This is a genomic window from Arthrobacter sp. 24S4-2 (assembly GCF_005280255.1).
Classification (GTDB): domain Bacteria; phylum Actinomycetota; class Actinomycetes; order Actinomycetales; family Micrococcaceae; genus Arthrobacter.
The window spans coordinates 3,604,279-3,660,182 of the sequence record NZ_CP040018.1; the positions used below are offsets into that span (position 1 = coordinate 3,604,279).

Sequence of the window (55,904 nt, forward strand, 5' to 3'; positions counted from 1 at the left end):
GGAATCCGAACATGTCTAACGCCATCCTTGAAAGCGAGGCCGCCATGGCCGATGGAACTCCGCGCCACGGGGTTGAACAGCTTTCCATGCAGCAGGCACTGAACCGCGCCCTCGACGAGCTGCTGGCCGGGAATCCGAAAACGCTGATCTTCGGCGAGGACTGCGGGCGGCTGGGCGGCGTGTTCCGCATTACGGACGGTCTCCAGGCGAAGTACGGAACCGGCCGGGTGTTTGACACCCCGCTCGCCGAGTCGGGCATCCTCGGCATGTCCGTGGGCCTGGCGATGGCCGGCTTCCACCCGATTCCCGAGGTCCAGTTCGACGGCTTCGCCTATCCGGCGATCAACCAGATCGTCTGCCAGATCGCCCGGATGAACTACCGCAGCCGGGGCACACTGCCGATGCCGATCACCCTGCGTGTGCCCAGCTTCGGCGGCATCCGCGCCCCCGAACACCACGGCGAAAGCCTCGAGGCACTCTTTGCCCACGTTCCCGGGCTCAAGGTGGTTTCGCCGTCGAACCCGCACGAGGCCTACCACCTGCTCAAGTACGCCGCCACCCGGCCGGACCCGGTGATTTTCATGGAGCCCAAGTCCCGTTACTGGCAGAAGGGCGAGGTCAACTTCGACTCCGCAGACCCCGCAGGATCCCCCGACGGTGGCGCCCCCACCGGCGCCAAGATCATGCGCGAGGGGCGGCACCTGACTCTCGTTGCGTGGGGCGCCATGGTAGCGCGCTGCCTGCAGGTGGCCGAGCTCGCCGCCGAGGACGGGATCGACGTCGAGGTCCTTGACCTGCGCTGGCTCAAGCCGATTGACGCGGCCGCACTGGCGGCGTCCGTGACGAAGACGCGCCGCGCCGTCGTCGTCCATGAGGCGCCGCTGACCTCGGGGCTGGGCGCCGAAGTTGCCCAGCTGATCACGCAGAGCTGCTTCGACACGCTCAAGGCTCCCGTGGAGCGAATCACCGGCTTCGACGTCCCGTATCCCTCCGGTGACCTCGAAGACGAATACATCCCGAACATTGACCGGATCCTCTTTGGCATCCAGCGAGTATTGGAGTACCGCCGTGGCTGAACTTTCCTTCCCGCTTCCCGACCTCGGCGAGGGCCTGATCGAGGCGACCGTGCTGGCATGGCTGGTTTCGCCCGGTGACCACGTGGAGCGGAACCAGCCCCTCGTCGAGGTGGAAACCACCAAATCGGCTGTTGAACTGCCCAGTCCGCAGGCAGGTAAAGTGGTGCGTATCCACGGCGGGCCCGGTGACAAGATCAATGTCGGCGAGCCCCTGATTGTGTTTGAGGTGCCGGACAACACCGCCGGCATCGTGGGCACGGTCCCGAAGGAAGAGGCACCGAAGCGCCGGGTCCGCCTGAGCGCCGTACTTGATGAGGACTGACACCATGAGCGGCAGGCACACCGGCGAGCAGCACCACCACACCGTTGAGGGCACCGACCCCCAGCTCTACGTGGAGGTGCATGAACCGGAGACCGACCCGGGACTGAGGCCCGTCCTGCTGCTCCACGGATTTTCCTCTTCGACCAAGTTGAACTGGCAGGACACCGGTTGGCTGGCCGCCCTGCTCGAGGCAGGCCGGCGGGTCATCGCCGTGGATCTTCCCGGCCACGGCCGCAGCGGAGCCCCGGAGGACATGGACTCCTATACACCGAGCAGGATCCGCGCGGACCTGCTGCAGGTGGCGTTCGACGCCGGCGTCCGTCCTTTGCGGGACGGCGATCCTGCCAGCGGGCTCGACGTAATCGGTTATTCCCTGGGATCCCGGCTCGCCTGGGAATTCGGCGCCACCCAGCCTGAGCTGGTTCACCGGCTGGTGCTCGGAGGCCCCAACATTGCGGACCCGCTGGCGGCCTTTGATCTGGTGGCTGCCCAGCGCTACCTTGCCGACGGCACGCCCATCGCGGACGAGTCCACGGCCGGACTGCTGAAGATGGCCCAGGGGCTGCCCAGCAACAACATCTTCGCGCTGCTCTCACTCGTCGAAGCCATCAAGGGCGAGCCCTTCGATCCGGCCGAAGCCATCCCGCACATGCCCATGCTGCTGGTGGCCGGCGAGAAGGACGACCGCGCGGCCACCATGCCCAAGCTGGCAGAGCTGGGCGCTAAATCCGGTGCCCTCGTGGAGCAGCTGCTGATTCCGGGCCGCAACCACAGCAATGTGATCACCAGCCGCACCTTCAAGCAGGCAGCCACGGACTTCCTGGGCGTCTAGCTACTGGCCGTTCCGGGTTCGGTTCAGGGAAGCCTAGTAGTCGACGCCCGGCTCGGGAGTTCCAGCCATCTGGAAGCACGCGGACGAGGATAGGACGTTGAGCGCGTTCCGCTCCGGGTTGAATTCGATCGAGTGCAGATAGCCTTCCCCGCTGACGATCACCAGCTCCGGGTCGCCGTTGACGCTCGTCTTGTCCTTGACGGACCAGCCGCTCTTGGCGGACCAGTCAGTCTTGATCTGCTTCAGCAGCGCCGCGCCGTCGGCGTCTCCGCTGAGGACAACGTCCATGGTGCCCGGCCAGTAGTACCCGCCGGTCTCGCACTCGAAGAGGGCGCGGGAGCTTTCGGTCTGCTTCGTCGTCGACACATCGGACGGCGGGACGACGGACATGAGTTCGTGCTGCTGGCTGCGCGTTGCGTCCGCTGCGGTGAAAATTCCGGCCACCGCGTCCCCCAATGTCTTCGTCCAAATTATCCGCGGGCCGCACCGGGCGTTCCTCCAAGCAGAGACCCTACCCCAATTTATCCATACGATGGATGGATGGTGGTGCCCATCGCCCCTTGCTCCAATGTTTCCGGCGGCCGCCGCCACCGCAAGAGGACGACGGCGGCGTGGAGCTACAGCGTCCGGCACAACCAGCGGCGGGCACGGACCGCTCTGGTCCGTGCCCGCCGTCGCGGATTTCAGCCTGCCGCTAGTGGTGGCTGCTGACGCCCAGCGGGCGGCCCTTGGTCTCCTTGGCCAGGATGACGCCGACAGCCGAGATTACGCACAGGATCATGATGTAGATGCCGATGGAGCCGGTCCATTTGGTGCTCTGCATCAGGGCTTCGGCAATGGTGGCCGCGAAGGCGCCGCCCAGGATGGCACCGAAGGCGTAGCCGATGGAGATGCCGGAGTAGCGGACGCTGGCCGGGAACATCTCGGCATACATGGCGGACATCGGGCCGTACGAAAGACCGAGGCCGATGGTCAGCACGAAGAGGGCCAGGCCGTAAAGCATGATGTTCCTGGTGTCGATCAGGGCGAACATCGGGATCATCCAGGCGAACACGATGCCGTAGCCGATGAGGAATGTCTTGACCCGGCCGATTTTGTCGGAGAGCCAGCCTCCCACGAGCGTGAAGATCAGCCAGCCGAAGGACGCGAGCGTGGTGGCCAGAAGGATCTCCGCGACCGGCATCTTCAGCGACTTGGTGGCATAGGAGATGAAGAACGCGATCAGCAGGTAGCCGGCTGCATTGTTGCCGATGAAGATCATGGTGGAGTAGAGCACAGACTTCTTGTGGTGCTTGATCAGCTGGCCGAGCGGGGCCTTGGCCTTCTCCTTGCGCTCGATCATTTCCTTGAAGACGGGGCTCTCGGCGACTGCGCGGCGGATCAGGTAGCCCACCACGATCAGCACGATTGAGAGCAGGAACGGCACGCGCCAGCCCCACGAGGCGAAGTCTTCCTTCGACATGCCGGTGTTGAGGAAGAACAGCAGGCCCGTGGCGAGGATCATGCCGACCGGAACCCCGATCTGCGGGTAGGCACCGAACAGGCCTCGCTTGCTCATGGGTGCGTGCTCGACTGCCATCAGGGCAGCACCGCCCCATTCACCGCCGGCGGAGAAGCCTTGGATGATGCGGAGGGTGATCAGCATGATGGGAGCCCAGACGCCGATCTGGGCGTAGGTCGGCAGCACGCCGATCAGCGCCGTCGCAGCACCCATCATTATGAGCGTGAACACCAGCATCGCCTTTCGTCCCAGGCGGTCCCCGAGGTGACCGGCAATGATCGCGCCGAGCGGGCGGAACAGGAAGCTGATGCCGATCAATGCGAAGGACAGGATCTGCGCAAGACCCGGGTTGGAATCGTTCAGCGGGGCAAGGAACAGCGGGGACAACAGCGTTGCTGTCAGCTGGGCGAAGATGAAGAAGTCGTACCACTCGATGGTGGTGCCGACCAGCGTGCCCGCGAGGACTTTGCGTTCCTCATGCTTGCTGCTGGGGCCCGCCTCTGAATCGACGTGTGAAGTTGCGGTCATTGGAACTCCATGGCTGGGGGCAGTGCAACTGCCGGAGATGAGGTGTGGCCGTGCGATTTACTGATCGAACGGTCAGTTGGTATGAGGATACTCGAATGTGTGACAAAACGCACTTAAATCTTTGCGGGATCTCAGTCCTGCCGGTTGAGGAATTCCCGGACCCTTGCCCGTACCGGCTCGCGGTCATAGGTGTTGACGAGGGCCCCGGCCATGCGGACGGGATCCCCGAAGAAGAAGTACTCGTAGAGCGACTGCCGGCCCGAGAACCCTGAGATTGAGGCGTCAAAGGCCAGCTTGAACAGACGGACACGCTCGGGGCCGGTGAGGGTTTTGCCCTGCAGGTACTTGTCGATATCCGCCCTGGCCTCGCTGTTGACGTCAGCTTCTCCGGGCAGCGCCATCAGCCCCGACGCCGAGAACTTCCGGATGATTTGCGGGAAACGCTGGGCGACCTTGGGGTACCAGTTCCTGGCAGCGTTCAGCGTGGACCACTTGGGCAGCATCAAGCCGGCGTCATTGAGCTGGGCATCCGCCTCGGACGCGCGGACCAGCGCCTTGCCGATTTCGACGTCGATGATCAGCTCTGCAATGTCCTCCTGGATATGCTGGAAACCGTCGATCCCGATCGAATCGGCAAGCTCGGACGCCAGGCCCAGGAAGAACTCGCTCTTGGCGATGGTCCGGGTGACAACCTGGTGCGTCATCAGGGCACCAGCGCCGGTTTCCGTGTAGAAGGCATTGCACAGCTGCGGGTTCCCGAGCATGAAGATCCGCTCCCTCGGCACGAACACGTTGTCAAAGACCGCGACGGCGTCCATCTCCTCATAACGCGAGGCCAGAGGCTCGTCATGGGTGCTGCCTCCGTTGTACAGCGAGGTGCGGCACAGGTAGCGAAGGCCCGGCGCATCATTGGGGATGGCAAATGCGAAGGAGTACGGGGCATCCTCGGGAGTGCCGCGCAGCACGGTTGACGGGAAAACCAGCAGTTCATCGGCAATCGGGGCGATGGTGGCCAGCATCCGGGCGCCGCTGATCACGATGCCGTCCTCACGCTCCTCGACGATGTGCGCCGTCAGCTGCCCGCCCATCTGCTCGGCGCCGGAGACGGAGCGGTTGACCTGCGGCGGGATCAGCGTATGCGTGGCCAGGACATCATTCTCACGAGCCCACTCGTAGTAGTTGAGGATGTTTTCACCGAACTTGGGGTCGGCCTGGGCGAACCATTTCTGCGCGGTGCTGAGGGCCGTCAACGAGGAGTTCATGTAGTCGCCGGAGCGTCCCAGGAATCCGTTGGAGGATTCGGCCCAGGTGGATATTGCCCTTCGCCGGCGCTCCAGGTCCTCGATGGTCTTCGGAACCAGGAAGGAGGCATTCACCAGGTCACCGGTGGACGGCGAGGCATACGTCAGCGCCTCCTGGTATGCGGGGTCATGCTGCATGTCGAAAAGCTTCGCGTAGGAGCGGGCCACGTTTCGGAACGCGGGATGTTCGGCGATCTTTTCGCTGACAAGCTCCCCGTCGATCACCACATGCGGCGTCATCGCGTTGAGCTTGTCCAGGTACTGCTGTCCGGTACGGATACCCATTGTTTTCTCCAGTCGTCGTTGAGCTGCAGGGAGCTTGGCAGTGATTTTGTGGTTGCTAGAGGAGGTCCTCCATTCCCAACTGGCTCTCCGGGATGGTGGTGAAGGTGCTGTTGGCGAAAGCCAGGGCGTCCCCGTTGCGGTAGTTGAAATCCACCACCTCGCCGAGATACAGGGTGTGGTCGCCGCCGTCGTACTCCGCCCATGGCTTGCACTCGAAATAGGCGAGGACACTGGACAGACGCGGTGCAGTTCCGCCTTCCACCCACCGGGGCTCGGGACCAGGACGGCCGGCGAAGTGCAAGGCCAGATGCCGCTGTTCGGCGCCAAGGATGTTCACCGTGAACGGCCGCCCGGACAACTCATCATGGGCTTTGGCGGTGCGGGCAATGCTGACAAGCACCAGCGGCGGCTCCATGGACACGGACGTGAACGAATTGACGGTGATCCCGTGGCGCCTGGTGGCGCCGTCGAACGTCACGATCGCCACCCCGGTGGCAAACCTTCCGAGGCTGCCACGGAAATGGTGGGCCGGCGGGGTGAACATCCTGCCGGCGGCTTCGGGGGCCCCTCCCGACCGGGGCGTGGCAATCATCATTGATCCCTTGGATTGTCTGTCCTATATTAGAGGTGTTCGATAGTTGAACATCTAGTTCCCATATGGAACGCTAGCCCAAAGTGAGCCGCAACACAAGACCCCGGGGCCGGACCTCTCCGGAACCCGGCCTAGGATGGACAGCATGACTCAAACCGCAGGCGCCGGAGCACAGGCTGCGCCGGCCCAGGCCTCGCCGTCCCAGACGCTCTCGCGCGGCATCCGCGCGCTGGAAATCCTGGCCGAGGCCGAGCGGCCACTGACCATCGCGGAACTTGCGGACGCCATGGGGGTCCACCGCTCCGTGGCGTACCGGATCCTTCGCACGCTGGAGGATCATTCACTGCTGGTCCGGGACGACGCCGGCAGGGTCCAGCCCGGCCCGGGCCTGGCCGTCCTGGCGAGGGGCGTGGCCCGCAACCTGCAGTCCGCGGCCCTGCCGGAGCTCACCCAGCTTGCCAATACACTGAACATGACGGCCTTCATTGCAGTCTGGGACCACCAGGACTGCATCACGCTGGTGACTGTGGAACCGAGGCACTCGGCCGCCACAGTGGTCCAGCACCCCGGCTCACGGCACCCGATAAGCGCCGGCGCCCCCGGCATTGCCATCCAGTCGGCGCTTACGGAACAGGACTGGACCGCCCTGGCGCCGGGAATTCCCTACCGGGCCGAGTCAGCCGAGGCCAGGAAAAGGGGCTACGCGGCGAGCCACGATGAAGTCATCGCCGGGGTGTCATCCCTTGCTGTCCCCATCAACGTGCCCGGCGGGCGGCCAGCGTCGGTCGCCGTCGTCTATATCCGTTCAACGCAGGATCCGGCCGAAGTGGCGGCCGCCCTCACGGTGAGCGCTGCGCGGATAGAAAAGCAACTGCTCTAGGGCGCTGACGCGGCGGCGCTAGTTGCCGGCTGCCGCCGTTGACTTGCGGTTGCGGACCACGACGGCGGCAGCGGCTCCCAGCAGGAACAGACCCGCCGCGGCGCAGACGGGCACCATAAAAGCAGCTGTATAGCCCTGGTGTTGTGCAAGCTGCCCCGCGATGGACGAACCCAGGGCCGTGCCCGCGACAATGCCGCTGGCCAGGGCGGTCATGACCGTTCCCAGCCGCCCGGCCGGGGCGACGACTCCGCCGATGGCGAAGACCGTGACCATCAGCGGACCCACGGGCAGTCCAAGGACAAGCAGCACCAGCACCATCGGAAGTGTCGAGCCCGGGAGCAGCAGGAGGACTGCGAGCCCGGCCATCGAGGCGGCAGAAACCATCCACCGCGCCGACAGGCTGAAGCCCTGCGGCCAGTAGGCAACGCTGAGTGCGGCCGCGGCAGAGCTCAGCCCCATGACGGCATAAAGCAGGCCCGCGATTTCGGCTGCGGCGAAGCTCGCCGAGAAGGAACTCAGCCCCGTCTGGGTGGAGCCGAAGAAAGTTCCCATGCAGACCATCGCCAGGAACGGCAGGGCCACGGCTGCCATCCCGGTGGCACTGCGGCCCGGAACTGCAGGGTCCGCGGCCGTTCCCGCGTCCCGGCTGCTCCGGCTGCTCCGGGGGCGGCTGGTCCGGGGACGCCGGACGCTCAGCGGCACGGCGAGGTGCGTGCGGTGCACCGCGAACGCGGGAACCAGGGTGGCAGTCAGGGCCGCAGCGAGGGCCAGTGGAATCCACGGGGCAATCAGGCTGGCCAGGATACCGACCAAGGCGGGCCCCAGCACGAACGTCAGCTCATCCGCCGTGCTTTCGTACGAGAGTGCCGCATCCAGGTCCCGGGCCCTGCTGTCCCTGCCGCCACGGGCGGTCAGGGCCATCCAGCGCACGCGGGCCAGCGGGCCCACCTGGGGACAACTGGCCCCCGCCACAAATGCAGCGGCGAGGACAGGAAGCGCCGCCGCCAGGTCCTGGCCGGCCGGAACGAAGTACGCCGTGAGGATGAGCGCGGCGACAGCCACGGTGTTGAATGTTGCCGCGAAGATGAGCACGGGGCGCTGGCCGAGCCGGTCAGCCAGGGCACCCAGGACAGGGGCTCCCAGCGCGGAGCCGATGCCCACCGCGCCTGCCGCCGCTCCCCCGACGGCGTAGGAGCCTGTCACGGACGTGACGAGGGTCAGTGCGCCCACTGTCAGCATGGCCAGCGGAAGGCGGGCGAACAGTCCCAGCGGGATGAACCCCTTGCCGGCCAGCAGCGGAAGGCGGGAATAACGGCCGCCCGGGCGGGAATCCCGCGGGGATTCCTGCGGGGAAACCGGTCTGGCAGCTGGTGCGGTGTGCGGGGTGTCCGCGGCCGATGATGGCGCGGCGGAAGCTTGTGCGGCGATGGATGGTGCCGCGGATGAAGGGGCGGATGCCTGTGAAGACGTTGAGGTGATCATGATTCCGGGTTCTCTAAGTAGTGCGCATCGTCCCTCCTCCCGATGCGCGTGACCCGGTAACCCGTTAATTGTAGCCGAGGCCCCGGAATCAGCCGAGGGCGTCGTCAGAAATGTGGAGGAGGGAACCGTTCCGTCCCTTGACCACCTGGAGCTGGGTGCTGATGCGCTGCTTCATCTCCGGCACGTGGCTCACCAGCCCCACCACGCGGCCGCCGTCCCGGAGCCCTTCCAAGGCGTCCATGACCTGTTCCAGGGCCTGCTCGTCGAGGCTCCCAAAGCCCTCGTCCACGAAGAGCGTTTCGATATCCACCCCGCCGGACTCCTGCTGCACGACGTCCGCGAGGCCGAGGGCAAGGGCCAGAGAGGCCATGAACGATTCACCTCCGGACAGCGTGGCGGTGTCCCTTCGGTGGCCTGTCCACTGGTCCACGACTTCCAGGCCGAGGCCGGACTTGGCTCCGCGGGCGGCCCTGGCATCAGTGTGCTGCAGGGTGTAGCGGCCATCACTCATGCCGACCAGGCGCTCCGAGGCTGCGATGGCCACCTGTTCGAGCCTCGCCGCAAGCACGTAGCTGTTGAGGCTCATCCGGTAGTTGTTGTCGCCGGCGCCGCGGGCGGCCTCGGCCACGGCAGTCAGCAGCGCTGCACGCTCACGGGGGCCTTTGCCGCTCGCGGCCAGCCGGGCGTAGTCCGCAGCGATCCGGCGCCCGGCGCGCACGGACTGGTCAGCGAGGCCCAGGACGAGGTCGGCTTCCTTGGCCTGCCGTTCGGCGTCCGCGGCCTCCCGGCCCAACTGCTCGAGCACCGGGACGGCGTCGAACGGACCGTGCAGCTCCAGCTCGTGCGCGGCCAGCGTGAGTTCCTCGCCGGCGAACAGTTCCTGGACCCGGGCTGCTTCATCATGCCCGGCACGGATGGCTGCTTCAAGCCTCGCGGGCTCGGCTGCAGGGAGCAGGAACGACCGCGCCGCTGCTGCCGTTTCGAAGCCGGATTCCGGTAACGCCTGTTCCAGTTGCTGGCGCGCATCGGCAGTCCGTTGAACTGCCTGCTCCAACCGGGTCCGTGCAGCGTCCGCCCGTTCAAGAAGGGCGGTGCTCCCCTTCACGGCGACGATGCGGTGGCCGAGCGTCGGGTGGTCCGCGCGAAGGTGGCGCAGGGCATCTTCCAGCGCCTCAGACTGTTCACGGACCTCGGCGAGGGTGGTCTCTGTCTGCGCGATTCCGGACGCCGTTTCGACCTGGGCTGTTTCCGCGGCCGCGATCTGTTCTTCCAGTTCCGCATGCCGTTCCCGGCTGGCCGCCAGGTCCTCGGCAGCGCGGTTGGCATCTTCCGCCCGTTGCCTCGCCAGGGCGGCGTCCCGGCGGGCTTCTTCCGGCGGGGTATCCCCGCCTTGGGCCGCCAAAACGGCGACTGTCTGATGGGCCTCCGCCAGTTCGCGCCCCAGCACGCTCAAGGCAACCTCGGCTGCCTCGCTGGCCTGCTGAGCCGCATGCTCCGCTTCGGCGATTACCAGCGCGGCGGAAGCCGCCGGTGCAGGTGACGGATGTTCGGGGCTGCCGCATACCGGGCAGGGCTCAGCGGGCTGCAGCCGTGCAGCGAGTTCCGCCGCGGCGTTGGCGAGCCGTTCCTCCCGGAGATCCAGCCAGCGCTGGCGGTGGTCCTGATAGTCATCGCGGGCAAGCCGGTGCTGTTCGGCAATGCCGGAACATACCCCCGCCGCCGCTGCGTACCGCCCCACCACCGAAACGAGTTCTTCGGCTGAGGCAGCTTCCTTGGTCCGCAGCTGGGCAACGGCTGCGAGCCCTTCAAGAGGCCGGAGTCCCGCAAGGAGCGACGTGGCTTCGCCGCGCAACGCATCCAGCGCGGCAGCACCGGACCGGCTCCTGTCTCTGAACTGTTCCAGCGTCTTGTGCAGTTCGCTGCTGCGGGCGGCCATTCCGGCAAACCTGGCCTCATCAGGCAGCCGTTCCTCCAGCACCGCACGCAGGGACAGCAGACGGCTGAGCTCCTGGCGCACGGCGGCGACGTCGGAGGAGGGACCGTCGTCACCACTGCGGCTGCCACTGCCGGGGAAGGCAGCCAGTTCCGGGTCACGGACAGCAACGCCCTGCAGCTCGTCCGCTACTGCCGCCATGGCCCGTTCAGCCAGCTGTTCGGCCTCTTCGGCCTTTTCCACACTCTGAAGGTGCCCACTGAGCACCTCGGCGCTGCGGTGCGCACGCAGCTGTGACGCCATTCTGTCGAGTTCCGGCTGGCCGGCGTCGGCCGCTGATCGCCGCCGTTCCGCTGCGGCGAGTTTCTCCTGTCGCGCGGCACGCGCGTTTGCGGCCTCGAGGACACGTGCCGTCCCGGCCCGCCGCAGCGCAGTCTGGTCCGCTTCGGACCTCAAACGGCTGGCCCGTGCCGCGGCGGTTTCCCCGAGCCATTCAAGAAGTTCTTCCGCTCCTTCCGGTGCCGCGCCGGACTGATCCGCTTCCGCGGCAGCTGCCTCGGAGCGCGCCTGTGCCAGGAGCAACTCCAGCTGGCCATTCAGGGTGGCCACCTCCGCGCGGGCATCCGCGGCCCTGCGGGCGAGTTCCTGTTCCACGGCTTCGAAGCGCTGGGTGCCGAAGAGGCTCTGCAGCAACTCGAGCCTGTCCGTGGGCTTGGAGCGTAGGAAGGCGGCAAAGTCACCCTGCGGGAGCATGACCACACGGGTGAACTGGTCACGGTCCATGCCCAGGACGGCGGTGATTTCCGCCCCGGCTTCGTCGTTCCGGCCGGATTTCTCGACCCATTGGCCGTCAACGCGTTCCCGGAGCAGGGTGTTGGCTTTCTGCTCGGTGAAACCGTTCCTGCCCCTGGCGCTGGGCTTGTTCCAGGCCGGACTCCGCGAGACCTCAAAATGCCGGCCCTTGGCAGAAAACTCGCAGGTGACGCGGGGTTCGGCGGCAACGTCGGCGTGGTCGCTGCGGAGGCGCTTGCTGTCCTGGCGGGCTCCGGGGACCGAACCGTAGAGGGCAAAACAGATGGCATCCAGCACGCTGGTCTTGCCGGCGCCGGTGGCGCCGTTCAGCAGGAAGAGTCCGTGTGCGCTGAGGCGGTCGAAGTCGATGGTTTCGGTGCCGGCGAAGGGGCCGAACGCGGAAATCTCGAGGCGGTGGATCCTCATAATGAAGCCTCTTCCAGGCGCACCGCTTCGAGGGCCTCCCGGAGCACAGCCGATTCGGCCCCGTCGGCGCTTCGGCCGCGGACGTGCTCCAGGAAGCCGCAGCAGATTGAGAGGTCGTCCTCAGACTCGGCGAGCCTGCTGCTGTAGCTGGTCGTGGTGGCTGCGGTGGCACCTTCGGGATCGAACCCCAGCACCAGCGTGTCCGGGAAGCGGGTGCGCAGTTTTTCCATGGCCTGGGCGGGCCGCTGGGCATCCGTGACGGTGATCTGGCAATACGCGGTCTCGGCCCAGGCGTATTCCTCGGCTGAAAGGAGGTGGTCCAGCTTGCCCCGCAGGACGGCGAGGGCACGCGGGGCGTCCCACACAACTTCATTGACTTCGGTGATGCCGGTGGCGTCCACGTCGATCAGCCAGCCTCCTTTGCGGTGCTTCGCTTCCGAAAAGGAGTAGGCCAAAGGCGATCCGGAATAGCGGACTTCCGGCGACAGCGTCTGCCTTCCATGCAGGTGGCCCATTGCGGTGTAGCCGAAGCCGTCGAACAGGTCCAGTGGCACGGCGCCGACTCCCCCGATGCTCAGGTCGCGTTCACTGTCCGAGCTGATGCCGCCGCTGGCGAAAGTGTGGGCCAGCACCACGGAATGAACCTGGCGGGTCTTTGCACGGGCATGCACATCCGCCCGGATCCGTTCCGTGGCGGCACGGGTCACCTCGAAGTGGCTGGCGGGTTCGACGCCGAGTTGTTCGGCCACCAGGCGTGGTTCCAGCCACGGAATGCCGTAGATGGCGAGCACAGGGCCGTCTTCTGCACTGTCCAACGGAAATTCCACGGGCACGTCCAGCTCCGCCAGCCGCGTCCGCAGGTGCACTCCCCCGCGCTCCAGCAGCCTTGAGGCAAACCCGAGGCGGATCGCGGAATCGTGGTTGCCGCTGGTCAGGACCACCTGCGCCCCGGCGTCGGTCAGCCGCACCAGGGCATCGTCAAGCAGGCGGACCACGTCCACGCCGGGCAGGGCGCGGTCGTAGACGTCGCCGGCAATCAGGACGACGTCCACTCCCTGCGCGCGGACGTAGCCGACCAGCTGGTCAATGAAGCCCTGCTGGGCCCCGAGCATGCCTACGCCGTGGAATGACCGGCCCAGATGCCAGTCGGAGGTGTGCAATATCCGCATATTTCTAAGCTATCCGCCGGCACCGACATTTTTGCGGCACAAACACGGTCCGGGCAGGCACTCTGTTAACCGCGTTTGCCGTCAAAGAAGTCGCGCGCGTCATCCTTGCCGTTGTGGCCGCCGGGAGCTTCGCTGCCGGCGGCCCGCTTGGGGGCGTCTCCGCGTCCGGCCGCAGCCGGCACTGCCTTTTCCAGGTCCCCGTCCGGGCCCTCATCCAAGTCCTCGTCATCAAAATCGTCGTCGTCCTCGGAGTCCAGCTCGGAGCCCTGGACGGCGTTATCAGTGCGGGCCGGTGCTGCTGCCGGCAGGTCGGCGAACCCGCGGAAGACGAGGCCGGCGATGGCGGCACCCACCAGCGGGGCTACCCAGAAGAGCCACAGCTGCTCCAGGGACCAGGTGCTGCTGAAGATGGCGGACGCGGTGGCGCGGGCCGGGTTGAAGGGCGTGTTGCCCACGGCCTGGCCAAGCTGCAGCAGGACGGCGAGGGTGAGGCCAACGGCGAATGGTGCGGCCGCCTTGTTGGTGTTGCGTGCCGAGGTGGTGCCCAGGAAGACGGCCACCAGCAGGGCCGCACCCAGGACCTCGACGAGCAGCACACCGGCCATGGGGGCCTGGATGATGGAATGCTCGCCAAATCCGGCAGTCACGGTGTCGAAGGCGGCGCGGGTGTCCTCGATCTTGGGTACGGTGCGCAGGATCCCGAACAGGGCAAGTGTCCCGGCAACAGCTCCGACGAGCTGGGCACCGAGGTACGCAGCGGCCTCCGGCAGCCTGATCCGGCCGGCGATGGCGCTGCCCAGGGTCACGGCCGGGTTGAAGTGTCCGCCGGAAATGTAGGCGAAAGCGAGCATCGCGGCGGTGACCGCAAGCCCGGCGGCAAGCGAAGCGGACAACGGGTTGGACTGAGGGATGGTAAACAGCGGGACGCCCAGCCCCGCGATGACCAGGAACAGGGTTCCGAATGCCTCAGCCGACAATCGTGCCACCAGCCCGGGTTTGAACGCGGCCCCCGGGGCGCCGTGCAAATCGGGACTTTCGGTCGGGCGTGCAGGCACAGGGGAAGTCATGTTCTGGGAATCCTTTGTTTCGGTGCACAGCCGGTGACCCCGGTGTGCGGTGCGGGCAACGGTGCGCCCGGCAATGTACTGTCCAACGTATTCTGCCAACTGAGTCTGGACACTTGCTGGATCCGAGCTTAGCGGCCGGACCCGGCGGCTGCGAGCGGGACAATCCTCCCGCCGCGAGGTACAGTCCTCCGCCCGGGGTAAATTTACAGTCATGAGTTCTGAAGAGTTCCGCCCGCCTGCGCCGACCCCCGAGTCCCGGATTCATGGCTGCCTTCTGGGAGGGGCCCTCGGCGATTCCCTCGGCTACGCCGTGGAGTTCGATGACATTGCTGGCATCAGGAGCCGGTTTGGCCCCGAGGGGCTCCAGGATTTCTCAGCGCTCGACGGCGGCAGCCACTTCTCGGACGACACCCAGATGACGCTGTACACGGTGGACGGCCTTGTAGAGGCGCTGGAGTGGGCCAATGACGGGACGGCCGCCGACGCCAACGCGTGTGTATGGCTCGCCTACCTGCGCTGGCTGGCGACACAGGGCGTTCCGGTTCCGCCGTCCGCTCCTGCACCGCAACCGCGCTGGATTGACGGGCAGGAAGCCCTGAAGCACCGGCGCGCACCGGGCAACGCCTGCCTCAGCGGACTGGCCACCGGTGAAATGGGCACCGTGTACCGCCCGGTTAATCCTGATTCCAAGGGATGCGGCACAGTGATGCGCTCGGCGCCGTTCGGCCTCATTCCGCATGTTCCTGCCGAGGCGGTTTACAAGCTGAGCTCAGACGCGGCGTCACTGACCCATGGACACCGGTCGGCACGGCAGAGCGCGGGGGCCTTCAGCCTCCTCATCCATGCCCTCGCGGGCGGCCAGGGTCTCCGGGAGGCTGCCGAATACGCCCTCAACCGCGGACGTGAACAGTCCGACCCGGAGCCGGCGCTCATCAGCCGGCTGGAACGTGCCCTCCAGCTCGCGGAATCTTCGGGGCAGGCGGCGGGCAAAACGGCCCTGCTGAGCCCGGAAGACCTGGTGCGCGAACTGGGCGAGGGCTGGGTGGCCGAGGAAGCCCTCGCCGTCGCGCTTTACGCGGTACTGGCCACGGTGCCGGCCGGCGCCGACCCGGAAACTGCCGCGGTCAGCCCGCAGCGACACTTCCGCGACGCCATTGTCCTGGCGGTGAACCACAGCGGCGACAGCGACTCCACGGGTTCCATCGCCGGGAACATCCTGGGTGCCTTCTACGGGGAGGACTGCCTGCCGGCAGCGTGGCTGGAGTCCTTGGAAGCCCCGGAAGTCATCCGGGGCATGGCACGCCAGCTCGTCTCGGTTACAGGTTCCTGAGGGAAATGTCGTTGCAGGCTTCGCAGACGTCCTCCGGGATGAGTCCGCGGCGCTGCAGAAAGCCGAAAATCACGCAGCCCAGGCAGAACCCTGCGAATGCTTCCAGCGAAGCGGCAAGAATCAGCACTGCCAGCAGGGCCCAGGCGCCGGGCGCCAGGCCTGCAGCGAGCAGCACCGCTGCGGCGGTGGAGACAGCGGCGCCGATGCCTTGGGCGAAGCGCTTCGGCGGCCCGGGAACCAGCTTGGCCCGGCCCAGTCGCGGCGCCAGGAGTTTGACGGAGAGCAGCGCGAGCGGCGAAATCCTGGGCCCGAACAGAACACGGAGCCAGAAACCGGCTGCAATCACGGCCAGGCCCCATCCCCAGCCGGTCAACAGCGTCACGCCCGCCAGCACCACCACCAGCCCGGCCGTGATCCGGGCGGCGTACTCGTTGACCGGGTTCGGGAACGCAAACACCGCCCGCCAATAGGCGCCCGGCCGGCGGCCAGCCACGCTTGGGGCGCTGCCGGCCGCTGAGGAAGTAGTGGTGTAGCCAGAGGACCCGGCTGTGTCGTCGACCTGGAGTTTGCCCATGGTGCAAGGCTAGGAGTGCCGTTGCCGGACCGGAAGGATTGTTGCGCCGTGTGACCGTGGGCCCTGGGCCCGGCAGGTCGCCGGGAACGGGAGCGGGAACAGGGTCAGGAGTTTAGAGCAGTGCTGCAGCGGCAGGCACCTGGCCGCCCACCATCTGCAGGAACTCGCCTTCTGACAGGACTTCGATGCGCTGGCCCCGTTCGTGTAGTTCCAGCACGCGCCGCGCCTTGCCCGTCAGGCGGCCGGAGCGGAGGTCCGAAGCGACAAAGCCATCACCGACCACCAGCACCGTGGTCCGGCCGGTCACCCGGCTTTCAGGCTGCGCACCGAATTCCGCGGACAGCACCTTGGCCTCGGGCCGGGGCATTGCGAGCTCCCCCGTGAAGACTACGGTTTGGCCGAACAGCGGATGAGCCGGTTCGGCGTCGTTATTCGGTGCAGGGTTGGCCCCTTCCTCGGGCCATCCGGACTTGAACGGCCGGGCGGCCGGAGCAGCCCCGTTGCCTCCGGCCGCGCCCAGCGCGGTCAGCGTCGCCTTGGAAAGTCCGTCACGGTTGGGGTCGAACGCCGGCTGGTGCGGAAGTGCCAGGCCGAGCGACAGGTAGAGTTCGGCGATGCTGCCGGCGCTGTTCCGCCGCGCAATGTCGATCAGGATGCCGGCGCACGCCCTGGCGTCCTCGGCGGCGTCGTGATGGTTGACCAGCGGCACGCCGGCTTCCTCGGCCGCGTAGGGCAGCGAGTTGGAGACGAGTGAGTAGCACCGGCGGGACAGCATTACCGTGCAGGCGTAGTCGTAGGCCGGTCCGGCCAGTCCGGACACTTCCAGCCCGGACCTGATCACGCCAAGATCGAAGGCCGCGTTGTGCGCGGCCAGGACATCTCCTCCGATGAAGGCGCCGATCTCCGGGAAGAGCTCACCGAAACGCGGCAGGCCTGCCACATCTTCGGGCCTGATGCCGTGGATCCGCACGTTGTGGTAGTCGAAGCGGTCATGCTTTTCGGGCGGCCGCATCAGCCACGAGGCTTCCTCCACCACCACGCCGCCGCGGACCTTGCTCAGGCCCACAGCGCACGGCGAACCGCGGAAGCCATTGGCTGTCTCGAAGTCGATCGCCGTAAAGTCCAAACCCACGGCTCGACTTTACCGCCGGCCGCGCGGAACCCCGGCACCGCGACCCGCCTGTCGCGGGTGTCGGTGATCACTCCGCCTCCCGGCAGGGAAAGCCCGACGCCGGCGGTCCAGTAACCTTGAAGGGTGAACCTACATGCGATGAGTGACTTTGCCGTGTCCGCCCTCGGGGGTGCGGGACCGGTGCAGCCGCACCTGGCCTCGTTCCTCCCCGACTGGCTCAACCCCCAGATTTTCCTCGCCGACCCTGCACTTGCCCCTTGGGTGGTGCTGCTGGTTTGCGGCATTATCTTCGCGGAGACAGGGCTGCTGATCGGGTTCTTCCTCCCCGGCGATTCCATGCTGTTCACGGCCGGGCTGCTCGTAGCCACGGACACGATCAAATTCAACATCTGGCTGTTTGCCGCCCTGATCATCGTGGCGGCCATCATCGGCAACCAGACCGGCTACCTCATCGGCTCCAAGGCCGGGCCCGCCCTCTTCAATAAGCCGGACTCCAAGCTGTTCAAGCGCGAGAACGTGGAAAGCGCCCACGCGTTCTTCGAGAAGCACGGCGGCAAGGCGCTGATCCTCGCCCGATTCGTTCCCATCATCCGCACCTTCGTTCCGGTCATCGTGGGCGTGGCGCAGATGAGCAAGCGGAAGTTCTTCCTGTTCAACGTCATCGGTGCCGTGCTGTGGGGCGGCGGCGTCACGCTCCTTGGCTACCTGCTGGGCGACCGGGTGCCGTGGGTCCGCGACAATCTGGACATTATCTTTATCGTCATCGTGCTGCTGTCCGTGATCCCCGTCGGCATTGAAGTCCTCCGCAGCCTGTCCGCCAAACGCCAGGCCGCACACTTCGGCACGGACGCCGTGGACGAGTTCATCGAGGAGCACGAACCGGAGGAAGAGCGCAAGACCAACCTGTAGCACCGGCTACGGCAAGCAACGCAACACGGATAAGACTGAAGGCGCCCCACATTGTGGGGCGCCTTCAGTCTTATTCGTGCAGCTGGCTTCGAGCTAGGCCAGGTGCCGCGGGTGGTTCTCCGCGAGCGCCTCGACGATTGCCGGCAACAGCGCCCTGAAGGCCTGGCCCCGGTGGCTGATGGCGTTTTTCTCCTCGGAGGTCAGCTCGGCGCAGCTGCGGTCAAGGCCGCTCGGCTGAAGGACCGGGTCGTAGCCAAAGCCGCCGACACCGCGCGGTTCACGCAGCAGCGTGCCTTCCAGCTGGCCGTATTCCACTACTTCGCGGCTCCCGCCATCCGCTGCCGCGCCCGGTACGGCGAGCGCCGCTGCGCAGACGAAGGCGGCCCCTCGATATCCATCCGGAATATCGGACAGCTGGTCCAGGAGGAGCTGCAGGTTGGCAGCGTCATCACCGTGCCGGCCGCTCCACCGGGCCGAGAAAATTCCCGGGGCGCCGCCCAGCACATCGACGGACAGTCCGGAATCATCGGCAATGGCCACCAGCCCGGTGGCTTCGGCCACCGCGCGGGCCTTCAGCAGGGAATTCTCGGCAAACGTCACGCCTGTCTCGGCGACGTCCGGCGCGCCAACGGCGCCGGCGTCCACCACCTGGCTGTCGACGTCGAGCCCGGGCACCTGTCCGCGCAGCAGCTCCCGCAGCTCCCTGAGCTTTCCCTGGTTGTGCGTGGCCAGGACCAGCATGGGGGCCGGTGCGGGGACGCTCTCCGTCACGGGGCCTCCGCCAGGGTCTCCCGCTGGATGGCCGCGAGCTGCTCGGTGCCCAGGAGGGCGAGGTCCAGCAGCTGGTTGAGCTCGTCGCGGTCGAAGGGGGCGCCTTCGGCCGTGCCCTGCACCTCGACGAACTTGCCGGACCCTGTGACCACGACGTTCATGTCGGTCTCGGCCCGGACGTCCTCGACATACGGCAGGTCCAGCATGGGGATGCCGTCGATGATGCCAACGGACACAGCAGCGATCGTGTCGATCAGGGGCTGCGCGTTCCTGGCAATGATCTTGTTTTCGCGGGCGAAGCGGATGGCTTCCGCGAGCGCCACGTAGGCGCCGGTGATGGCGGCGGTGCGGGTGCCGCCGTCGGCCTGCAGGACATCACAGTCCAGCACGATGGTGTTCTCGCCCAGGGCCTTGGTGTCGATGATGGAACGGAGCGAGCGGCCAATCAGCCGGGAGATCTCGTGGGTGCGGCCGCCGATCTTGCCCTTGACGGACTCGCGGTCCGAGCGGGTGTTGGTGGCGCGGGGCAGCATGGCGTATTCGGCGGTGACCCAGCCGCGGCCCTCCCCTTGAGCCAGCGCGGCACGCCTTCGGTCAGGGAAGCCGTGCACAGCACCCGGGTGTTGCCGAACTCGATCAGGGCCGAGCCTTCGGCCTGCTTGGACCAGCCGCGGGTGATGCTGATCGGGCGGAGCTGATCAGGGGTACGGCCGTCGGCACGAATGACGGGGGTGGCAATTGCTTCAGAAGTCATGCCTTTAGCTTATCGACCCGCGCGGGCCGGCCGGACACCGGCAGGATGCACAGCCGGCACGATGGACGGCACCGGCGGAAGCTTCAGACCGTGTAGTGGACGCCGGCCACGGCAACGGCGACGTCGCCGTTGAACACCGGCTTGGCCTCGGCCATGACTTTGGTCTGCGACGTCCACACCGGGATGTGGGTGAGAAGCAGCCGGCGGGCCCCGGCCGCCGCGGCCGCTTCCCCGGCGCGTTTGCCGGTCAGGTGCACGTCCTTGATGTCGTCGTCGCGGCCTTCCTCGAAGGCCGCCTCGCACAGGAACAGGTCGGCATCCTTCGCGGCCTCTTCCAGCCCGGCGCAGGAGTCCGTGTCCCCCGAATAGGTGAGCACCCGGGTGACCGGAACGCCGTCGGCCGATGGTTCGGTGACCTCGACGCGCAGGGCGTAGGCCTCCTCCACCGGGTGGTTCACTGCGAACGGCGTCACGGTGTAGGGACCCACGGTGACGGACTGCCGTTCAGTCCAGTTGGTGAAGTCGAATTCCTCGTGCATGCCGGGGTCAAGCTCCAGCCCGTATGCCGTGGCCATCCGGTCCGCCGTGGCGGCGGGACCCCAGACCGGAATCCGGTCACGCCCCCAGCCGCCCGGCTTCCACCGCACCGCCACATGGAGTCCGCAGAGGTCCATGCAGTGGTCCGGGTGCAGGTGCGTGAGGAAGATCGCGTCGATGTCCTCCAGGTCCGTGTAACGCTGGATTGCACCGAGCGCCCCGCTGCCGAGGTCCATTACGATCTTCCAGGTCCGCTCGCCGTCGTGGGCGGTCAGCAGGTAGCACGACGCCGGGGAGCCGGGTCCCGGAAAGGACCCGGTGCAGCCAACAATGGTCAGCTTCACAGGCGGGAACCTCCGGCTGCGGATCCGCTGACGAAGTTGGAAAGCCGTGGCCGGACGGCGCCGGCCTGGGCGGCCGCGATCATTTCCGGCGTTATCTTTGCCAGGCTGCCCGTGGGGTACTGTGCGGCCACATGGTCCACGTGCCGTACGCTGAGCACCTCCGGCCCGAGGAAGCGCCTTGCCAGGATTTCAAACTGTCCCGCTTCGCCGGTGGCGATGAAGTGGTGCTGCGGTGGCGCCTCGAGTGTCCGCTGCAAATCGTGCGAGACCAGCGCCCGGTAGACGTCCTTGGCGGTTTCCTCGGCGCTCGAGACCAGCGTGACGTCCTCGCCCATGACGTAGGAAATGACGCCGGTGAGCAGCGGGTAGTGGGTGCACCCGAGCACCACCGTGTCCACGCCGGCGGCCCGCAGCGGCTCCAAATACTCCCGCGCAACGGCCAGCAGTTCGGGCCCGGTGGTGATCCCGGCCTCCACATAGCTGACGAATGCCGGGCAGGCCACGGACGTGATGTGCAGGTCAGGGGCGGCCGCGAACGTGTCCTCGTAGGCGCGGGAGCCCACTGTGGCGGAAGTCCCGATGACTCCGACCCGGCCGCTCCGGGTGGCGGCCACGGCCCGGCGCACGGCCGGCTGGATCACTTCGATGACGGGAATCCCGTAGCGCGCCGTGTACCGTTCACGGGCGTCCCGCAATACGGCGGCGGAAGCGGAGTTGCACGCGATGGTCAGCAGCTTGACGCCGGAATCGACCAGCTCATCCATCACACCCAGGGCGTTGGCCCGGACCTCCGCGATGGGCAGCGGTCCGTACGGGCCGTTGGCGGTATCGCCCACGTAGAGGATCGACTCGTTGGGCAGCTGGTCGATGATGGACCGCGCCACGGTCAGCCCTCCGACTCCGGAGTCGAAGATGCCGATAGGCCGCGAGCCCATGGGGCTGTTGTCCGTGCTGATCGCTGGGGAATCCGCCGCAGCTCCCGCTGCCGGATCCATGCTCGAGGCTGTTGTCATGATTATTCGAGGATAGGGCTTCCCTGTAGGTGCGGCCATCACATTGTGTCGTCCGACTCATGTTGGATGGGTCACACTTGCGTGCCGTCCAGTCTGCACGGCCCACCGCTCGGGTCAGGCGCGCGATTCCATGGACTGGAGCATGGCCTGCACCAGTGACTCCTGCAGCCACGTGGTGAAGTTGTACACCAGCGCGAGGTAGCTTTCCACGTCCTCGGCCTGGGACCAGTCCTGCATGGTGTGGACGTGTTCGGCGTCGGCGTCGTCCCTGATGTCCAGCCGTTCGGCGAGGACAAGCCGGACGTCGTTGAGCGCCTGGGACCAGTGCCGCGCTTCGGCCGGCGAGAGCACCAGTTCGTTCGTGTCAAGCCCCAGCGCCGCCGCGCGCAAGGCGCCGATCTTGTTCTCCCGGAGCGAGCGCTCAGTGAGCTGGCGGAATTCCAGTGCCGCGGCGTCGTCGCCCTTCGTGACGTTGGGCAGCAGCCGGAGCAGCGCCCGGTCCGACGGTTCCCGGACATTCATGTCCAGCCCGATCAGCGCCGTCAGCGGGTCCTCGCTGGCGGTTTCGTCCGGCTGGAGCATCGAGATGACGTCGTCAATCAGGCTGCGCAGCAGCTCCCGTTCCGCCGGTTCAAGGTAGCCGGTGATGCCTTTGAGTCCGTATTTGAATGCCTTAGCCACGTTTGCCCTTGCCCTTGCCGGATCCGCCGTCTTTTCCGCCCCCGGTGGCCTTCTCCACCGTCGCCCACAGGCCGAAGCCGTGCATGGCAACGGCGTGCTGCTCCACCTGCTCCTTGCTGCCGTGCGCCACGATGGAGCGTCCCTTCTTGTGGACCTCCATCATGAGCTTGTTGGCTTTGGGCTCGGAGTAGCCGAAGTAGCTCTGGAAGACGTAACTCACATAGCTCATCAGGTTGACGGGATCGTTCCAGATCACCAGGTTCCAGGGGATGTCAGGGGCGGTCAGGACGTCGGTGGACGTCACTGTTCCGGTCTGGGTGCCCTCCTGGGTGTCAGGGCCGAGCGCAACGCTTAGGGTCATCTGTCCATTCTAGGGCGATGCGCACTAGAGTGAATTCGTGAGTACCTCTGCTGGCTGGGACCATCCCGGCACGTCCTTGTACACCGATCACTACGAACTGACCATGCTCCAGGCGGCGCTGCACTCCGGCGCGGCGCACCGGAAGTCGGTGTTCGAAGCGTTCGCCCGCCGGCTCCCGGACGGCCGGCGCTACGGGATCGTGGCCGGTACGGGCAGGCTCCTCGAGGGGATTGCCGATTTCCGGTTCGGGGGCCCCGAACTGGATTTCCTCCGCAAAACGGGAGTGGTCAACGCCGAAACCCTGGACTACCTGGCCGGATTCCGGTTCACCGGCGACATCTGGGGCTACGCCGAGGGCGAAGCGTATTTCCCCAACTCCCCTATCCTGATCGTGGAATCCACGTTCGCCGAGGCCTGCATCCTGGAGACGTACGTCCTCTCGGTGCTTAACCACGACAGCGCCATTGCCTCGGCGGCTTCCCGGATGATCACCGCCGCCGGCAACCGGCCCTGCATCGAGATGGGCTCGCGGCGGACCCAGGAGGAATCCGCTGCCGCGGCCGCGCGTGCCGCCGTCATCGCCGGCTTCGCCAGCACCTCCAACCTCGAAGCGGGCCGCCGCTACGGCATCAAGACGGTGGGCACCGCCGCCCATTCCTTCACATTGCTCCACGACACCGAGCGGGAAGCCTTTGAGGCGCAGATCGCCTCGCTGGGCACCGGAACCTCTCTGCTGGTGGACACGTACGACGTCGAAGCGGCCGTCCGCACGGCCGTGGACCTTGCGGGCCCCTCACTTGGGGCGGTCCGGCTGGACTCGGGCGACCTCGTGGCCCAGGCGCAGTGGGTTAGGCAGCTGCTGGACGAGCTCGGCAACGAGAACACGAAGATTGTGGTCACGTCCGACCTCGACGAATTCGCCATTGCGGCCCTCCAGTCTGCCCCGGTCGATTCCTACGGTGTGGGCACCTCGCTGGTGACCGGTTCCGGCGCCCCGACGGCGAGCATGGTGTACAAACTCGTCAGCCGGACGGACGATTCCGGGGAGTTCGTGTCGGTGGCAAAGGTCGCAAAAAACAAAACGAGCAAGGGCGGCCGGAAATACGCCCTTCGCAGGCTCAACGAACGTGGTGTCGCCACCCAGGAGCTCGTGGGTGTGGGGCACCGGCCCGAAGATGACGGCAACGACCGCCAGCTGCTGCAGCAGTTCATCAAGAACGGCGAGCTGCTTCCGGGATGGACAGGAACGGAAGGCGTGTTCCGTGCCCGGCAGCGGCACATTGATTCCATGGCGGAACTGCCTGCAGTGGTCAACCGCCTGCAACGCGGCGAACCGGCTATCCCTACTCTCTACGAAGAAAACTGAGGAGAACTGATGTCCCGCGCCCTGATCATTGTTGATGTCCAGAACGATTTCTGCGAGGGCGGCTCCCTGGCTGTCAAGGGCGGGGCTGAAGTCGCCGGCGCCATTAGCGAATACGTGGACGCGCACCACAGCCAGTTCGACTACATTGTGGCCACCCAGGACTGGCATATCGAACCCGGAGGACACTTCGCGGACAACCCGGACTTCATTGACACCTGGCCGCCGCATTGCGTCGCAGGCACCCGCGGTGCCGAGCTGCACCCGGACCTCGACACCGAATACATCCAGGCCTATTTCCAGAAGGGCCAGTTCACAGCCGCGTATTCCGGGTTTGAGGGTATCCTGGCCCCGGAGGACGCCGTGCCGACGGGCGACCGCAAGCCCGGCGCCATGCCGCTGCCCGATGACGCGGCGGCGTTCACCGCCAGTACATTCGCCGATGAGGACGCCATCGGCCTGGACGACTGGCTCCAGAGCCACGACGTCGAAGATGTGGTGATCGTGGGAATCGCCACCGATTACTGCGTGATGGCAACATCCCTGGATGCGGTGCAGGCCGGCTACTCCGTGACGGTGGTCCGCGGCCTCACGGCCGGGATCGCGGCCGACCTTGACGACGCCTACGCCGAAATGGAACTCGGCGGCGTGGACCTCGCCTGAGCGGCGTTGCTTTGACGGGCAGGCCCTACTTGCGTCCGATGAACCAGTCCTGAAGTTTCCGCAGTCGCGCCTGCAGCTGCTCCTCGTTGGCCTGCGCCACGGGAGGGCCGCCGCACACGGTCCGGAGCTTGGTGTGCACCACGCCGTGCGGAGTCCCTGTCCGGGCTGACCAAGCCGCAACGTTCTTGGCCAGCTCGTTGCGCAGGTCCGTCAGCATCCGGTGGTCCGGGATAGCGGACAGGACCGCCTGCGAGGCAGCGGCTTCACCCGATCTGAGCTTCTTCCGGCTCTGCTGTTCGTGCTGGCGCTGGCGCAGCAGCGTGCCCACCTGCTCGGCATCCAGGAGTCCCGGAATGCCCAGGAAGTCCAGCTCGTCATCCGACCCGATGTCGCCACCGGTGCCGAACTCGCCGCCGTCGAACAGCACCCGGTCGAACGATGCCTGTGAGTCCAGCGCCTCGAACTTGCCCTTGGTGAGACTGTCCGACGCCTTGTCCTCCCGGTTGGCCTCGTCCATCAGCGAGTCCTCCGGATTGAACAGGCCGTCCCCGTCCTCTTTCTCCGGGCGGTCCAGGGCATGGTCCCGTTCGGCCTCCATCGAGTTCGCCAGCGCGGTCAGCTGCGGAACGGACGGCAGGAACACGGAGGCCGTCTCTCCCCGTTTCCGGGCGCGCACGAAACGGCCCACGGCCTGGGCGAAGAAGAGCGGAGTGGATGTGGAGGTTGCATAGACGCCCACGGAAAGCCGGGGCACGTCCACGCCTTCGGACACCATGCGGACGGCGACCATCCAGCGCTTTTCGCTGGCCGTGAATTCCTCGATCTTGCTGGAGGCCTTGGCATCGTCGGAAAGAATCACGGTGGGCGATTCGCCGGTGATCTTCTTCAGTTGGCCGGCGTAGGCGCGGGCGTCATCGTGGTCGGTGGCGATCACCAGGCCGCCGGCGTCGGGGACGGTCCGGCGGACTTCGCTAAGGCGCTTGTCCGCCCCGGCCAGCACGGCCGGGATCCATTCGCCGGCCGGATTAAGTGCCGTGCGCCAGGCCTGCGAAATGATGTCCTTGGTGACGGCCGACTCGCCAAGGGAAGCCGCCATCTCCTCTCCGCCGCTGGTGCGCCAGCGCATCTGCCCGGAGTACGCCATGAACATCACGGGACGGACCACGTGGTCGCGGAGCGCATTCCCGTAGCCGTAGGTGTAGTCCGCCTTGGAACGCCGGATGCCATCCCGGTCCTCGGCGTATTCAACGAACGGAATCGGTGAAGTGTCGGAGCGGAAGGGCGTACCCGTCAGCGAAAGCCGGCGGGCTGCCGGGTCAAAGGCCTCGCGAAGACCGTCACCCCAGGACAGGGCCTCGCCGCCGTGGTGGATCTCGTCGAGGATCACCAGCGTGCGGGCCGCCTCGGTCTTCGCGCGGTGCAGCATGGGCTTGCTGGCCACCTGGGCGTAGGTCACCGCGACGCCGACGAAGCCGCGGCCGTGCTGCCCGTCCGAGTTCTTGAAGTTGGGGTCGATGGCAATCCCCACCTTCGCGGCCGCATCAGCCCACTGGCGTTTCAGGTGGTCGGTGGGCGCCACGATGGTGACCCGGTTCACGGTGCCGGCCTCGATCAGCATGGACGCCACACGCAGGGCGAACGTGGTCTTGCCTGCTCCGGGCGTTGCCACCGCCAAGAAGTCCCGGGGCCCGGTTGAGAAGTAGCTGTCCAGCGCCTCCTGCTGCCAGGCACGGAGCTTCGGGGCGGTGCCCCACGCTGCACGTTCGGGGTAAGCCGGCGGCAGCGTTGGCCCGCCAAAGAGTGTCTCCGTCACGCAGAGCCCTCAATTCCCCGCATTGCGGCAGCCGTGAGCGAAAGACACATAAACATAAACACCAATCTGTTCCGGATGAGCCGCACTGGTCCGGTAAGGAAAAACATCGTGGCATGGGACGCGCGCAGCAGAGATCAGCGCCCCATGGTTGTATTGCCCGGACCTGGCCGGGCCGGCCGGTCACCCCAGGCAGTGGGGTGACGGGCGTACGGCGCTACTTGCCGGAGCCGCCGTCGCTGCCCTTGCCGCCGTCATTTCCCTTGCCGCCGCCATTTCCCGGGCGCAGGCCTTCGTAGACCTCTTTGCACTCCGGGCAGACGGGGAACTTCTGCGGATCGCGGCCGGGGGTCCACACCTTGCCGCACAAGGCGATGACAGGCGCGCCGGTCATGGCCGATTCCATGATCTTCTCTTTGCGCACGTAGTGGGAGAACCGCTCGCGGTCGCCGGGCTCCACTTCCTGGCGCAGTTCCTCGCGCTCGATTGTGGCAGTGGACGTTCCTGCTCCGGAAAGCTCACGCATCGGGTCGTTTTCGAGGGGATCCGTCATGCTAGTCATGGCATCCATCTTAGCCTTTGCGGCGGACAAAAATCTGAACCTCCGGGCTACAGCCCCTGCCACCCGGGTTTGTTGTCGTAGGTGTGGCGGTAGTAGTCCGCAAGCCTCAGCGAGGACGCCGCGGCCTCATCGACCAGGATGGTGGCGTGCGGGTGCATCTGCAGGACGGACGCGGCGCAGATGGCCGCCACGGGCCCTTCCACGAGGTCCCGCACGGCCTGGGCCTTCTGGGCGCCGGTGGCAATCAGGATCACGTGCCGAGCGTCCATGATGGTGCCGAGCCCCTGCGTGACCACATGGTGGGGAACGTCATGGATGCCGTTGAAGAACCGGGCGTTGTCCCGGCGTGTCTGTTCGATCAGGCTCTTGATCCGGGTCCTGGACGCCAGTGAAGAGCCGGGCTCGTTGAACGCGATGTGGCCGTCGGTACCCACGCCCAGCAGTTGGAGGTCCACGCCGCCGGCCGCCTTAATGGCGTCCTCGTACGCCTGGCAGGCTGCCGGAATATCCGCCGCCGACCCGTCGGGGCTGTGCACGTTCCCCGGAGCGATGTTCACGCGGTCCGTGAACTCCCGCCGGATGACCTCGCGGTAGGACTGCGGATGCCCCGGCTCCAGGCCCACATACTCGTCCAGGGCAAAGCCCTGCGCCCGGCTGAGGTCGAGGCCGGCCTGCTCATGCCGGCGTGCCAGTTCGTCGTACACCGGCAGCGGTGAGGAACCGGTGGCCAGTCCCAGCACGGCGGCGGGCTTTCGGCGCAACAGCTCCTCAATGGCATCCGCCGCCAGTGCCCCGATCTGCTTGCTCCCGGGAAGGATCACGACTTCCATGGCCAACCGCCTTTCCGCGTCCGGTACTTCTAATCATGCCGTCGAATCATCCCGCTTAGCGGGTCATCGGTTGACTGCCAGCTGTGCCAGCAGTTCCGGGCCCCGGGCATCGAGCCATTTTCCGCCAAGGCGTACCCCCGCAGCGAAGAGGACAAGGCCCAGGATCGGACCCACCGCCAGGTTGATCCAGCCGGCCACCGGGCTGTGCGTCACGGACTGGATGATGATCAGCACCGCTTCCGGCAGCACGAGCAGCAGCAGGACTCCCATCCCGCCAAACTGGACCGCCATGGTCTGCGCAACGTTGCCCGGCGGTTTCTTGAACGGGCTGTCCCCCGGCAACGGAACTGCCACCGTATAGCGTGCGGAAATGACGGACGCCAGGCCGAGTCCGGTGAACAGGATTCCCAGCGACAGCCCAAGCAGCGCCGGCAGCCATTCCCATTCGCCGGTGGCGAAGAACGGTCCGATGCTGAACACCAGCACGATTGGAAGGGCAAAGGCCAGGCAGGCCAGGGCACGCCCCAGCCTGTCATCGACGCCGCGGACGCCGCTCGACAAATGAAGGGCGAAGGCGGTGTTGTCGTACGAAACATCCGCGGAAATGGACCATGCCAGCAGGAAGGCGGCCAGCGGGCCGATGATCGCCAGCACGCCGTAGTTGCCGGTCTGGCTGGCCTGGAACAGCATGAGGACGGGCAGCAGCGGAATCACCACAAGGGATCCCGAATAACGGGGATCGCGCATCCAGTATGTCAGCGCCCGCGCCGTGATGGCGCCGGTGGGCGTAGCAGGCAGTACACCGAAGAGGCCCATCCGGCCCGCCCGTTTCTTCCCGCCCGCAGAGTAGGGCGGCGTGACCAGGGCCCTTTGCAGGAGCACCTTCCAGCACCAAGCCAGTCCCGCCAGCGTTGCCAGTGCGATCAGCAGCTTCAGAAGCATGGGCAGGAAATGGCCGCCCGCCGCGTCGCCGCCTAAGGACCACGCGGCTCCGGCAGGGGTCCACGCCAGGATCCGGGCCAGCCCCGGCATGAAGGCGGCCGAACCGGCGGCCCCCTGGGCGACGAACGCCACGATCGGCCCCATGAGCATTAGCGGAACCATAAAGGCCAAGGCACTGACGTCCTTGAACCGCCGGGACGATGCCAGGCCGGCAGTTGCCGCCGTGACCGCCTTGGACAGGACGATGCACGTCAGCACACCAAGGACGGCTCCGACCAGCGCGGCGGCCACGCCCGTCACTCCCCGGCTCCACGTGCCCACGGTGGCCAGCCCAACGAGGGTTGTCGCAATCCCCGGGATCCCGATCAGCCCGCCGAGGGCCAGCCCGGCCAGCAGCTGCGGCATGGGCACGGCAGCGGTGGTGAAGCGTGCAGGGTCCAGGGTCATGTCGGCTGAGGACGCAATGACGGGAACGATGCCCCAGCCAAGGAAGGCAACGGACCCGCCCAGCACCACCACTGTCTGGGCCAGCTCCGGTTCCGCCGTCCGGAGCAAGAGCAGCGCGACGCCGAAGAACCCGGCAATTCCGACGGCGTACAGGCCGCCGATAACCAGGCCGAAGAGCTGCCACGGGCTGCGCCGTAGGCTGTTGCGCAGGAGCGTCAGCTTGAGCCTTAGAAGGTGCGCAACCATTCCAGCCCCTCCGTCTGGCTTCGTCCGCCCACGAGCTGCACAAAGCGGTCTTCCAGGGACGCGCCGTCCCGGACTTCATCCACCGTGCCGGCGGCCAGCACGCGGCCGGCGGCCACCACAGCCACGTGGTCGCACATCCGCTGCACGAGGTCCATCACGTGGCTGGAGACGATCACCGTTCCGCCGGATTCAACGTAGCGGTCCAGGATGTCCCGGATGTTTGCGGCCGACACGGGGTCCACCGACTCAAAAGGCTCGTCCAGCACGAGAAGCCTTGGCGCATGGATGAGGGCCGATGCCAGGGCGATCTTCTTGGTCATGCCCGCCGAATAATCCACCACCAGGGTTCCGGCGTCGGCGCTGAGGTCAAGGGCGGCCAGGAGCTCCGCGACCCTGACAGACACCACGTCCTTGTCCATGCCCCGCAGCAGTCCCGCGTAGCTCACCAGCTGTTCGCCTGTGAGCCGGTCGAACAGCCGGACGCCGTCGGTCAGGATTCCCATGAGTTTCTTCGCTTCCAGCGGCCTGGCCCAGACGTCCACTCCGTGCACCAGGGCCGTGCCGAAGTCCGGCCGGAGGAGTCCGGTGGCCATGGACAGCGTGGTGGTCTTGCCGGCACCGTTGGGACCCACAATCCCGTAGAAGGACCCCGCCGGAACATCAAGGCTGATGCCGTCAACGGCGATCTTGCCGCCGAAGCGTTTGGCGAGGCCGCGGATGGCCAGGGCCGGAACGGGGTGCGGCTGCTGTCCGGCGGACGGACGCAGCTCGGGTTGCGGTTCAGTCATGGTGCCAGCGTAGTCTCCCGGATGCGACGGGAGGATCGTCCGAAAGGGTTACTTCCTGGCGGGAGTTACTTCCTAGAACGAGTGGCGCGGGATGGCCCGTTCATACTGCGGCGCCCACGGGAGTTCGTGGCCCAGCTCGAAGGCCGCGCGAAGCCACCAGTGCGGGTCACGGAGGGCGGCGCGGGCGATGAAGACGCCGTCGGCCTGGCCCGTGGCGACGGCGTGTTCGGCCTGTCCGGGAGAGGTCAGGAGTCCTACGGTGCCGGTGCGGACGCCTGCCTCGCGCCGGATCCGGGCCGCGAAGCCTGTCTGGTAGCCGGGGCCGGCGGGAATCTGCTGGTGCGCCACGGCGCCCCCGCTGGAAACGTCCACCAGGTCCACTCCGTGTTCCGCAGCGGCGCTGGCCAGCCGGACTGACGCGGCGGCGTCGATCCCGCCCTCGGCCCAGTCCGAAGCGCTGATCCGCAGCAGCAGCGGCATCGAATCGGGGATGACGTTCCGCACCGCGTCCACCACGGCCAGGGTCAGCCGGTTCCGGCCGGACTCGTCCCCGCCCCAGGCGTCCGTCCGGTCGTTGATGAGCGGGCTCTGGAACTGGTGCAGCAGGTAGCCGTGGGCGCCGTGGATTTCGATCGTGTCGAAGCCGGCGTCGACGGCCCGGACGGCTGCGGCGGCGAAGTCGGCAATGACGCCGTCAATGTCTGCCGCTGTCATGGCGCCGGGGGCTGCATAGCCGTCGAACGCCTTGGTGCCGGGCCCCACAGTCTCCCAGCCGCCGTCGGACGCCGGCACTGAGCCGCGCTTCCCCGAGAAGGGCCAGTAAGTGGAGGCCTTGCGGCCCGCGTGCGCCAGCTGGGTGCCGACCTTGGCGTCCGCGGCACCGTGACGGTGTACAAAGGCCGTGATCCGTTCCCAGCCGGCCGCCTGCTCGTCGTTGTAGATGCCGGCATCGCGCGGACTGATGCGGCCTGCGGCATTTACCGCGGCTGCCTCCGTGAGGATCAGCGCAGCGCCGCCGGCGGCAAAGGACCCCAGGTGCATCAGGTGCCAGTCATGCGGAACGCCCTCGCCGGTCTCCGGATCGCAGCTGTACTGGCACATGGGCGAGACCCATCCACGGTGGCGCAGTGTCAGTGAGCGCAGCTCCAGCGGGGAAAAGAGGGCCGAAGCCATCAGAACAGCACCCGGGCGAGCCCCTGCCGCGCCTTGGCCACGCGTTCGTCGGACGGACCGACCACTTCGAAGAGGTCCAGGAGCCTGACCCGGGCAGTCTCCCGTTCCGGGCCGAAGTTGCGGCCGATGAAACTGACGATCCTTCCCAGAGCGTCCTCAATGTGGCCGCCCGCGATGTCCAGGTCGGCCACGCCCAGCTGGGCGTCGAGATTGTCGGGCTGGTCGGCTGCGAGCTGGCGCAGCGCGTCGCCGTCAGGACCGGTCAGGGACTCCAGCCGCCCCATCAGCTCCACCTGGGCAAGCCCGGCCTTTGCCTCGGCATCCGCGGGCATCTCCAGCAGCGCCTGGCGGTAGGATGCAGCGGCCGCGGCGTAGTCGCCGGCCTCGATGGCATCGAACGCGGCCTGGTGCAAGGGTGGCAGCGGGGCAGGTTCCGGTTCGGCGGCGGCGGTTCCGGCTGCGCCAAGGCTGCCGGTGACGCCGTTGGCGGCGGCGACCTTAAGGAGCTCGTCCAGCAGGCTGCGCACCTGCTGTTCGTCAGCGCCGCCCTGGAACAGCGGTACGGGCTGCCCCTTCACCACTGCCACGGCGGTGGGAACGGCCTGGACCTGGAAGGCCTGCGCCAGCTGCGGGAAAGCGTCTATATCGGCAGCACCAAGAACCAGGCGTCCGCCGTAGCTGGTGATGATGTCCTCGAGAACGGTGAGCAGCTCCCCGGAGGCGGGCGAATAGCTTGCCCACAGGCCGAACACCACGGGAACCTGGGCCGAAAGTTCCACAAGCTGCTGGAAGTTGGCCTCGTTGACCTCGACGCGCAGCGGCTGTCCGCCGGTGTCCGGCGCTGCGCCGGGGGCGGCGGCTGACGGGCCGGAAGGCGGCTGAGCGCCGGCGGGTGACTGCCCACCCGCCGGTGGCGCGGGGCGCTGCTTCAGGCTGGAAAGATCCACGGCGCCACGCAGGTTGAGCTGGCTGGCAGCGGCTGGAGGGACTGGACGGGAGGCTGGCGAACTCATAGCTTCCACTCTAGCCACTCCGGCCGCTGCTGGTCATACCCGGGGTTGGGGCTACTTGAAGCTGGCTCCAACGAGACCGCGGGTGGCGGCCACGAGCTTCATCGGATCCTTGGAACCGGCGGGCGGGATGTAGACGGCCATGGACTCGGCAAAGTTGAGCACCATCCCGGAGCTTGTTTCCTTGCCGCCCGCCAGCACTGCTGCGTCGTCGCCGATGGCCAGCTTGTCGCCTTCGGCCTTGGGGGTTCCGTCGAAGTCGAAGTTCAGGCGGCCCAGGACCAGGGCTCCGCCGTCCGCGGTGCGGAACACCACAGTCTCCTCGGGAGCCACCTTGTGGGTGAAGCTGAAGTTGCCGTTGACGCCGGCCTTGGCCACGTCGGCCTGGTACGCCAAAGTGTCGGCGATGTACGGCGACGACTGGCCCTCCACGAGCTTGTCCTTGAACGTCGAGTCAGCCTTGCTCAGGCGGTCACCGAGGCCGGCAAGGGCTTCCTCGCCGCTGTAGAGCAGCCCGGATTTGTCGTTGGCGGCAAGGGTTTCCGTGCCGGTCCTGCCGATGGCCGGGAAGGTGGTCCCCGGCTGCAGCGGGGTGGTTTTGACGAGCTTGTAGTTCTCGCGGGGAGACTTCTGCACGAGGGTCAGCAACTGGGGCACAACGTTGCCCTCACCCTGCGTGACGGCCATGACCGAGCGGGGCCACGCGCGCTTGCTGGTCACGACTGTGGTCAGCAGCTTGGTGGCGCGCACCGGCATGCGTGCCTCATAGGCGCCAACCTGGGAGCGGATCTTGTAGTTCTGCGTGCGGACCTCAAGTTCGGTGCGGTCCACGCGGGTCTTCAGCTTTGCGGCGTCCTTGGCGGCATCGCCGGCATCAACTGTGTTCGACACCTGTTCCAGGATCCGGCGGAACTGGGCATCAAGCAGAACCGGCGAGTCGGCGGCCTTGTCTTCTCCGGCGGCCGCACTCGAGGACGGCGACGGGGCGGGGGTGGCCGCCTGGGCAGCCATACCTGTGCCTGCGACGATCGTGGCAGCCAGCGCAGCCATGGCAACTCCGGTGCGGGCAACTGCGGTACGGGACGGGCCTGCGGCAACCGACGGGGCGCCGTCCTGCTTGACGGCAGGCGCCGGGTTTTCGGCGGAATCCCCGGCGGCATTCTTCGCACGGACGCGGGCACGGGCACGCCGGGCGAACTTGCTGCCCAGCGACTCGCCGGTGTCGTCGCCGCCGACGCCGGCGGGCTGGCCGCCCTTCGGTTTGAGGACGAGCAGGGCCAGGCCTGCCAGCATCAGGAGTCCGCCGAGCACCATCAGCGGAACGCCCCACGGAGTGGAGGTGTCGTTGGGGAATGTCATCGAGATCGACGACGGCGCGGGCTTGGTGCCGTCCGAGGCAAGCAGCAGCGACCAGTCGCCGTCGGCCGGAGCATTCCAGGTGTAGTTCAGCTCGCCGCTGGCGTTTTCCGTGGAAACCCAGAGATCGGACCCGGCGGGCGACGGTGCTGCCGCTTCGCCGTCAGTTTGCGATACCTGGAGGGACGTGTTGTCCTCCGAGACGCCCGACACGGTGTTGTGGGCTGTCTTACCGACCCAGGCGTCGACGTCGTCGGGGCGGCCTGCTGCCAGCATGAAGCTGCCTTCGCCCTTGACGTTGATCTTCACCGTACCCCCGTGAAGGGTCCGCAACTTTTCGTCGATGACAGTCAGGGGGCGGCGGTGCCGTCGGCGGGGGCCGAGACCGTTACGGTCTCGGCCGGGGCCCATACGGTCTTCTGTCCTACGCCGGCCAGCAGTGTCAGGAGGCCGAGCAGCACTAGTGCAACTGCAGTCTTGAAACGCAAAAGGATACCTATCATCAGCGGGGGTTTACTTTCAATAGTAACCGTTTTGTTACCAATGAGTCAGATCGGGGCTTTGTTCCCAGCCTAGGGCAATCGGCCGCTGCAGCCGTAAACCCGGGCGCTGGCAAGCCTGCTGATAGTGTTTGCGATGATCATCACACCGGCCCGCAGCGGCGGCGCCATGAACGGTAAAGGGCCTTAAAACGCAGTGACTGAACACACGGATTCGTCCGCCCCAGGACAGGAAGACATGGCTGGATCCGGTGCCCAGAACGGCGGAGCGGCGGGCATCCAGCCGATCCGGAGGCCGCTGCTGCGGGGCTTGGCCGCGTCTGTACTGCGCAGGCTGCGCCAGCCGATTCCCGGAGCCCAGCCGCGGCTCCGCTTCGAGATGCCGCCCGACCTGGCTGCCGAGCTCGAAGCCGAAGACACGGCCGGGGCCCGTTTCGGAGACCCGGGACCGAGGATGTCCGCCCAACATCCCCTATATATGGGTTTCATGGGAACCGTGGGCGTCGGCCTTGCCCTGCTGGTCTACTGGATCGGGTCCAACACCACGCAGCTGCTGCTGTGGATCGTGACCGCGCTCTTCATCGCACTGGGCCTGGATCCGGTGGTGCGCTGGCTGGAAGGGCGCAAGCTGCCGCGGCCCATCGGCATCCTGGTGGCGGTCACGGTCCTTGTCTCCGCCGTTGTCGGGTTCTTCGCCACGCTGATCCCCACCATCGTCCAGCAGGTGACCCAGGTTGTGCAGGAGGCGCCCCGCTGGATCCAGGACTTCATTGATTCAGACTTCTTCCGCAGCGTCGATGACCAGTTTGGCGTTCGGGAGCGCATCAGCCAGGAGCTGGAAAAGTTCGTTAACAATCCTGATGCCATAGGTGGCATCTTCGGAGGAGTCGTCGGATTCGGTTCGACGGTGGCCAACGGGCTCTTCGGAACCCTCATAGTCCTGGTGCTCAGCCTCTATTTCCTCGCCGCACTGCCGTCCATGAAGAAGTGGGGCTACCGGCTGGCCCCGCGTTCCCGCCGGCGGCGCGTGGAAGCACTTTCGGAAGAGATCACCGGCTCGGTGGGCAACTACGTTATCGGCCAGGCCTGCGTTGCCCTCCTTAACGCGACATTCGCCTTCATCGTGATGTCCATCGTCGGCGTTCCCTTTGCCGTCCTGCTGGGCTTTGTCGTGGCGCTGCTGGCGTTCATCCCGCTGGTCGGCGGAATGATCGCCGGCGTGGTGGTAACGCTGATCGCCCTGACTGCCGGCTGGCAGACCGCCCTCGTGTATGCCATCTGCTACTTTGCCTACCTGCAGTTCGAGGCGTACTTCATCTCGCCCCGCATCATGCAGAAAGCAGTGGCGGTGCCCGGTGCGGTGGCCGTCATTTCCGTCATAGCCGGCGGCAGCCTGCTGGGCGTGCTGGGCGCACTCATCGCCATACCCACCGCGGCGGCCGTCATGCTGCTGGTCAAGGAAATCTTCATCACCCGCCAGGACAAACACTGACCCTGTGTCCTGCCACTAACCAGGACAGCCGCCCCGTGGGTCCACGGGGCGGATGTCCTGGTTTTGGCCGGGTTCCCGCTCAGGGTGCCGCCGAGGCGACCGGTCCGTTCCATTCCTGCGGCAGGCCGTCCGGCCCCGCTCCCTGTTCCGTGACGTCGTCGACGATTTCATTGAGCACGCGGGCAGCGTACTTCTCCCCCACCCAGAGGTGCTTGGCGCCGTCGACCCCCACCAGGCGGGCCTGCGGCACCAGGCTGAAGCGTTCCGCGGCGGCGGCCGGCTGGAGGTAGTCATCGTGCTCCGGCACGAGCACCGTGAGGGGCTTGCCGGCAGACGCCCACTCGGACAGGTGCACGTCCGTGGCCCGGTGGAGCGGCGGGGAGAGCAGGATGGCGCCCTCCACCTGCGAGGCCACCGGTTCCGTAGCCCCGTACATGAGCGCAAGCTCCGTTCCGAACGACCACCCCACCAGCCAGCGGTTGGGGAGGTTCCTGTCCGCGGCGAACTGTACGGCGGCTTCGACGTCAAGGCGTTCCCCGATTCCCTCCTCGAAGCGGCCCTCGCTGGTGCCGCGCGGCGAACTGGTCCCCCGGGTGTTGAACCTGAGCACGGCAACGCCGGCCAGTGCAGGGAGCCGGTAGGAGGCCTTGCGGTACACATGGGAGTCCATGAAGCCGCCGTGGGTTGGCAGCGGATGCAGGGTGATCAGCGTTGCGGTAATAGCGCCCGATTCCGGGACTGCGAGTTCACCAACCAGCACATGACCGTCGTCCGTGCGTATTTCCACGTTTTCCCGGCGGGCCGGAAGCACAGTTGAGGCCCGGATTGCTGTTGCTCCGGAGGGCTGGCTGAATTCGAACGACGCCGGGTCAAAAGTCATGCCTAACAGCTTAGCGATACCGGTACGTGCGTGAGGTCCAGCAGTTGGAGTGCCAGTGCCGCCGTTCGGACAGGCCGGCTGCAGCGCCGAACAGATGGTCCTCCGACCACACCACCAGGTGCTCCACGCCGGGGAGGACCGCTGTGGAGCAGCCCGGGCAGATATACGACTTTTCGGCCCGCTTGGCCGTCATTGTGCGGACCATCCATTCACCGTCGGGGGCGCTTTCCCGCCGGGCGATGCCCGACCGGGCACGCTCCAGGTCCAGCTCCGGCACGGGGCCCGTGGCGTGCTTGCGGCTGGCCTGTCCCAATTTTCCGGAGGCGGCACGGCGGGGGCGGTTGGAACGGGGCATGGTTCCATTCTGCCCCAGGCTGTGCCCCGCGCTGTTCCTGCATTGGGCTCAGACGGTAGTGTTTACCGGGTGCGTTTAGTCATAGCCCGTTGTTCTGTTGATTATGTTGGCCGGCTCAAGGCCCACCTCCCCTCGCCACCAGGCTCCTGCTGGTCAAGGCGGACGGTTCCGTCCTGGTCCACTCCGACGGCGGCTCCTACAAGCCGCTGAACTGGATGAGCCCTCCGGCCAGCCTTCGCGTCTCATCACCCGACGAAGTGGACCTGGAACTGGGAGTCACCGAGCAATGGACTGTCCAGTCCACCAAAACCGATGACCGGCTGATCATCAACATCCACGAGCAGCTCCACGACACCTCCCATGAACTGGGCCAGGATCCGGGCCTCATCAAGGACGGCGTTGAAGCGGACCTGCAGCGCCTGCTGGCCGACCAGATTGAGCGGCTCGGCACGGGCTTTTCGCTTATCCGGCGCGAATACTTCACCGCCATCGGCCCGGTGGACATTCTGGCCCGGGACGCCGATGGCGCCACGGTGGCCATCGAGCTCAAACGGCGCGGCGACATCGACGGCGTTGAACAGCTGACGCGCTACCTGGAACTTCTCAACCGGGATCCGCTGCTGGCACCCGTCCGCGGCATCTTCGCCGCCCAGCAGATCAAGCCGCAGGCCAAGGTCCTGGCCAACGACCGCGGCATCGACTGCGTCACCCTGGACTACGACGCGATGCGCGGCGTGGACGACAGCGAGTCCCGCCTCTTTTGACCGCGCGGTCATCCCCTAGGCGTGATGTGCTGTCATATGGCCGCGGTTCACATGGGCTTTACGCAAAATTTATCGAATTCCCCGTTTTGCCCGTTGACCTGACGCAACGCACATGAAATTCTTATATAAGTCTTTGTGTAGGTGTTTTTCATGCTCGCAAGACATGTTGCGAGCGCGAAGCTTCTGCAGCTAGTGTCCGGTTCCACCGGGCGGCAAGCCAGGATTCTTCTCGCAGAGTGACCAAGGACGGCACGAAGTGTGCCGGACTTAACCAAGTTCCACAATGAGGAGAAATAAATGGCACAGGGAACCGTCAAGTGGTTCAACGCTGAAAAGGGCTTCGGCTTCATCACCCCGGATGACTCCGATGGCGATGTCTTCGTTCACTACTCGGAGATCCAGACCGGTGGATTCAAGACCCTCGACGAGAACCAGCGCGTTCAGTTCGAGATCGGCCAGGGCGCCAAGGGCCCCCAGGCTACCGGCGTAACGCTGGTCTAGTCCTTCGTAGGGTTGCCGCCCCCGGCGGCGTCCAACAATCAATGATCCCCGGCATTCGTGCCGGGGATCATTTTTTTGGGCTATTTCCATTGCGGCGCCGGCGCATTGTTCTTGTCACAAATGTTTTCGAAACCTGAAAACATACATTCAAGACGTTCCGTGCGCATTACCCAATTAGCGACTCTTCATAATTCAGGGTGTAGCAGCGGCCTGAAGCAGCCGGTCTCGAGTAGCGATCTGGCGATGTAGTTGGTGAGGTTGCGGAACCCGAGGGCGGAGCCGCGGAGGTGTTCGAGTCGTCCGTTGATCGCCTCGGTTGGGCCGTTGCTGGTGCCGGGTCGGTCGAAGCAGGCGAGCACGTCGACGGCGCGCTTCTTCAGCGTTCGGCCCAGCGTGATCACCTCGCTCAGCGCCGCGGGAACGCCTGCGCTGACCGACCCGATCAGGTTCTCCTTCAGCTCGCGCCCCTTCGTTCGATCCGGGTGACGGGAGGCGGCGATCATCCGCTGGTAGATCCCCCAAGTCGCCTCGACTTCGACATGCTCTTCGGCGGCGAACAGGGCGGTGAGTCGGTCCTTCTGCTTGTCGGTGAGTAGGTCGGCACCGGTGTGCAGGGTCCTCCTGGCGGCGTAGAGCGGGTCGTCCTTGTGACCGCGGTGGCCTTGGATCGCGAGTTGGACCCGACGCCGGCACTTGTCGAGCGCGTCACCGGCTAGGCGGACCACGTGGAAGGGATCCATCACCGCGACCGCTGCGGGGATCTCCTCGGCCGCGGCGGTCTTGAACCCGGTGAACCCGTCCATCGCGACCACCTCGACCCCGTCGCGCCACGCCTCGGGGCGTCCGCTCAGCCACTGCTTGAACGCCTGCTTCGAGCGTCCCTCGACCATGTGCAGCAGCCGTGCTGGGCCGGTGCCGTCCCGGATGGGTGTGAGGTCGATGATCACGGTGACGTACTTGTCGCCGCGCCGGGTGTGCCTCCAGACGTGCTCATCGACGCCGAGAACCTGGACGCCGTCGAGCCGGTGCGGATCGTCGATCAGGACCCGCTTGCCCTCGGCCAGGACGGCGTCGTTGGCGGTGTTCCAGGCGACCCCGAGTCCTTCAGCGACACGGGCGACGGTCAGGTGCTGGCGCACGATGCCTTCGAGCGCCCACCGCAGACCACGCCGCGAGAGCTTCGCCCGCGGCTCAGCAGCCAGGCTGGAGTCCTGGCGCCACACATGCCCGCAGCCGGAGCACCGATAGCGACGGATCGTGACCACCAACGTGGTCGGCCGCCAACCCAGCGGCTCGTGCGCCAGACGCCGGGTCACTGTGTCGCGCGGCGATCCCTCGCATCCGCAGCGACGACACCACCTCTCATCCGACCCGTCGGGCTCGACGACGTGACAGGCCAAGACAGCACGGTCCGGCTCGAACCGCTGCCCGGTCACTTCGAGACCGAGCTCGTCGAGTCGGCAGAACACGGTCAGATCAGGGCAGGCAAAGCCCGCCCCAGGGGTAGCGTCAGGCACGTCGAGGTCTTCCGGATGGGCCGTGTGAGAACTTCCATCTTCGGGAGACCTCGACCCCTACCCGGCCACCGACGCGCCGACCACCGCCGCCGACGACATCACACGCCCGCTACTCACGACTCGCTAATATGGGGCACACCAAAGCAAAGGAGAGCCCCGTGGGCAAGGTGGTCATGTACAGCTCGGTGTCGGTGGACGGCTTCGTCGCGGACGAGAACGACCAGCCCGGACCGCTGTTCGACTGGTTGTCCAGCGGTGACGTCCCGTTGGACGAGAGCGGCGAGGTGAAGGTGTCGCAGACGTCCTACGACTACACCCGGCCGTACTGGGACCAGATCGGGGCGACAATCGTCGGCCGCCACGTCTTCGACATGACGGACGGCTGGGACGGGAAGCCTCCGGGCGGGGTCTACCACGTGGTCGTCGTGACGCACCGGCCGAAGCCCGAGGGCTGGGACCCCGAGGCGCCGTTTCACTTCGTCGACGGCGTCGAGGCAGCCGTGGCCAAGGCGCAGGAGCTCGCGGGTGACCGCATCGTCGAGGTCGCGGCTGGCGACGTCGGTGGCCAGGTGCTTGCCGCGGGCCTGGTCGACGAGGTGCGCATGGACGTCGTACCCGTCGTGTTCGGGTCCGGCAAGCGCTACTTCGGATCGGTCCACGCACAGCACCTGTTGGAGGATCCCGACGTGGTGATTCAGGGCAACCGGGTGCTTCACCTGCGCTATCGGGTGCGCCGTTGACCGATCTGAGCGGGTACGCGAAGAAGTCCACTGCGAACGGCGACACAAGATCGGGCCTCCGGCTGCGGTTGCGCATCGCTGCCCCGGGACCGACGCGCCAGCCAACATCCAGCCAGCGATTACACCCTCAACTGAGATACAAGCCCAATTAGCCCACCAGCGTCCTGAGCAGCCGGGCGCTCTGGCGCACGGAGAGACCGGGGAGGTAGGCGCGGCTCAATGCCCTGCCGATGGCAGGCAGCTGGAGGGGATCCTGGTAATACAGGTAGAGAGTCCGGTATTCGGGCTTGAACCGTGATTTGAAGGTTGCCAGCGAGCGGAATCCGTATACCGGTTCCAGGGCTTTCCCCACCACGTCCAGGATCGCCGCCAGTCCCCCGGGGTCCCGGTCAGCGTCCCGGTCCGGGTTCGGGTCAGCGTCGTCGGACCGGACGTCCACAGCGTCCTGGGGATCCTTTGCCAGTGGCGATCCGGACAGGGAGATCACTTCAACCGAACTCCGCAGCTCCAGGACCGCGGAGGCAATGAGGAACTCCATCACACCGGGGAAGCCGTCCTCGCGCCGCCGCATGAAGTCGAGCGTCCAGCTCACAACCTGTCCCTCCGCAAAAACGGGGAGCCAGCTGGTCACGCCATGCACGACGCCGTCCGGGCCAACAGCCACACAGCACAGCACATCGTCATCCATGAGTTCGTCCATGCCGCCGAGCGTAAAGCCCATTTCCGGGACGGATTTCTGGGCCGCCCATTCTTCGGATACCTCCAGGAGCTGTGCCCGCAGCGCGGCAGGAAATTCGCTGTACCGTCCCCAGACCGCCGTGACGCCGATCTTTCGCGCCCGGTTCAGTGCGGTCCGGACGTTTTGCCACTCCTTGCCTTTGAATTCAAGCTCCCTGACGGCAAGCCTGGTCTCCTGCGCCACGGCTACCCGGCTGAATGCGCGGGCGTGCAGCATTGGCCAGAGACCGTCGGTACTTGAATAGAAGCACGGAACCAGCGCATGTTCCGCGCAGTATTGCAGGAACCCCGCGGCGGCGACATCCCTCAGTGCCGGATCGCCAAACGGACTGCCCAGGGTCAGTGCCACGCTGCCGTGCTGCTGGTAGGCAACGCCGGCATCCTGCGCAGGCGTGAACCAGTATTTGTTCGGTTCCCACAACGCCATCCAGGACAGCGAATCGCCGCCCCGGCGCACAAGGCGCCGCGCAACATCCCTGTCCACGACGCCGGCACCTGCGCCGTGGTGCCTGCCCAGCAGCACAAGCCAAACGCCGGCCAGGGCGATGGCCCAGAAAGCAATGCCTGCATAGGCGAACAGGAAGGCTTCCACCGAATTGCGGTCTTGGAAGACCCGGAGATACAGACTGGGGATGGGGACAGGCAGATACTGCCGCGACAGTTCTGCCGCCAGGCCAAACAGGCCACCGTCGCGCTGCATCCCTCCGGCCGCCAGCCACGCGATGGAATAGGTCCCGGCCAAGGCAGTCAAAGTTCCGCCCAGCACGCCCGCCAGCTTCCGCCTGTCGCGCACCGAGGTTTCCACCCTGAACTGGCGGCGGTTGATCCACAGCAGCACCACCAGCAGCAGCGGAACGGCCACCAGCGGGAGCACATGGACAAAGCCGGACCCCATCACGGCCGTGCGGGGCCGGGACGGGTAGTGCGGAATCCGGGCAAACAGCGTGAGGTAGACGGCGGACAGCGCAGTGACGGCCAGCTGGAGGCCGATGGTGATCCGCCAGGCCAGCCGGCGCCCGCGCCGCAGGCCGTCCGCACAGATCAGCAGGAGCAGCACCGGGACGATGGCCAGGGCGAGGCCCAGAGGCCCGGCAAACCCGGTCCGCCCGACCTCAAGGCAACTCACATCCACCGTGCCGCCGCAGTTCTCCTCCAGCTGGCTGAGGGTGGGCAGCGGGTTCAGGACCACATCCCGCAGGAGCGCCAGCGGCCCCGTGGGGCTGCGGACTGCCGCGGTCAGGATGGGGCCGACGGCGAAAATCCCCACGATCAAGGCCAGCAGGTTACGTGTCTCGCGTCCGGTTGAACGGTGCCGGTGGAGCCTTCCGAGGTCGCCCTGGATCCACCACCCGGTTGCCAGCCCGGCCAGGGCGCCGCAGAACCCGACGACTGTCTCGGGATGCCCCACGTAGAGGACAAGAAGAAGCGACGCAGACAGGATTCCGGTGCGAAGGCGGCGTTGCCACAGGGTGGGAACCAGTCCGCTGGCGGCCAGGCTGGCAGCAAGGACCGCGGCATACGGCCCTATGTGGCGTGCGTCCACCATGAGCCCCAGCCAGCCGTCGCCGGCGTAGCGGGCCAGCTGGGTCACCAACAGAAACAGCGAGACAGCCACGAACTGTCCCGCGAAGAAGAACACAGCAGTCCGCAGCGTCCCCAGCCTGCGTTCGGCGAGTCCCAGCAGGAGCAGGATCATGAGTGCGGCGGTGACGTACGCCGTCGGGTTCGTGGCGAAGAAGAGCGAAGTGAACAGGGACCACCACTGGCCGTCCCGCAGTGCCGTCCCGTTAACTGACGCCACGGCGAGGAGTGCTTCCGGCGGTCCTGACAGGAAGCTGTCGGTGGCAGCGCCCGTCCCAAGAAACAGAGCGAGAACCGTCAGGGTAAACGGCACCGCTTTGAAGTGCTCCTTGATCCGCCGCAGGGCCTGAAGCATGACTCCGCCCCAGGACGGGCTGCTGGTGACGGCGGAGCCCTCGTTGGCCCGGGGCAGGCTCGTTGCGGGTTCGCTGTTCACTGACTGATTCTCCAGCGTTGTGCCATGAAGTCCAAGGCAGGGGGAAGTCCCCTTGACGCGGTTTCCCAGGAATGACCGGCGTTGGGCACGGCCCGGGCCTCCACAGCGAATCCCGCTGAACGCGCGGCCCGGGACAGTTCGTCCATGTAGCCCAGGAATTCCGGGTCCCGGGAACCCGCCCCGAAATAGATTGCATTCCCGTCGAACCGGCGTTCGTGCATGATGTTCAACGGCGTCTGCGCATCGAAGGCTGACACATCCCCGCCAAATGCGGCGTCTATGGTTTTCTGTCGTTCCTTGGCCAGCGCGGGTTCCCGCTCACTGGAGAACGCAAGGACCGCGGCGTAGATGTCCGGGTGGCGCGTTCCCATCTGCATTGCACAGGTGGCGCCGAAGGAGAATCCGCCGGCTGCCCACTGCCGGTGGTCGGGGTCGACGTCGAGGTTCTGCTCAATCCACTGGGGCACGTCGTGGGAAAGGAACGTGTCGGCCTTGGCGATGCGGCTGTCCATGCACAGGGTGTTGGCCGCAGCCGTTCCGTTGGGGTCCACCACAACTACCACCGGCGCCACCCCGTGGTGTTCGGTGGCGAAGCGGTCCATCCGGCTCCGCAAGGCGCCCCCGGTGAGCCAGTCCGACGGGCCACCGGGCTGCCCCGAAAAGAGCACCAGGACAGGGAGCGCGGGACGGGGCGTCGCCTGGTAGGCCGGAGGCAGGTAGATGTAGGCATCCCGTGTGGTGAGGCCGGACGAGGACCCGGGAATCGCAGCCTTCTGCAGGATCCCGCTGTCCGGCATTCCGTCGGGTGCATGCCACGCGGCCAGGGCCGTGGGTTGGGGTGCCCCCGGCTGCCGCTTCAGTCCGGGGTCAAGCGGCTCGATGCGGGCCGCCGCGGTGCCGAGGAAGTCGCTGACCGTGTGGTTCAGGCCGAAGTAGGCATTGATCTGGACGGCGCCGAGCAGGAACACGCCGAGCATTGCAGCGGTGGCCGCTGAGCCCGCGCGCCAGGCGGGTTTGCCCGCCGCGGCAGACCGTCGCCGTCGAAGTTTCCACAGCCGCAGCACCCACAGGAAGAGCGCGAAGACCACTGCCACAAACCACGCGAGCACTTCGCGAGGGAGTTCCTCGGGCAGGGTCAGGAAGACATACATCAGCAGCCAGTGCACTGCCAGCACAACACCGGCGGCGAGCACCAGGGCTGCGCCCACGCTGAGCATCCAGCGGCGTCCGCGGGCCCACAGCAGCCAACCGGTGCCCAGGACTCCGGCTGTCCAGGCAACCCAGAGCACAGGTCCGTCGGTCAGGTGGACGTCAGCTATGAAATCCACTGACGTTAGCGCCAGGTGCCAACACCGATGACCGGGCCGGCCTCCAGCCATGACGACAGGCCGGTGTAGGCGTCGAACTTCATGGCAAGCAGGACTTCCTGGCCTTCGTAGTGGAGTTCCACGATCACGGAGTCGGGCTGCACTTTGACGAGTTCGGACTCGGTGGGTTGGCGGCGGCCTATGAGTTCCAGCGAGCTGCGCCGGAACGTGTATTTGGGGCGCACACTGAGCGAGAGCAGCTTGAACCACTCCAGGTCGTTGTCCTGATAACGACAAACCCCCATCTGCCAGCTTTTTCCAGCCGTGCAAATGGAGGCGTCCACTGTGCCCAGGGCACGCCGCAGGTTGAAGCGGCGCACCCCGGACAGGCACAGTGCAAAAATCAGCAACGCAAAGACAGTTGCCAACGCGATGAACGGAAAACCAGGATCGTTCATCAAGGTCGTGCTAGCGGATCCCCGCAGTAGCCGCGTCACCCATTTGGGCGTTGTCAGCAACAATGACGACCCTGTTGTTGTCCACGGAGAAGAATCCACCGTCAACAACTACAGCAATGCGGTCACCGGTAACAGGCTCAATCGCCAGCTCACCTTCGGCCAGAATCGCCAGCAGGGGCGAGTGGCCGGGCAGGATTCCGATTTCACCATCGCTGGTGCGGGCCTTGACCATCTTGGCCGCTCCGGACCACACGAAGTGGTCCGCTGCGACAATCTCAACCTCAAGCTCAGCCATATTACTTGGTCTGTTCCTGGATCTTGGCCCACTGGCGCTCAACGTCATCCAGGCCGCCGATGTTGAAGAACGCCTGCTCTGCAACGTGGTCAAGCTCGCCGTCGCAGATCGCGGTGAAGCCTTCAACGGTGTCCTTGATGGAAACCGTGGAGCCCTCGACGCCGGTGAACTGCTTGGCGGTGTACGTGTTCTGGGAGAGGAACTGCTGGATGCGGCGTGCACGCGACACGACGATCTTGTCCTCTTCCGACAGTTCGTCAACACCGAGGATGGCGATGATGTCCTGGAGTTCCTTGTTCTTCTGCAGGATCTGCTTCACACGGACAGCCGTGTTGTAGTGGTCCTTGCCGATGTACTGGGGGTCCAGGATTCGGGACGTCGACGTCAGCGGGTCCACAGCCGGGTACAGACCACGGGAGGCGATTTCGCGGGAAAGTTCCGTGGTCGCGTCGAGGTGTGCGAAGGTGGTGGCCGGCGCCGGGTCGGTGTAGTCATCTGCGGGAACGTAGATGGCCTGCATCGAGGTGATGGAGTGGCCCTTGGTGGACGTGATGCGCTCCTGGAGGAGGCCCATCTCGTCAGCAAGGTTCGGCTGGTAACCCACGGCGGAAGGCATGCGGCCGAGAAGGGTGGAAACCTCGGAGCCTGCCTGCGTGAAGCGGAAGATGTTGTCGATGAAGAGCAGCACGTCCTGGTTCTGCACATCGCGGAAGTACTCCGCCATGGTGAGGGCGGACAGTGCCACGCGCAGACGCGTTCCCGGCGGTTCATCCATCTGGCCGAATACAAGGGCGGTGTCCTTGAGGACGCCTGCCTCTTCCATTTCAACCCAGAGGTCGTTACCTTCACGGGTACGCTCGCCGACGCCGGCGAACACCGAGGTGCCGCCGAAGTTGCGGGCCACACGGGTGATCATTTCCTGGATCAGAACGGTCTTGCCGACACCGGCGCCGCCGAACAGACCGATCTTTCCACCCTTGATGTACGGGGTGAGGAGGTCGATGACCTTGATGCCGGTTTCCAGCATTTCGGTGGAACCCTCGAGCGTTGCGAAGGCAGGAGCCTTGCGGTGGATGGCCCAGTGGTCCGAAGCCTGGATCTCGGACTCGTCAACGTCAAGCGGCTTGCCGAGGACGTTGAAGATGTGGCCCTTGACGCCGTCGCCCACCGGAACGGTGATGGGCGAGCCGGTGTCCACCACGTTGGTACCGCGGACGAGTCCGTCGGTAGCCTGCAGCGAGATGGCGCGAATGAGGTTGTCACCCAGGTGCAGGGCAACCTCGAACGTGATGGTCTTGGTCTCACCGTTGAGAGTAATCTCCGTGGTGAGTGCGTTGTAAATCGAGGGGATTGCGTCAGCCGGGAATTCGACGTCGACAACCGGGCCAATAACACGGGCAATACGGCCGGTGGCACCGGACGTTGCGGCTACGTGTTCGGTAGCTGTGGCAGTCATCTCTCTCACTTCACTCAGTAGATGGCGTGGGGGTTAAGTTTATCTTTTGGTGCAGGTACAGCTGGACCGGAACCGTGCTGGCTAGGACGCGTTCAAAGCGTCGGCACCGGCCACGATTTCGGAAAGCTCCTGCGTAATTTCAGCCTGGCGGGCAGTGTTGCGCAGACGCGTGTACTTCTTGATGAGGTCCGTGGCGTTGTCGCCGGCGGACTTCATCGCACGCTGACGGGCTGCGAGCTCGGAAGCTGCTGCCTGCAACATGGCGGCGAAAATACGTGATTCGATGTAGCGCGGCAGCAGGGCGTCAAGAACCTGCTCAGCTTTCGGCTCGAATTCGTAGAGGGGCAGAAGGTCCGATTCGGACGCAGCCTGCTCTTCGACAACCTCAAGGGGAAGAAGACGGATGACCGTCGGTTCCTGCGTCACCATGGACTTGAAGCGGGTGTAGACAACGTGGATCTCATCCACGCCGTCCTCTTCAAAGGCCGTAGCGAAGTCCTCCAGCAGTGCAGCACCGATTTCCTGCGCGGTCGCAAACTCCGGTGCGTCCGTGTTGCCGGTCCATACCCGTGCGTAAGGACGGTTGCGGAAGTCGAAGTACGCCTGGGCCTTGCGGCCGAGAACGTACGTCTTGACTTCTTTGCCTTCCTCACGCAGCAGCTCGGTTAGGCCTTCCGCCTGCTTGAGCACGCTGGCCGAGTAAGAACCTGCAAGGCCGCGGTCCGAGGTGATTACCAGGACGGCGGCCCGGCGGATCTGCTCGGGCTCGGTGACCAGCGGGTGGTCGATTTCGCTCTGGCTTGCGACAGCAGAAACGGCACGCGTAATCGCGTTTGCGTAAGGCAGTGAAGCCGCTACGCGTGCGCGGGCCTTGCCGATGCGCGAGGTAGCGATCAGTTCCATCGCCTTGAAGATCTTGCGCATCGACGTCGTCGAGCTGATCTTCTGGCGGTAGACCCGAATCTGGGCTCCCATACTTATCCTTTCCTAAGATCCCGGTGGCCGGGACTGCCGGAACCCGTCGGGGTTCCGGCAGTCCCTGCCAGCGAAACTAGCGCTTCTGCTTGACGATTTTTTCCTGGTCGACCTGAGCCTCGTCGATGGGGGCGTGCTCCTCGTGCCCCGCACCTACCAGGAAGTTGTCGCCCTCGCCGAAGAAGCCCTTCTTGAAGGCCACGATCGAGGTCTTCAGCGCTTCTGCAGTGTCATCGTCCATGACGTTGGTCTGTGCCAGCGTCGTCAGGATGGAGGACTTGTGCTTCAGGTGCTCCAGGAACTCGGTTTCGAAGCGGTTGATGTCCTCAACCGGAACGTCGTCCAGGTAGCCGTTGGTGCCGGCCCAGATGGATACAACCTGGTTCTCGACCGGGAACGGCGAGTACTGGCCCTGCTTGAGCAGTTCCATCAGGCGTGCACCACGGGTCAGCTGCTGGCGCGATGCGGCGTCGAGGTCCGACGCGAACATTGCGAAGGCCTGCATGTCGCGGTACTGGGCCAGTTCCAGCTTCAAAGTACCGGAGACCTTCTTCATGGACTTGACCTGAGCAGCGCCACCCACGCGGGAGACGGACACACCCACGTCGACAGCCGGACGCTGGTTGGCGTTGAAGAGGTCCGACTGCAGGAAGATCTGGCCATCGGTAATGGAGATCACGTTGGTCGGGATGTAGGCGGAAACGTCGTTTGCCTTGGTCTCGATGAGCGGCAGGCCGGTCATCGAGCCAGCGCCCAGCTCGTCGGAGAGCTTGGCACAACGCTCCAGCAGGCGGGAGTGCAAGTAGAAGACGTCGCCCGGGTAGGCTTCGCGTCCCGGCGGGCGGCGGAGCAGCAGCGACACAGCACGGTAGGCCTCGGCCTGCTTGGAAAGGTCATCAAACACGATGAGGACGTGCTTGCCGCCGTACATCCAGTGCTGGCCAATAGCCGAACCCGCGTACGGGGCCAGGTACTTAAAGCCTGCGGGGTCGGACGCCGGGGAAGCCACGATGGTGGTGTATTCCAGGGCGCCGTTGTCCTCCAGCGTCTGACGGACAGCCGCGATGGTGGACGCCTTCTGGCCGATGGCCACGTAGATGCAGCGCACCTGCTTCGTGACGTCCCCGGAAGCCCAGTTGGCCTTCTGGTTGATGATCGTATCGATGGCGATGGCCGACTTGCCCGTCTGGCGGTCACCAATGATCAGCTGACGCTGGCCGCGGCCGATCGGGATCATGGCGTCGATAGCCTTAAGACCGGTCTGCATCGGCTCGTGCACCGACTTGCGCTGGGTCACGCCGGGCGCCTGGAGTTCCAGGGCACGGGTGGTTTCGGCCTTGATTTCGCCGAGGTCGTCGATGGGCTGGCCCAGCGGGTCGACCACGCGGCCGAGGAAGGCGTCGCCGACCGGCACGGACAGAACCTGACCGGTGCGGTGGACTTCCTGGCCTTCTTCGATTCCGGTGAAGTCACCGAGGATGATGACGCCGATTTCGCGGACGTCGAGGTTCTGGGCCAGGCCCAGCGTGCCGTCTTCGAAACGAAGCAACTCGTTCGCCATGACCGAGGGAAGGCCCTCAACACGGGCGATGCCGTCACCTGCGGTGGTCACACGGCCGACCTCTACGCGCTCTGCGTTTCCGGGTTCGTAGGACGCCGCGAACTCGTTCAACGCAATACGGACGTCGTCGGCGTTGATGGTCAATTCGGCCATCTGCAGTCCCTGCTCTCCTGTTTTCGTGATCATCGTTGCTCACGATGACCGGGGTTTCTATCAGTTAAGTTGTGCTTGTCCGGCTAGCCGGCAAGCTGACGCTGGAGCTGGCCCAGGCGGGCGATGACCGAAGCGTCAACCACTTCGTCACCAACCTGGATCCGGATGCCACCGATCAGTGCCGGGTCAACGTTCATGTTGATCTTGAGCTCGCGCCCGTACAGGGCGTTCAGCCCTGCCTGCAGTCGGCTGGTCTGGGTCTCCGTCAGCGGACGGGTGACGCTGACCGTTGCGATCCAGCGCTGCTGGCGCTTGGCTGCAAGCTCCGCGAAACGACGCACAAGGCTGGTCGCCTTGAGGCCGCGGGGCTGCGAAACTGCCTGTCCGATAAGGACTTTCGCTTCCTCGCTTGCGCTGGGGACGAGCTTCTCGGCCAAGGCAATCTTGGCAGCCGGGCTCGCCTGCGGCTCGGACAGAGCACGCTGTACCTCGTGGCTGGAGCCGACGGTCTGGTTGAAGGAGAACAGATCGTTCTCCAGCGCTTCCAGTCCGTTGATTCCTGAGGCAGAGACGGCCGACCTGTTCTCAGCAACGGCAATTACCACCGAAGCGGCAAGAGTCTCGAGTGCATCGCCGATGTCCCGAGCCGACGCCCAGCGTGAACCGGCCAGTCCGCTCGCGATTTCCACAGCGTCAGCGGAGACTTTCCCGCTGAAGAGCTGCCTGACCAGCGCCGACTTTTCGTCACCGCTGCGGGACGGGTCAGTCAGGGCGCGGCGCAAGCCAGCCGAGCTGTCCACCGTTCCCAGGATTCCGAAGAGTTCCTTAGCCAACTGCAGCGAAGCGAAGGGAAGCTTGGCTTCCAACGCAACCAGCGCCGCCGTCAGCGATTCGCTCGATACACCTGCCATTACTTAGCTGCACCTGCGTTCTGGTTCTCCAGATCTGCCAGGAAGCGGTCAACCACACGGGCCGCACGCGCATCGTCCGTGAGTGACTCGCCAACGATGCGGCTCGCCAGCGTGGTAGCCAGCGTGCCGACCTCAGCGCGAAGCGACACGACAGCAGCCTGGCGCTCGGACTCGATCTGCGCGTGGGCGTGGGCGGTGATGCGGGCAGACTCTGCAGCTGCCTTTTCCTTCAGGTCCGCAAGGATCTGAGCGCCTTCGCCACGGGCTTCTTCGCGAATGCGGTTAGCTTCTGCACGGGCGTCGGTGAGCTGCTGCTTGTACTCTTCGAGTGCTGCGGAGGCCTCGGCCTGGGCCTTTTCGGCCCTGGCGATGCCACCTTCGATGGCCTCGGCACGCTCTGCGAACGTCTTCTCGAACATCGGGACAACGAACTTGACCACGATGTACATGAGGACAGCAAAGCCGGCGAAGACGACAAGCATCTCCCAAGGATTGGGAACGAGGGGGTTAGTACCGCCTTCGGTGGCGGCTGAGATGATCGCTTGATGCATATTTCACCCGTCCTTATCTACTCGGTTCTGGATGTTCGGTTGTTCTGTTTACTTGAGAACGAACGCGAAGACCAGGCCAAGGATGGCGAGGGCTTCAGTCAGCGCGAGGCCGAGGAACGCGATCGGCTGCAGGACGCGCTGGGCTTCCGGCTGACGTGCCACACCATTGATGTAAGCCGCGAACACGAGACCCACACCGATACCACCGCCGATAGCGGAGAGGCCGTAGCCGATGAGGTTGAGGGAGCCGTTGATGGAGCCTTCCATTTTTCTTCCTTTCAAGATGCCACCCGTGTGGCAGGTTGTTTGGGTTGCTTCATCCCCGCGAAGGGGAAGTCTGTGTTGTGCCTGACGGCGGGGTGCCTAGTGGCTGTCCGCGTGCAGCGCGCCTTCAATGTAGATGGCAGTCAGCAGCGTAAAGACGTAAGCCTGCAGCGCCATGATCAGCGCTTCCAGCATGTACATGGCGATAGCGCCGGCGAGCACCAGTACCGAGGTGCCCTTGAGGAGGACGTTCTCCTGCATGACCAGGTATTCGATGCCGGAACCGGCAATCATCACGATCAGGTGGCCTGCCAGCATGGTGGCGAACAGACGGAGGCTGTGCGTGACCGGCCGGACCAGGAAGTTGGAGATGATCTCGATCGGGATCACGATCGGGAGGATGTAAATCGGCACTCCCGAGGGAACGGTGGCCAGCTTGAAGTACTTGATCCCGTTCTTCCTCACACCGATGGCGATCCAGGTGACGTAGACGATGGCCGCGAGCACATATGCTCCGCCGACGTGGGAGAAGCTCGGAAGCTGGACAACCGGGATGGCGCCGTAGATGTTGTTCACCAGGATGAAGAAGAAGAGGCTGAACAACAGCGGGACGTACTTCATGAAGTCCTTGCCGCCGATGATGTCCTTGGCGATGCTGTTACGGACGAAACCGTAGGCGGCCTCGCCTGCAAACTGCAGTTTGCCGGGAACAAGCTGCTGCTTCCGCGCAGCTAGCAGAAAGAATGTAGCGATAATGACGACCGACAGGATTACCAGCAGCATCTGCTTGGAGAATCCGTCTGCCGCACCCCACGGCAGGATTGCCGGCAGGTGGAGTTCTTCAATTCCAGGAGGATTGAACTCTCCTGAATCTTGGGCCGGGAGCGCAAGCGCGATCAACGCGTTTCCTCTCTGCAGTGTCCATCATTGGGCGTTGGTGAGGGTCCGGCGATCTTCATGTCCGCCCTTCCCCATGTGAAATTGTTTGGCATTACTGTTCCTCGTCCTTGGACGGGCCGCTGGCTGCACTGTCTTCACCAGTTGACGTTCTGTTACTGGTGAGGCCGTGCATATGAGAAAGATAGAACCCTCCCGCAACTCCAAGCAGAGCGCCTGCGAGCACAATCCAGCGGGTTCCCCACAGATAATCCAGACCCCACCCTATCAAACTCCAGACGATGATTCCGCCAACAATGTAGCTAAAGACGGCGATTCCGGCGTTGTATCCGCCGTCGCTGCCGTCAGTGGATACACCGGGGGCACCGGCTGTAGTTTTGGGTGTTTTGGCAGCTTTGTTAATAGGTCTGGCAAGTGGCCCCCGGCCAGTTTTGCGGCTAAACATCGGTGCCGCCTTTTCGGGGTTCGGGATCGTTGTAAATCTGGAGCCTCGACTTGCCGAAACCATAAATCTCGGCTGCCTGCCAAAACACCACGGTCACGACGGCACCGATCAGGAACCAGCGTCCGTGGAGCCACGCGGGCGCGCCGAAAACAAAGAGCACCACGGCAAACCCCACAACTTTGACGAAGTACGTGACCACAAAGACGCCGATGGCTCCCGACGGATTGTTGCGTCCGACGAAATGGCCAACGAGGAGGCTGATCCCGAAGAAGGCCATGACCAGGATGCCGCCGAAGGTGCTGGACAGCACCCCCACGGCGCCGTTGAGGATCGCTGCCGGTATGGCCGTGAGCACCAGTGCGGCACCGCCAGCGGCGGAGCTCAGGATCAACAGCCGCAGCCACAGCGACTTTGTGGGGCCGGAAACACCAACGGGTCCGTCGCCGGATCTGTGTCCGGGTTCGGCGTTGGAGGTCATGAGATCCCAATCGTCGTGATACTGCGGGCTGGCGAGGGTGTATGCGGCGACTGGCCGCATTGAAATTCTACATGAGATAGAAAATATTCGGAAAAGGGTGTGAAGTGTTCACTCCTGCCCCGCAGCTTCCGACTCGGCCGCGGACTCTGCCTCCGACCTCGGCCCCGGACCCGGGGCCTTGTCGCGCAGGTAGGGCCAAGCTGTAACCACCGCCATAATGGCGGCCGCCAGCACGTCCACAGCCAGCACCATCTGCCAGGGGAAGATGGCAAATGCCAGGCCGCCAAAGGCCAGGACGCAGGTCCATGCATACATCAGCAGCACGGCAGCCCGGTGGGAATATCCGATGTCCATGAGCTTGTGGTGGAGGTGTCCGCGGTCAGCGGACCACGGCGAACGCCCCAGTGCAGTCCGCCGGACCACTGCCAGGCAGAGGTCCAACAACGGCAGGAACAGCACCGCGAACGGAAGGAGGATGGGGATGATCGTCGGGATACCGTTGGCGCGGTCGTAGAGGCCGGAGGTGATCTGGCCGGTTGAGACGATACCGGCAGAGGCCAGGAGGAGCCCGATCAGCATGGCGCCGGAATCCCCCATGAAGATCTTCGAGGGAAACCAGTTATGCGGCAGGAAGCCCACGCAACCGCCCACCACCACCGCGGTCAGGAGCGTCGCGAGGTCCGAATAATCGAGCAGGACCGCGGACCTGTGTACCCAGTAAGCCGTCAGGAAGAAGGCGGCGCCGCCGATGATGGCCACGCCGGCGGCAAGCCCGTCCAGACCGTCAATGAAGTTGAAGGCGTTCATGGTGGTCACGATGAGTCCGGCGGTGAGGACGATGCTCACAATGTCGTTCTCGAGCACGATGGGTTCCGGCACAAACGGAACGATCGTCATCCGGACGCCCCAGATGGCCACCACCGTGGCTGCCGCGCTCTGACCGATCAGTTTGACCCACCAGCGCAGGTCGAGGAGGTCGTCGGCCAGCCCCACTACGACGATCAGCGTTGCGCCGGCAAGGACCCCCACGGGGAGGCATTGCCGCGGAAGATGTCCTTTACGAAGAATGACTGGCTGGCAACAATCAGGGCCACCAGGAATCCTGCGTAGATCCCGAGGCCGCCGAGCCTCGAAACCTGGTGGGAGTGCGTATCCCGGCTGCGGATCGGCGAGAACAGTTCGAGCCTGTTGCCGATCAGGCGTGCACCCCAGGTGGCGGCGAAGGACACTCCGGCCGCCGTCAGCATCATGAGCAGGTACATGATCATGGGGAAGTCACCTTCCCCATGCCGTCAGCGGAAACAACCCTCGACTGTATGCACCGCTGCGGTCCGGTCATTGCCGGGCAGCAGGGATAGCTCGGGTGCGATTGCTGTGAAACTGACTTTCGATAAATGAAACTTCTCCGTCGCCGTGCGCGCGGCAGGCAGTGCGTAGTGCCTGACAGGGCTGTATTACAGTGGACTCTAGTCAAGATACTAATGCCAACGGCTAGCTGGCTTCGCGTCACACGGCCCATTGCCGGCGGGAAAACCTCCGGCGGCCGTGCTGAAAGGAACCACGAATGTCCCTGTCGGTTGCAGTTGCTGCCGTGACGTTTGACCGTCCCCGTGAGCTGGCCGTGCTCCTGAATGCCATCAATAGCCAGACCGCTGCGGTCCGGTCAATTTGCCTGGTGGACAGCGGTACAGTGCCCGCCAAAGAGGTGGCCAACCAGCACCCCAATGTGGACTACGTCCGCTCCGAGGCGAACCTGGGCGGTGCCGGCGGATTCTCCCTGGCCATCCTCAAAGCGGTGGCCAGCGGCGCTGACTGGATCTGGATGATGGACGACGACGCCGAGCCCGGCGACCCTGAGTGCCTCGCCACGCTGCTCCGGGAGGCGGAGGCACGCGGCCTTGATGCTGTGGTTCCGCTGGTCGCCGCGCCGGGCCACCCGGACCGGCTGTCCTTTTTCTTCCGCCTCGACGGCAAAGTGACGCACGACCGTGCGGAAGTGGAGAAGCTCGGATTCCTGCCCGATGACGGGCATTTCTTTAACGGTGCGCTGATCCGCTCGGACGTCTTCTTCAAGGTGGGCCTTCCCGACATGCGGCTCTTCATCCGCGGTGACGAGGTGGACTTCACCATCAGGCTCCGCAAAGCGGGCATGCGGTTCGGCACCGTCACCACCACGGCCATCACGCATCCCCACGCCTTTGCGGAAACCAAGCATGTTTTCGGGGCGAGGTGGCACGTGATTGTTCCGGAGACCGCCTTCAAGCGCTACTACTACTACCGGAACCGCGGCTACCTGATCCGCCGCCACTTCCGGGTCAAGTCCCTCATCGCGGATGTGGGCGGCTACCTGGGCTACTTCCTGCGCCGCGGGGACTTCCGCGGCCTCGCTGACTGGTTCCGGGCGTTTTCCACCGGCCTCCGAGGCAAGGGCTTCGCGCCCCTGAAGGACCAGAAGTTCTAGCCTGAGGGTCCGGGCCGCCTAGCCCTTTGACGCCAGGCGGCGCCGGATCAGCAGGCCCAGGAGCACCCACGGCTCACCGAACACCCGGTAGGCGACCCGGCGGGGGTGCAGCATGAGCCGCCAGGCCCACTCCAGGCCCAGGCGTCCAAGCCACCGCGGAGCCAGTTTCTGGATCCCGGCAATCTGTTCGATCGCACCACCCACGGCGCAGTAGACGGCGGGCGGCAACGCTGCCAGCCTGCGCTGGAGCACCATTTCCTGCAGCGGCATGCCCAGGCCGAGGAGCACCAGTTGGGGACGCAGCTCCGTCAGCCAAGCCACGGCCTCGCCCTCAAGCTCGTCATTCCATCCTTCGCCGGGCATGCCGGCGACCTTGGCCTGCGGAACGATTTCCTTCAGGCGCGCC

52 protein-coding genes and 4 pseudogenes (2 of these 56 only partly in view) are annotated in these 55,904 nt (G+C 65.6%); 14 read left to right on the plus strand and 42 right to left on the minus strand.

Going from position 1 to position 55,904, the window contains the following annotated elements:
* The 4 genes in view from FCN77_RS16755 to FCN77_RS16770 are tightly spaced (at most 4 nt apart) and all read left to right on the plus strand, a layout consistent with a single transcriptional unit that may run on beyond the window.
* Positions 1 to 19, plus strand: partial view of a thiamine pyrophosphate-dependent enzyme gene (locus tag FCN77_RS16755; protein WP_254679036.1) — the final stretch only. It extends 950 nt beyond the left edge of the window; only the last 19 of its 969 coding nucleotides appear in the window; its start codon lies off the left edge, out of view; the stop codon is at positions 17 to 19.
* Positions 12 to 1,076, plus strand: coding sequence for an alpha-ketoacid dehydrogenase subunit beta (locus tag FCN77_RS16760; protein ID WP_137323175.1), 1,065 nt, complete (start codon positions 12 to 14; stop codon positions 1,074 to 1,076). Before FCN77_RS16755 ends, FCN77_RS16760 begins: the two co-directional genes overlap by 8 nt.
* Positions 1,069 to 1,398 carry a biotin/lipoyl-containing protein gene (locus FCN77_RS16765; protein ID WP_137323176.1) on the plus strand — a complete coding sequence of 110 codons (330 nt, stop codon included), beginning with the start codon at positions 1,069 to 1,071 and terminating at the stop codon, positions 1,396 to 1,398. Before FCN77_RS16760 ends, FCN77_RS16765 begins: the two co-directional genes overlap by 8 nt.
* A 4-nt stretch (positions 1,399 to 1,402) precedes the next feature.
* Positions 1,403 to 2,230, plus strand: coding sequence for an alpha/beta fold hydrolase (locus tag FCN77_RS16770; protein ID WP_137323177.1), 828 nt, complete (start codon positions 1,403 to 1,405; stop codon positions 2,228 to 2,230).
* A 33-nt stretch (positions 2,231 to 2,263) separates the two neighbouring features.
* Here the strand turns inward: FCN77_RS16770 and FCN77_RS16775 are convergent, their stop codons facing one another.
* From FCN77_RS16775 to FCN77_RS16790, 4 genes are all read right to left on the minus strand, one after another.
* Complete coding sequence (locus FCN77_RS16775) at positions 2,264 to 2,674, minus strand: hypothetical protein (protein WP_137323178.1); 411 nt, start codon at positions 2,672 to 2,674, stop codon at positions 2,264 to 2,266.
* Positions 2,675 to 2,924: 250 nt separating this feature from the next.
* The gene (locus tag FCN77_RS16780) at positions 2,925 to 4,259 is read right to left on the minus strand and encodes an MFS transporter (RefSeq protein WP_137323179.1); all 1,335 of its coding nucleotides are present in this window, start codon (positions 4,257 to 4,259) and stop codon (positions 2,925 to 2,927) included.
* A 131-nt stretch (positions 4,260 to 4,390) separates the two neighbouring features.
* Entirely contained in the window at positions 4,391 to 5,845 is a 1,455-nt protein-coding gene (gene hpaB, locus FCN77_RS16785) for a 4-hydroxyphenylacetate 3-monooxygenase, oxygenase component (RefSeq protein ID WP_137323180.1), read from the minus strand.
* Positions 5,846 to 5,900: 55 nt separating this feature from the next.
* The gene (locus FCN77_RS16790; protein ID WP_175417294.1) at positions 5,901 to 6,440 is read right to left on the minus strand and encodes a flavin reductase family protein; all 540 of its coding nucleotides are present in this window, start codon (positions 6,438 to 6,440) and stop codon (positions 5,901 to 5,903) included.
* A gap of 142 nt (positions 6,441 to 6,582) precedes the next feature.
* Here FCN77_RS16790 and FCN77_RS16795 point away from each other — a divergent pair, with 142 nt between their 5' ends.
* Positions 6,583 to 7,317, plus strand: coding sequence for an IclR family transcriptional regulator (locus tag FCN77_RS16795; RefSeq protein WP_137323181.1), 735 nt, complete (start codon positions 6,583 to 6,585; stop codon positions 7,315 to 7,317).
* Between the two features lie 18 nt (positions 7,318 to 7,335).
* On the opposite strand, the gene FCN77_RS16800 is transcribed toward FCN77_RS16795, so the two are convergent.
* The 4 genes from FCN77_RS16800 to FCN77_RS16815 all read right to left on the minus strand — a co-directional run bounded on the left by FCN77_RS16800 (position 7,336) and on the right by FCN77_RS16815 (position 14,186).
* On the minus strand, positions 7,336 to 8,799 hold the full coding sequence (locus FCN77_RS16800; RefSeq protein WP_254678599.1) for an MFS transporter: 1,464 nt from the start codon (positions 8,797 to 8,799) through the stop codon (positions 7,336 to 7,338).
* 88 nt (positions 8,800 to 8,887) lie between these two features.
* A complete protein-coding gene (locus FCN77_RS16805) occupies positions 8,888 to 11,950 on the minus strand; it encodes an AAA family ATPase (RefSeq protein ID WP_137323182.1) in 3,063 nt (1,020 codons plus the stop codon).
* Complete coding sequence (locus FCN77_RS16810; protein ID WP_137323183.1) at positions 11,947 to 13,119, minus strand: exonuclease SbcCD subunit D; 1,173 nt, start codon at positions 13,117 to 13,119, stop codon at positions 11,947 to 11,949. Before FCN77_RS16810 ends, FCN77_RS16805 begins: the two co-directional genes overlap by 4 nt.
* Positions 13,120 to 13,184: 65 nt before the next feature.
* On the minus strand, positions 13,185 to 14,186 hold the full coding sequence (locus FCN77_RS16815) for an MIP/aquaporin family protein (RefSeq protein ID WP_137323184.1): 1,002 nt from the start codon (positions 14,184 to 14,186) through the stop codon (positions 13,185 to 13,187).
* A 211-nt stretch (positions 14,187 to 14,397) separates the two neighbouring features.
* Here FCN77_RS16815 and FCN77_RS16820 point away from each other — a divergent pair, with 211 nt between their 5' ends.
* On the plus strand, positions 14,398 to 15,516 hold the full coding sequence (locus tag FCN77_RS16820; RefSeq protein ID WP_137323185.1) for an ADP-ribosylglycohydrolase family protein: 1,119 nt from the start codon (positions 14,398 to 14,400) through the stop codon (positions 15,514 to 15,516).
* Here the strand turns inward: FCN77_RS16820 and FCN77_RS16825 are convergent.
* Entirely contained in the window at positions 15,503 to 16,090 is a 588-nt protein-coding gene (locus FCN77_RS16825) for a DUF4395 domain-containing protein (RefSeq protein WP_137323186.1), read from the minus strand. The two genes, FCN77_RS16820 and FCN77_RS16825, sit on opposite strands and share 14 nt — an antisense overlap.
* A gap of 112 nt (positions 16,091 to 16,202) precedes the next feature.
* On the minus strand, positions 16,203 to 17,222 hold the full coding sequence (locus FCN77_RS16830) for an exonuclease domain-containing protein (protein ID WP_137323187.1): 1,020 nt from the start codon (positions 17,220 to 17,222) through the stop codon (positions 16,203 to 16,205).
* 138 nt (positions 17,223 to 17,360) lie between these two features.
* Here FCN77_RS16830 and FCN77_RS16835 point away from each other — a divergent pair, with 138 nt between their 5' ends.
* A complete protein-coding gene (locus FCN77_RS16835; RefSeq protein WP_137323188.1) occupies positions 17,361 to 18,131 on the plus strand; it encodes a VTT domain-containing protein in 771 nt (256 codons plus the stop codon).
* Between the two features lie 93 nt (positions 18,132 to 18,224).
* On the opposite strand, the gene rdgB is transcribed toward FCN77_RS16835, so the two are convergent.
* The 6 genes and pseudogenes from rdgB to clpS all read right to left on the minus strand — a co-directional run bounded on the left by rdgB (position 18,225) and on the right by clpS (position 22,592).
* Complete coding sequence (gene rdgB / locus FCN77_RS16840) at positions 18,225 to 18,872, minus strand: RdgB/HAM1 family non-canonical purine NTP pyrophosphatase (RefSeq protein ID WP_175417447.1); 648 nt, start codon at positions 18,870 to 18,872, stop codon at positions 18,225 to 18,227.
* Positions 18,873 to 18,898: 26 nt separating this feature from the next.
* Positions 18,899 to 19,656: pseudogene (rph, locus tag FCN77_RS16845) on the minus strand (ribonuclease PH).
* An 83-nt stretch (positions 19,657 to 19,739) separates the two neighbouring features.
* Positions 19,740 to 20,537, minus strand: coding sequence for an MBL fold metallo-hydrolase (locus FCN77_RS16850; RefSeq protein WP_137323190.1), 798 nt, complete (start codon positions 20,535 to 20,537; stop codon positions 19,740 to 19,742).
* On the minus strand, positions 20,534 to 21,589 hold the full coding sequence (gene murI, locus FCN77_RS16855) for a glutamate racemase (RefSeq protein ID WP_137323191.1): 1,056 nt from the start codon (positions 21,587 to 21,589) through the stop codon (positions 20,534 to 20,536). The genes FCN77_RS16850 and murI overlap by 4 nt, the downstream gene beginning before the upstream one ends.
* 75 nt (positions 21,590 to 21,664) lie before the next feature.
* Entirely contained in the window at positions 21,665 to 22,231 is a 567-nt protein-coding gene (locus FCN77_RS16860; RefSeq protein WP_137323192.1) for a DUF2017 domain-containing protein, read from the minus strand.
* Positions 22,224 to 22,592, minus strand: a complete 369-nt coding sequence (clpS, locus tag FCN77_RS16865; RefSeq protein WP_137323193.1) for an ATP-dependent Clp protease adapter ClpS — start codon at positions 22,590 to 22,592, stop codon at positions 22,224 to 22,226. The genes FCN77_RS16860 and clpS overlap by 8 nt, the downstream gene beginning before the upstream one ends.
* A gap of 37 nt (positions 22,593 to 22,629) precedes the next feature.
* Between clpS and FCN77_RS16870 the strand changes: the two genes are divergently transcribed.
* Both FCN77_RS16870 and FCN77_RS16875 read left to right on the plus strand, forming a co-directional pair.
* Complete coding sequence (locus tag FCN77_RS16870; RefSeq protein ID WP_254678600.1) at positions 22,630 to 23,958, plus strand: nicotinate phosphoribosyltransferase; 1,329 nt, start codon at positions 22,630 to 22,632, stop codon at positions 23,956 to 23,958.
* A 9-nt stretch (positions 23,959 to 23,967) separates the two neighbouring features.
* Positions 23,968 to 24,618, plus strand: coding sequence for an isochorismatase family protein (locus FCN77_RS16875; RefSeq protein WP_137323194.1), 651 nt, complete (start codon positions 23,968 to 23,970; stop codon positions 24,616 to 24,618).
* Positions 24,619 to 24,643: 25 nt separating this feature from the next.
* On the opposite strand, the gene FCN77_RS16880 is transcribed toward FCN77_RS16875, so the two are convergent.
* The 8 genes and pseudogenes from FCN77_RS16880 to FCN77_RS16915 all read right to left on the minus strand — a co-directional run bounded on the left by FCN77_RS16880 (position 24,644) and on the right by FCN77_RS16915 (position 34,285).
* Complete coding sequence (locus FCN77_RS16880; RefSeq protein ID WP_137323195.1) at positions 24,644 to 26,431, minus strand: DEAD/DEAH box helicase; 1,788 nt, start codon at positions 26,429 to 26,431, stop codon at positions 24,644 to 24,646.
* A gap of 214 nt (positions 26,432 to 26,645) precedes the next feature.
* Positions 26,646 to 26,999 carry a DUF3039 domain-containing protein gene (locus FCN77_RS16885; protein ID WP_137323196.1) on the minus strand — a complete coding sequence of 118 codons (354 nt, stop codon included), beginning with the start codon at positions 26,997 to 26,999 and terminating at the stop codon, positions 26,646 to 26,648.
* 38 nt (positions 27,000 to 27,037) lie between these two features.
* Positions 27,038 to 27,820 (minus strand): glucosamine-6-phosphate deaminase, encoded by a 783-nt coding sequence (nagB, locus tag FCN77_RS16890; RefSeq protein WP_137323197.1) that lies wholly within the window; start codon positions 27,818 to 27,820, stop codon positions 27,038 to 27,040.
* A 63-nt stretch (positions 27,821 to 27,883) separates the two neighbouring features.
* Positions 27,884 to 29,455, minus strand: a complete 1,572-nt coding sequence (locus tag FCN77_RS16895) for a transporter (protein ID WP_137323198.1) — start codon at positions 29,453 to 29,455, stop codon at positions 27,884 to 27,886.
* On the minus strand, positions 29,437 to 30,243 hold the full coding sequence (locus FCN77_RS16900; RefSeq protein ID WP_137323199.1) for an ABC transporter ATP-binding protein: 807 nt from the start codon (positions 30,241 to 30,243) through the stop codon (positions 29,437 to 29,439). The genes FCN77_RS16895 and FCN77_RS16900 overlap by 19 nt, the downstream gene beginning before the upstream one ends.
* Before the next feature lie 72 nt (positions 30,244 to 30,315).
* Positions 30,316 to 31,416 carry an NADH:flavin oxidoreductase/NADH oxidase gene (locus tag FCN77_RS16905; protein ID WP_137323200.1) on the minus strand — a complete coding sequence of 367 codons (1,101 nt, stop codon included), beginning with the start codon at positions 31,414 to 31,416 and terminating at the stop codon, positions 30,316 to 30,318.
* Positions 31,416 to 32,429 (minus strand): tetratricopeptide repeat protein, encoded by a 1,014-nt coding sequence (locus tag FCN77_RS16910; protein WP_137323201.1) that lies wholly within the window; start codon positions 32,427 to 32,429, stop codon positions 31,416 to 31,418. Before FCN77_RS16910 ends, FCN77_RS16905 begins: the two co-directional genes overlap by 1 nt.
* 51 nt (positions 32,430 to 32,480) lie before the next feature.
* A pseudogene (locus tag FCN77_RS16915) lies at positions 32,481 to 34,285 on the minus strand (hypothetical protein).
* 235 nt (positions 34,286 to 34,520) lie between these two features.
* Between FCN77_RS16915 and FCN77_RS16920 the strand changes: the two are divergent.
* Positions 34,521 to 35,774 carry an AI-2E family transporter gene (locus tag FCN77_RS16920; RefSeq protein WP_137323202.1) on the plus strand — a complete coding sequence of 418 codons (1,254 nt, stop codon included), beginning with the start codon at positions 34,521 to 34,523 and terminating at the stop codon, positions 35,772 to 35,774.
* A 79-nt stretch (positions 35,775 to 35,853) separates the two neighbouring features.
* On the opposite strand, the gene FCN77_RS16925 is transcribed toward FCN77_RS16920, so the two are convergent.
* Together FCN77_RS16925 and FCN77_RS16930 are read right to left on the minus strand one after the other, a co-directional pair.
* Positions 35,854 to 36,654 carry an alpha/beta hydrolase gene (locus FCN77_RS16925; RefSeq protein ID WP_137323203.1) on the minus strand — a complete coding sequence of 267 codons (801 nt, stop codon included), beginning with the start codon at positions 36,652 to 36,654 and terminating at the stop codon, positions 35,854 to 35,856.
* A gap of 10 nt (positions 36,655 to 36,664) precedes the next feature.
* Entirely contained in the window at positions 36,665 to 37,009 is a 345-nt protein-coding gene (locus FCN77_RS16930; protein WP_137323204.1) for an ATP/GTP-binding protein, read from the minus strand.
* A gap of 69 nt (positions 37,010 to 37,078) precedes the next feature.
* Here FCN77_RS16930 and nucS point away from each other — a divergent pair.
* A pseudogene (nucS, locus tag FCN77_RS16935) lies at positions 37,079 to 37,773 on the plus strand (endonuclease NucS).
* A gap of 297 nt (positions 37,774 to 38,070) precedes the next feature.
* The gene (locus FCN77_RS16940; protein ID WP_011692441.1) at positions 38,071 to 38,274 is read left to right on the plus strand and encodes a cold-shock protein; all 204 of its coding nucleotides are present in this window, start codon (positions 38,071 to 38,073) and stop codon (positions 38,272 to 38,274) included.
* Positions 38,275 to 38,459: 185 nt separating this feature from the next.
* Here FCN77_RS16940 and FCN77_RS16945 read toward each other — a convergent pair whose 3' ends face one another.
* Entirely contained in the window at positions 38,460 to 39,791 is a 1,332-nt protein-coding gene (locus FCN77_RS16945; protein ID WP_137323205.1) for an ISL3 family transposase, read from the minus strand.
* Positions 39,792 to 39,949: 158 nt separating this feature from the next.
* Between FCN77_RS16945 and FCN77_RS16950 the strand changes: the two genes are divergently transcribed.
* Positions 39,950 to 40,531, plus strand: coding sequence for a dihydrofolate reductase family protein (locus FCN77_RS16950; protein WP_137324824.1), 582 nt, complete (start codon positions 39,950 to 39,952; stop codon positions 40,529 to 40,531).
* A 148-nt stretch (positions 40,532 to 40,679) separates the two neighbouring features.
* Here FCN77_RS16950 and FCN77_RS16955 read toward each other — a convergent pair whose 3' ends face one another.
* The 14 genes and pseudogenes from FCN77_RS16955 to FCN77_RS17020 form a co-directional block, all read right to left on the minus strand.
* Positions 40,680 to 43,205, minus strand: a complete 2,526-nt coding sequence (locus FCN77_RS16955) for a bifunctional lysylphosphatidylglycerol flippase/synthetase MprF (protein ID WP_137324825.1) — start codon at positions 43,203 to 43,205, stop codon at positions 40,680 to 40,682.
* A gap of 77 nt (positions 43,206 to 43,282) precedes the next feature.
* Positions 43,283 to 44,614, minus strand: coding sequence for an alpha/beta hydrolase family protein (locus FCN77_RS16960; protein WP_137323206.1), 1,332 nt, complete (start codon positions 44,612 to 44,614; stop codon positions 43,283 to 43,285).
* Positions 44,615 to 44,619: 5 nt separating this feature from the next.
* Positions 44,620 to 45,051 (minus strand): DUF2550 domain-containing protein, encoded by a 432-nt coding sequence (locus FCN77_RS16965; protein WP_137323207.1) that lies wholly within the window; start codon positions 45,049 to 45,051, stop codon positions 44,620 to 44,622.
* Positions 45,052 to 45,061: 10 nt separating this feature from the next.
* Positions 45,062 to 45,346, minus strand: coding sequence for a F0F1 ATP synthase subunit epsilon (locus tag FCN77_RS16970; protein ID WP_137323208.1), 285 nt, complete (start codon positions 45,344 to 45,346; stop codon positions 45,062 to 45,064).
* A 1-nt stretch (position 45,347) separates the two neighbouring features.
* Positions 45,348 to 46,802 (minus strand): F0F1 ATP synthase subunit beta, encoded by a 1,455-nt coding sequence (gene atpD / locus FCN77_RS16975; RefSeq protein ID WP_137323209.1) that lies wholly within the window; start codon positions 46,800 to 46,802, stop codon positions 45,348 to 45,350.
* Positions 46,803 to 46,883: 81 nt separating this feature from the next.
* Positions 46,884 to 47,777, minus strand: a complete 894-nt coding sequence (locus FCN77_RS16980; RefSeq protein ID WP_137323210.1) for a F0F1 ATP synthase subunit gamma — start codon at positions 47,775 to 47,777, stop codon at positions 46,884 to 46,886.
* A gap of 76 nt (positions 47,778 to 47,853) precedes the next feature.
* A complete protein-coding gene (gene atpA, locus FCN77_RS16985) occupies positions 47,854 to 49,491 on the minus strand; it encodes a F0F1 ATP synthase subunit alpha (protein WP_137324826.1) in 1,638 nt (545 codons plus the stop codon).
* 83 nt (positions 49,492 to 49,574) lie between these two features.
* Positions 49,575 to 50,402, minus strand: a complete 828-nt coding sequence (locus tag FCN77_RS16990) for a F0F1 ATP synthase subunit delta (protein WP_137323211.1) — start codon at positions 50,400 to 50,402, stop codon at positions 49,575 to 49,577.
* The gene (locus FCN77_RS16995) at positions 50,402 to 50,953 is read right to left on the minus strand and encodes a F0F1 ATP synthase subunit B (RefSeq protein ID WP_137323212.1); all 552 of its coding nucleotides are present in this window, start codon (positions 50,951 to 50,953) and stop codon (positions 50,402 to 50,404) included. Before FCN77_RS16995 ends, FCN77_RS16990 begins: the two co-directional genes overlap by 1 nt.
* A 48-nt stretch (positions 50,954 to 51,001) precedes the next feature.
* Complete coding sequence (atpE, locus tag FCN77_RS17000; protein WP_003804776.1) at positions 51,002 to 51,220, minus strand: ATP synthase F0 subunit C; 219 nt, start codon at positions 51,218 to 51,220, stop codon at positions 51,002 to 51,004.
* A 96-nt stretch (positions 51,221 to 51,316) separates the two neighbouring features.
* On the minus strand, positions 51,317 to 52,117 hold the full coding sequence (gene atpB, locus FCN77_RS17005) for a F0F1 ATP synthase subunit A (RefSeq protein ID WP_137323213.1): 801 nt from the start codon (positions 52,115 to 52,117) through the stop codon (positions 51,317 to 51,319).
* A 91-nt stretch (positions 52,118 to 52,208) separates the two neighbouring features.
* A complete protein-coding gene (locus FCN77_RS17010; protein ID WP_254678601.1) occupies positions 52,209 to 52,559 on the minus strand; it encodes an AtpZ/AtpI family protein in 351 nt (116 codons plus the stop codon).
* The gene (locus tag FCN77_RS17015) at positions 52,552 to 53,037 is read right to left on the minus strand and encodes a hypothetical protein (RefSeq protein WP_137324828.1); all 486 of its coding nucleotides are present in this window, start codon (positions 53,035 to 53,037) and stop codon (positions 52,552 to 52,554) included. Before FCN77_RS17015 ends, FCN77_RS17010 begins: the two co-directional genes overlap by 8 nt.
* A gap of 108 nt (positions 53,038 to 53,145) precedes the next feature.
* Positions 53,146 to 54,305 (minus strand): annotated as a pseudogene (locus FCN77_RS17020) (MraY family glycosyltransferase).
* Between the two features lie 296 nt (positions 54,306 to 54,601).
* Between FCN77_RS17020 and FCN77_RS17025 the strand changes: the two are divergent.
* Complete coding sequence (locus FCN77_RS17025) at positions 54,602 to 55,498, plus strand: glycosyltransferase (protein ID WP_137323214.1); 897 nt, start codon at positions 54,602 to 54,604, stop codon at positions 55,496 to 55,498.
* A gap of 18 nt (positions 55,499 to 55,516) precedes the next feature.
* Here the strand turns inward: FCN77_RS17025 and FCN77_RS17030 are convergent, their stop codons facing one another.
* Positions 55,517 to 55,904, minus strand: partial view of a WecB/TagA/CpsF family glycosyltransferase gene (locus FCN77_RS17030; protein WP_137323215.1) — the 3' portion only. It continues 371 nt past the right edge of the window; only the last 388 of its 759 coding nucleotides appear in the window; the start codon falls outside the window, past its right edge; the stop codon is at positions 55,517 to 55,519.

Excerpts from the sequence above, each read along its gene's own strand:
- FCN77_RS16760 (WP_137323175.1), top strand. The coding sequence starts at position 12 with ATGTCTAACGCCATCCTTGAAAGCGAGGCCGCCATGGCCGATGGAACT.
- FCN77_RS16770 (WP_137323177.1), top strand. The coding sequence starts at position 1,403 with ATGAGCGGCAGGCACACCGGCGAGCAGCACCACCACACCGTTGAGGGC.
- FCN77_RS16780 (WP_137323179.1), bottom strand. The coding sequence starts at position 4,259 with ATGACCGCAACTTCACACGTCGATTCAGAGGCGGGCCCCAGCAGCAAG.
- hpaB (WP_137323180.1), bottom strand. The coding sequence starts at position 5,845 with ATGGGTATCCGTACCGGACAGCAGTACCTGGACAAGCTCAACGCGATG.
- FCN77_RS16790 (WP_175417294.1), bottom strand. The coding sequence starts at position 6,440 with ATGATGATTGCCACGCCCCGGTCGGGAGGGGCCCCCGAAGCCGCCGGC.
- FCN77_RS16795 (WP_137323181.1), top strand. The coding sequence starts at position 6,583 with ATGACTCAAACCGCAGGCGCCGGAGCACAGGCTGCGCCGGCCCAGGCC.
- FCN77_RS16800 (WP_254678599.1), bottom strand. The coding sequence starts at position 8,799 with ATGATCACCTCAACGTCTTCACAGGCATCCGCCCCTTCATCCGCGGCA.
- FCN77_RS16805 (WP_137323182.1), bottom strand. The coding sequence starts at position 11,950 with ATGAGGATCCACCGCCTCGAGATTTCCGCGTTCGGCCCCTTCGCCGGC.
- FCN77_RS16810 (WP_137323183.1), bottom strand. The coding sequence starts at position 13,119 with ATGCGGATATTGCACACCTCCGACTGGCATCTGGGCCGGTCATTCCAC.
- FCN77_RS16815 (WP_137323184.1), bottom strand. The coding sequence starts at position 14,186 with ATGACTTCCCCTGTGCCTGCACGCCCGACCGAAAGTCCCGATTTGCAC.
- FCN77_RS16820 (WP_137323185.1), top strand. The coding sequence starts at position 14,398 with ATGAGTTCTGAAGAGTTCCGCCCGCCTGCGCCGACCCCCGAGTCCCGG.
- FCN77_RS16825 (WP_137323186.1), bottom strand. The coding sequence starts at position 16,090 with ATGGGCAAACTCCAGGTCGACGACACAGCCGGGTCCTCTGGCTACACC.
- FCN77_RS16835 (WP_137323188.1), top strand. The coding sequence starts at position 17,361 with ATGAGTGACTTTGCCGTGTCCGCCCTCGGGGGTGCGGGACCGGTGCAG.
- rdgB (WP_175417447.1), bottom strand. The coding sequence starts at position 18,872 with ATGCTGGTCCTGGCCACGCACAACCAGGGAAAGCTCAGGGAGCTGCGG.
- murI (WP_137323191.1), bottom strand. The coding sequence starts at position 21,589 with ATGGCCGCACCTACAGGGAAGCCCTATCCTCGAATAATCATGACAACA.
- clpS (WP_137323193.1), bottom strand. The coding sequence starts at position 22,592 with ATGACCCTAAGCGTTGCGCTCGGCCCTGACACCCAGGAGGGCACCCAG.
- FCN77_RS16875 (WP_137323194.1), top strand. The coding sequence starts at position 23,968 with ATGTCCCGCGCCCTGATCATTGTTGATGTCCAGAACGATTTCTGCGAG.
- FCN77_RS16885 (WP_137323196.1), bottom strand. The coding sequence starts at position 26,999 with ATGGATGCCATGACTAGCATGACGGATCCCCTCGAAAACGACCCGATG.
- nagB (WP_137323197.1), bottom strand. The coding sequence starts at position 27,820 with ATGGAAGTCGTGATCCTTCCCGGGAGCAAGCAGATCGGGGCACTGGCG.
- FCN77_RS16895 (WP_137323198.1), bottom strand. The coding sequence starts at position 29,455 with ATGGTTGCGCACCTTCTAAGGCTCAAGCTGACGCTCCTGCGCAACAGC.
- FCN77_RS16900 (WP_137323199.1), bottom strand. The coding sequence starts at position 30,243 with ATGACTGAACCGCAACCCGAGCTGCGTCCGTCCGCCGGACAGCAGCCG.
- FCN77_RS16905 (WP_137323200.1), bottom strand. The coding sequence starts at position 31,416 with ATGGCTTCGGCCCTCTTTTCCCCGCTGGAGCTGCGCTCACTGACACTG.
- FCN77_RS16910 (WP_137323201.1), bottom strand. The coding sequence starts at position 32,429 with ATGAGTTCGCCAGCCTCCCGTCCAGTCCCTCCAGCCGCTGCCAGCCAG.
- FCN77_RS16920 (WP_137323202.1), top strand. The coding sequence starts at position 34,521 with ATGGCTGGATCCGGTGCCCAGAACGGCGGAGCGGCGGGCATCCAGCCG.
- FCN77_RS16925 (WP_137323203.1), bottom strand. The coding sequence starts at position 36,654 with ATGACTTTTGACCCGGCGTCGTTCGAATTCAGCCAGCCCTCCGGAGCA.
- FCN77_RS16930 (WP_137323204.1), bottom strand. The coding sequence starts at position 37,009 with ATGCCCCGTTCCAACCGCCCCCGCCGTGCCGCCTCCGGAAAATTGGGA.
- FCN77_RS16940 (WP_011692441.1), top strand. The coding sequence starts at position 38,071 with ATGGCACAGGGAACCGTCAAGTGGTTCAACGCTGAAAAGGGCTTCGGC.
- FCN77_RS16955 (WP_137324825.1), bottom strand. The coding sequence starts at position 43,205 with ATGCTTCAGGCCCTGCGGCGGATCAAGGAGCACTTCAAAGCGGTGCCG.
- FCN77_RS16965 (WP_137323207.1), bottom strand. The coding sequence starts at position 45,051 with ATGAACGATCCTGGTTTTCCGTTCATCGCGTTGGCAACTGTCTTTGCG.
- FCN77_RS16970 (WP_137323208.1), bottom strand. The coding sequence starts at position 45,346 with ATGGCTGAGCTTGAGGTTGAGATTGTCGCAGCGGACCACTTCGTGTGG.
- atpD (WP_137323209.1), bottom strand. The coding sequence starts at position 46,802 with ATGACTGCCACAGCTACCGAACACGTAGCCGCAACGTCCGGTGCCACC.
- FCN77_RS16980 (WP_137323210.1), bottom strand. The coding sequence starts at position 47,777 with ATGGGAGCCCAGATTCGGGTCTACCGCCAGAAGATCAGCTCGACGACG.
- atpA (WP_137324826.1), bottom strand. The coding sequence starts at position 49,491 with ATGGCCGAATTGACCATCAACGCCGACGACGTCCGTATTGCGTTGAAC.
- FCN77_RS16990 (WP_137323211.1), bottom strand. The coding sequence starts at position 50,402 with ATGGCAGGTGTATCGAGCGAATCGCTGACGGCGGCGCTGGTTGCGTTG.
- FCN77_RS16995 (WP_137323212.1), bottom strand. The coding sequence starts at position 50,953 with ATGCATCAAGCGATCATCTCAGCCGCCACCGAAGGCGGTACTAACCCC.
- atpE (WP_003804776.1), bottom strand. The coding sequence starts at position 51,220 with ATGGAAGGCTCCATCAACGGCTCCCTCAACCTCATCGGCTACGGCCTC.
- FCN77_RS17010 (WP_254678601.1), bottom strand. The coding sequence starts at position 52,559 with ATGTTTAGCCGCAAAACTGGCCGGGGGCCACTTGCCAGACCTATTAAC.
- FCN77_RS17015 (WP_137324828.1), bottom strand. The coding sequence starts at position 53,037 with ATGACCTCCAACGCCGAACCCGGACACAGATCCGGCGACGGACCCGTT.
- FCN77_RS17025 (WP_137323214.1), top strand. The coding sequence starts at position 54,602 with ATGTCCCTGTCGGTTGCAGTTGCTGCCGTGACGTTTGACCGTCCCCGT.